The organism is Cupriavidus sp. F041, from assembly GCF_057814235.1.
Genome location: NZ_JBVASY010000003.1, coordinates 461,372 through 519,042 on the forward strand (window position 1 = coordinate 461,372; position 57,671 = coordinate 519,042).

Annotated in this window: 47 protein-coding genes and 3 pseudogenes (2 of these 50 running past the window's edge); 31 read left to right on the forward strand and 19 right to left on the reverse strand. The window is 61.3% G+C overall.

Going from position 1 to position 57,671, the window contains the following annotated elements; translation table 11 throughout:
* Nucleotides 1-57: the end of an NAD(P)-dependent oxidoreductase gene (locus tag ACZY0R_RS40690; protein ID WP_488867140.1), read on the forward strand. It extends 837 nt beyond the left edge of the window; only the last 57 of its 894 coding nucleotides appear in the window; its start codon lies beyond the left edge, outside the window; it ends in the stop codon at nt 55-57.
* 233 nt (nt 58-290) lie between these two features.
* On the opposite strand, the gene ACZY0R_RS40695 is transcribed toward ACZY0R_RS40690, so the two are convergent.
* On the reverse strand, nt 291-1,280 hold the full coding sequence (locus ACZY0R_RS40695) for a COG4280 domain-containing protein (RefSeq protein WP_488867142.1): 990 nt from the start codon (nt 1,278-1,280) through the stop codon (nt 291-293).
* 288 nt (nt 1,281-1,568) lie between these two features.
* Between ACZY0R_RS40695 and ACZY0R_RS40700 the strand changes: the two genes are divergently transcribed.
* The 8 genes from ACZY0R_RS40700 to ACZY0R_RS40735 all read left to right on the forward strand — a co-directional run bounded on the left by ACZY0R_RS40700 (nt 1,569) and on the right by ACZY0R_RS40735 (nt 12,328).
* Nucleotides 1,569-2,243, forward strand: a complete 675-nt coding sequence (locus ACZY0R_RS40700; protein WP_488867144.1) for a heavy metal response regulator transcription factor — start codon at nt 1,569-1,571, stop codon at nt 2,241-2,243.
* Nucleotide 2,244: 1 nt separating this feature from the next.
* Nucleotides 2,245-2,598 (forward strand): hypothetical protein, encoded by a 354-nt coding sequence (locus tag ACZY0R_RS40705; RefSeq protein ID WP_488867146.1) that lies wholly within the window; start codon nt 2,245-2,247, stop codon nt 2,596-2,598.
* A 476-nt stretch (nt 2,599-3,074) separates the two neighbouring features.
* On the forward strand, nt 3,075-4,301 hold the full coding sequence (locus tag ACZY0R_RS40710; protein WP_488867148.1) for an efflux RND transporter periplasmic adaptor subunit: 1,227 nt from the start codon (nt 3,075-3,077) through the stop codon (nt 4,299-4,301).
* Nucleotides 4,302-4,315: 14 nt separating this feature from the next.
* Complete coding sequence (locus ACZY0R_RS40715) at nt 4,316-7,480, forward strand: efflux RND transporter permease subunit (protein WP_488867150.1); 3,165 nt, start codon at nt 4,316-4,318, stop codon at nt 7,478-7,480.
* A 1-nt stretch (nt 7,481) separates the two neighbouring features.
* A complete protein-coding gene (locus tag ACZY0R_RS40720; protein ID WP_488867152.1) occupies nt 7,482-8,978 on the forward strand; it encodes an efflux transporter outer membrane subunit in 1,497 nt (498 codons plus the stop codon).
* A 213-nt stretch (nt 8,979-9,191) separates the two neighbouring features.
* On the forward strand, nt 9,192-9,872 hold the full coding sequence (locus tag ACZY0R_RS40725; protein WP_488867154.1) for a winged helix-turn-helix domain-containing protein: 681 nt from the start codon (nt 9,192-9,194) through the stop codon (nt 9,870-9,872).
* Between the two features lie 87 nt (nt 9,873-9,959).
* Complete coding sequence (locus ACZY0R_RS40730) at nt 9,960-10,994, forward strand: IS630 family transposase (RefSeq protein ID WP_488856757.1); 1,035 nt, start codon at nt 9,960-9,962, stop codon at nt 10,992-10,994.
* 26 nt (nt 10,995-11,020) lie between these two features.
* On the forward strand, nt 11,021-12,328 hold the full coding sequence (locus tag ACZY0R_RS40735; RefSeq protein ID WP_488867156.1) for a sensor histidine kinase: 1,308 nt from the start codon (nt 11,021-11,023) through the stop codon (nt 12,326-12,328).
* Nucleotides 12,329-12,372: 44 nt separating this feature from the next.
* Here ACZY0R_RS40735 and ACZY0R_RS40740 read toward each other — a convergent pair whose 3' ends face one another.
* The 7 genes from ACZY0R_RS40740 to ACZY0R_RS40770 form a co-directional block, all read right to left on the reverse strand.
* Nucleotides 12,373-13,833, reverse strand: coding sequence for an N-acyl-D-amino-acid deacylase family protein (locus ACZY0R_RS40740; protein ID WP_488867158.1), 1,461 nt, complete (start codon nt 13,831-13,833; stop codon nt 12,373-12,375).
* A gap of 12 nt (nt 13,834-13,845) precedes the next feature.
* Nucleotides 13,846-14,832: a Bug family tripartite tricarboxylate transporter substrate binding protein gene (locus tag ACZY0R_RS40745; RefSeq protein ID WP_488867160.1), complete on the reverse strand. Its 987-nt coding sequence runs from the start codon at nt 14,830-14,832 to the stop codon at nt 13,846-13,848.
* Between the two features lie 81 nt (nt 14,833-14,913).
* On the reverse strand, nt 14,914-15,999 hold the full coding sequence (locus tag ACZY0R_RS40750) for a threonine ammonia-lyase (RefSeq protein WP_488867162.1): 1,086 nt from the start codon (nt 15,997-15,999) through the stop codon (nt 14,914-14,916).
* Between the two features lie 42 nt (nt 16,000-16,041).
* The gene (locus tag ACZY0R_RS40755) at nt 16,042-17,028 is read right to left on the reverse strand and encodes an N-carbamoyl-D-amino-acid hydrolase (RefSeq protein WP_488867164.1); all 987 of its coding nucleotides are present in this window, start codon (nt 17,026-17,028) and stop codon (nt 16,042-16,044) included.
* 262 nt (nt 17,029-17,290) lie between these two features.
* Nucleotides 17,291-18,250 carry a LysR family transcriptional regulator gene (locus ACZY0R_RS40760; protein WP_488867166.1) on the reverse strand — a complete coding sequence of 320 codons (960 nt, stop codon included), beginning with the start codon at nt 18,248-18,250 and terminating at the stop codon, nt 17,291-17,293.
* Between the two features lie 260 nt (nt 18,251-18,510).
* The gene (locus ACZY0R_RS40765) at nt 18,511-19,629 is read right to left on the reverse strand and encodes an alanine racemase (RefSeq protein ID WP_488867168.1); all 1,119 of its coding nucleotides are present in this window, start codon (nt 19,627-19,629) and stop codon (nt 18,511-18,513) included.
* A 389-nt stretch (nt 19,630-20,018) separates the two neighbouring features.
* The gene (locus tag ACZY0R_RS40770; protein ID WP_488867340.1) at nt 20,019-20,975 is read right to left on the reverse strand and encodes a tripartite tricarboxylate transporter substrate binding protein; all 957 of its coding nucleotides are present in this window, start codon (nt 20,973-20,975) and stop codon (nt 20,019-20,021) included.
* Between the two features lie 26 nt (nt 20,976-21,001).
* Here ACZY0R_RS40770 and ACZY0R_RS40775 point away from each other — a divergent pair, with 26 nt between their 5' ends.
* Nucleotides 21,002-21,358, forward strand: coding sequence for a hypothetical protein (locus ACZY0R_RS40775; RefSeq protein WP_488867170.1), 357 nt, complete (start codon nt 21,002-21,004; stop codon nt 21,356-21,358).
* 15 nt (nt 21,359-21,373) lie between these two features.
* Here ACZY0R_RS40775 and ggt read toward each other — a convergent pair whose 3' ends face one another.
* Nucleotides 21,374-22,981, reverse strand: a complete 1,608-nt coding sequence (gene ggt / locus ACZY0R_RS40780) for a gamma-glutamyltransferase (RefSeq protein WP_488867172.1) — start codon at nt 22,979-22,981, stop codon at nt 21,374-21,376.
* Between the two features lie 524 nt (nt 22,982-23,505).
* Between ggt and ACZY0R_RS40785 the strand changes: the two genes are divergently transcribed.
* The 4 genes and pseudogenes from ACZY0R_RS40785 to ACZY0R_RS40800 all read left to right on the forward strand — a co-directional run.
* A complete protein-coding gene (locus ACZY0R_RS40785) occupies nt 23,506-24,081 on the forward strand; it encodes a low affinity iron permease family protein (RefSeq protein ID WP_488867174.1) in 576 nt (191 codons plus the stop codon).
* A 226-nt stretch (nt 24,082-24,307) separates the two neighbouring features.
* Entirely contained in the window at nt 24,308-24,496 is a 189-nt protein-coding gene (locus ACZY0R_RS40790; RefSeq protein ID WP_488867176.1) for a hypothetical protein, read from the forward strand.
* A gap of 938 nt (nt 24,497-25,434) precedes the next feature.
* A complete protein-coding gene (locus ACZY0R_RS40795; RefSeq protein WP_488867178.1) occupies nt 25,435-25,755 on the forward strand; it encodes a hypothetical protein in 321 nt (106 codons plus the stop codon).
* A 12-nt stretch (nt 25,756-25,767) separates the two neighbouring features.
* Nucleotides 25,768-25,884 (forward strand): annotated as a pseudogene (locus ACZY0R_RS40800) (BON domain-containing protein); the annotation flags it as partial.
* Between the two features lie 475 nt (nt 25,885-26,359).
* Here ACZY0R_RS40800 and ACZY0R_RS40805 read toward each other — a convergent pair.
* The 3 genes and pseudogenes from ACZY0R_RS40805 to ACZY0R_RS40815 form a co-directional block, all read right to left on the reverse strand.
* Nucleotides 26,360-27,637 (reverse strand): MFS transporter, encoded by a 1,278-nt coding sequence (locus ACZY0R_RS40805; protein ID WP_488867180.1) that lies wholly within the window; start codon nt 27,635-27,637, stop codon nt 26,360-26,362.
* A gap of 51 nt (nt 27,638-27,688) precedes the next feature.
* Nucleotides 27,689-29,410, reverse strand: coding sequence for a ubiquinone-dependent pyruvate dehydrogenase (gene poxB / locus ACZY0R_RS40810; RefSeq protein ID WP_488867182.1), 1,722 nt, complete (start codon nt 29,408-29,410; stop codon nt 27,689-27,691).
* A 476-nt stretch (nt 29,411-29,886) separates the two neighbouring features.
* A pseudogene (locus ACZY0R_RS40815) lies at nt 29,887-30,036 on the reverse strand (porin); the annotation flags it as partial.
* Between the two features lie 558 nt (nt 30,037-30,594).
* On the opposite strand from ACZY0R_RS40815, the gene ACZY0R_RS40820 reads away from it, so the two are divergent.
* Nucleotides 30,595-31,230: a response regulator transcription factor gene (locus tag ACZY0R_RS40820; protein WP_488867184.1), complete on the forward strand. Its 636-nt coding sequence runs from the start codon at nt 30,595-30,597 to the stop codon at nt 31,228-31,230.
* 62 nt (nt 31,231-31,292) lie between these two features.
* On the opposite strand, the gene ACZY0R_RS40825 is transcribed toward ACZY0R_RS40820, so the two are convergent.
* Nucleotides 31,293-32,036: a response regulator gene (locus ACZY0R_RS40825; RefSeq protein WP_488867342.1), complete on the reverse strand. Its 744-nt coding sequence runs from the start codon at nt 32,034-32,036 to the stop codon at nt 31,293-31,295.
* Nucleotides 32,037-32,906: 870 nt separating this feature from the next.
* Here ACZY0R_RS40825 and ACZY0R_RS40830 point away from each other — a divergent pair.
* The 7 genes from ACZY0R_RS40830 (at nt 32,907) to ACZY0R_RS40860 (ending at nt 39,581) form a co-directional block, all read left to right on the forward strand.
* Entirely contained in the window at nt 32,907-33,272 is a 366-nt protein-coding gene (locus ACZY0R_RS40830; RefSeq protein ID WP_488867186.1) for a response regulator, read from the forward strand.
* A 218-nt stretch (nt 33,273-33,490) separates the two neighbouring features.
* Complete coding sequence (locus tag ACZY0R_RS40835; protein ID WP_488867188.1) at nt 33,491-33,664, forward strand: hypothetical protein; 174 nt, start codon at nt 33,491-33,493, stop codon at nt 33,662-33,664.
* Nucleotides 33,665-33,673: 9 nt separating this feature from the next.
* Nucleotides 33,674-34,249, forward strand: a complete 576-nt coding sequence (locus ACZY0R_RS40840) for an acyloxyacyl hydrolase (RefSeq protein ID WP_488867190.1) — start codon at nt 33,674-33,676, stop codon at nt 34,247-34,249.
* A gap of 350 nt (nt 34,250-34,599) precedes the next feature.
* Nucleotides 34,600-34,896 (forward strand): YtcA family lipoprotein, encoded by a 297-nt coding sequence (locus ACZY0R_RS40845; protein WP_488867192.1) that lies wholly within the window; start codon nt 34,600-34,602, stop codon nt 34,894-34,896.
* 22 nt (nt 34,897-34,918) lie between these two features.
* Nucleotides 34,919-35,947 carry a multidrug transporter subunit MdtN gene (mdtN, locus tag ACZY0R_RS40850; protein WP_488867194.1) on the forward strand — a complete coding sequence of 343 codons (1,029 nt, stop codon included), beginning with the start codon at nt 34,919-34,921 and terminating at the stop codon, nt 35,945-35,947.
* A gap of 50 nt (nt 35,948-35,997) precedes the next feature.
* On the forward strand, nt 35,998-38,103 hold the full coding sequence (locus ACZY0R_RS40855) for an FUSC family protein (protein WP_488867196.1): 2,106 nt from the start codon (nt 35,998-36,000) through the stop codon (nt 38,101-38,103).
* Nucleotides 38,103-39,581, forward strand: a complete 1,479-nt coding sequence (locus tag ACZY0R_RS40860) for an MdtP family multidrug efflux transporter outer membrane subunit (RefSeq protein ID WP_488867344.1) — start codon at nt 38,103-38,105, stop codon at nt 39,579-39,581. Before ACZY0R_RS40855 ends, ACZY0R_RS40860 begins: the two co-directional genes overlap by 1 nt.
* A gap of 33 nt (nt 39,582-39,614) precedes the next feature.
* Here ACZY0R_RS40860 and ACZY0R_RS40865 read toward each other — a convergent pair whose 3' ends face one another.
* Nucleotides 39,615-46,667 (reverse strand): PAS domain S-box protein, encoded by a 7,053-nt coding sequence (locus ACZY0R_RS40865; RefSeq protein ID WP_488867198.1) that lies wholly within the window; start codon nt 46,665-46,667, stop codon nt 39,615-39,617.
* 27 nt (nt 46,668-46,694) lie between these two features.
* Here ACZY0R_RS40865 and ACZY0R_RS40870 point away from each other — a divergent pair, with 27 nt between their 5' ends.
* On the forward strand, nt 46,695-46,916 hold the full coding sequence (locus ACZY0R_RS40870) for a hypothetical protein (RefSeq protein ID WP_488867199.1): 222 nt from the start codon (nt 46,695-46,697) through the stop codon (nt 46,914-46,916).
* A 318-nt stretch (nt 46,917-47,234) separates the two neighbouring features.
* Here the strand turns inward: ACZY0R_RS40870 and ACZY0R_RS40875 are convergent, their stop codons facing one another.
* Entirely contained in the window at nt 47,235-47,702 is a 468-nt protein-coding gene (locus ACZY0R_RS40875) for an MEKHLA domain-containing protein (protein ID WP_488867201.1), read from the reverse strand.
* A 727-nt stretch (nt 47,703-48,429) separates the two neighbouring features.
* On the opposite strand from ACZY0R_RS40875, the gene ACZY0R_RS40880 reads away from it, so the two are divergent.
* Nucleotides 48,430-48,699 carry a lecithin retinol acyltransferase family protein gene (locus ACZY0R_RS40880; protein WP_488867203.1) on the forward strand — a complete coding sequence of 90 codons (270 nt, stop codon included), beginning with the start codon at nt 48,430-48,432 and terminating at the stop codon, nt 48,697-48,699.
* Here the strand turns inward: ACZY0R_RS40880 and ACZY0R_RS40885 are convergent.
* Nucleotides 48,696-49,721, reverse strand: coding sequence for an IS1595 family transposase (locus ACZY0R_RS40885; RefSeq protein WP_488867205.1), 1,026 nt, complete (start codon nt 49,719-49,721; stop codon nt 48,696-48,698). The genes ACZY0R_RS40880 and ACZY0R_RS40885 overlap by 4 nt on opposite strands.
* 73 nt (nt 49,722-49,794) lie before the next feature.
* On the opposite strand from ACZY0R_RS40885, the pseudogene ACZY0R_RS40890 reads away from it, so the two are divergent.
* Both ACZY0R_RS40890 and ACZY0R_RS40895 read left to right on the forward strand, forming a co-directional pair.
* Nucleotides 49,795-50,058: pseudogene (locus tag ACZY0R_RS40890) on the forward strand (lecithin retinol acyltransferase family protein); the annotation flags it as partial.
* Nucleotides 50,059-50,633: 575 nt separating this feature from the next.
* Entirely contained in the window at nt 50,634-50,900 is a 267-nt protein-coding gene (locus tag ACZY0R_RS40895) for a hypothetical protein (RefSeq protein ID WP_488867207.1), read from the forward strand.
* 302 nt (nt 50,901-51,202) lie between these two features.
* On the opposite strand, the gene ACZY0R_RS40900 is transcribed toward ACZY0R_RS40895, so the two are convergent.
* From ACZY0R_RS40900 to ACZY0R_RS40910, 3 genes are all read right to left on the reverse strand, one after another.
* Nucleotides 51,203-51,841 carry a response regulator transcription factor gene (locus ACZY0R_RS40900; protein ID WP_488867209.1) on the reverse strand — a complete coding sequence of 213 codons (639 nt, stop codon included), beginning with the start codon at nt 51,839-51,841 and terminating at the stop codon, nt 51,203-51,205.
* Nucleotides 51,838-53,727 carry a PAS domain-containing sensor histidine kinase gene (locus ACZY0R_RS40905; protein WP_488867211.1) on the reverse strand — a complete coding sequence of 630 codons (1,890 nt, stop codon included), beginning with the start codon at nt 53,725-53,727 and terminating at the stop codon, nt 51,838-51,840. Before ACZY0R_RS40905 ends, ACZY0R_RS40900 begins: the two co-directional genes overlap by 4 nt.
* A 184-nt stretch (nt 53,728-53,911) precedes the next feature.
* Nucleotides 53,912-54,295 (reverse strand): response regulator transcription factor, encoded by a 384-nt coding sequence (locus ACZY0R_RS40910; RefSeq protein WP_488867213.1) that lies wholly within the window; start codon nt 54,293-54,295, stop codon nt 53,912-53,914.
* 356 nt (nt 54,296-54,651) lie between these two features.
* Between ACZY0R_RS40910 and ACZY0R_RS40915 the strand changes: the two genes are divergently transcribed.
* The 5 genes from ACZY0R_RS40915 to ACZY0R_RS40935 form a co-directional block, all read left to right on the forward strand.
* A complete protein-coding gene (locus ACZY0R_RS40915; protein WP_488867346.1) occupies nt 54,652-54,921 on the forward strand; it encodes a hypothetical protein in 270 nt (89 codons plus the stop codon).
* 396 nt (nt 54,922-55,317) lie between these two features.
* Nucleotides 55,318-55,515, forward strand: coding sequence for a hypothetical protein (locus tag ACZY0R_RS40920; RefSeq protein ID WP_488867215.1), 198 nt, complete (start codon nt 55,318-55,320; stop codon nt 55,513-55,515).
* A gap of 12 nt (nt 55,516-55,527) precedes the next feature.
* The gene (locus ACZY0R_RS40925; RefSeq protein WP_488867217.1) at nt 55,528-56,754 is read left to right on the forward strand and encodes a CaiB/BaiF CoA transferase family protein; all 1,227 of its coding nucleotides are present in this window, start codon (nt 55,528-55,530) and stop codon (nt 56,752-56,754) included.
* Nucleotides 56,751-57,641, forward strand: a complete 891-nt coding sequence (locus ACZY0R_RS40930; RefSeq protein ID WP_488867219.1) for an NHL repeat-containing protein — start codon at nt 56,751-56,753, stop codon at nt 57,639-57,641. The genes ACZY0R_RS40925 and ACZY0R_RS40930 overlap by 4 nt, the downstream gene beginning before the upstream one ends.
* Nucleotides 57,638-57,671 carry the start of a 3-hydroxyacyl-CoA dehydrogenase NAD-binding domain-containing protein gene (locus ACZY0R_RS40935; protein ID WP_488867221.1) on the forward strand. 914 nt of this gene lie beyond the right edge of the window, so 34 of the gene's 948 nt are visible here — the first part of the coding sequence; it begins with the start codon at nt 57,638-57,640; the stop codon falls past the right edge of the window. Before ACZY0R_RS40930 ends, ACZY0R_RS40935 begins: the two co-directional genes overlap by 4 nt.

Genomic DNA, 57,671 nt, shown 5'->3' on the forward strand with positions numbered 1-57,671 from the left:
TGGTCTGCATTTGCGCTTTGCGCATTGACTGAAGCAGGGCTGCGCAAGCAGGTTTAGCGTTCGCCCCGCCGCTTGAACCGTCATGTCTTCCAGGCTTTGCGGCTCAGCGGCATAGTCTTAGGGTCTTTGCCCCTAAAAGATCATAGCCGTCCGCGATCACTTCTGGTTGCCTGGCCACGATGACGAATCTCGAACTCGTCGACGCTCGCGGTGCTGTGGGGACCAGACATGGCTCGAGTAGAGCGCGCGGCGCCTCATTGAGGAGGAGCAACGATTTATTCGGTCGCTGCTCAGGCGCGCGCACGGCGGACAGCGCTAGCAGCGAGCAGCGCCGTCAGTCCCACCGCGAACAGCGGTCCCTCCGCCACAGCAAGGACCGCATGCATTGCTCCGAGTCTCCACGCTGCCAGCACCCAGAGGACCACGCCGATCGCAAGCCAGCCGTCGTCCACGAAGAGTCCCACCAGTTCCTCGGTCACCTTCGCGAGACGGCCTTGAGCGGGTGGACGAACGGCGGCTGTTGCATTTGGCAATGCGGGGGACGTGTTACGCAGATGCCCGCAGAGGCGAACCATGCCCAGCGCAACAACGAGGAAGGCGCCAATAAGCGCCAGGATTGCCCAGTCTTCGCCCGGCCACGAAACGTGGATGCCCTCGCCCACCCAGAAGGTTCCGAAAGCGGCGAGCATGACACCAACACCGAACTTGAGGGCATTTTCCGGAACCTTGGCCAGCGGCCGATGCAGCCAAAACCCGAGCGCCACAACGAACAGCAAGGCAAGGGCAGCGCCAATCGACGCAGGCAGGATCATTCGCCCGCTCGCACCAATCGCAATGACGATGAAGACCACCTCGATCCCTTCCAGCATCACGATCTTGAATGCGGTCGCGAAGGCCACCGCATCGATCGCCCCGCCGGATGGCCTGCCTTGCCGCCGCAAGACATCGGTTTCCCGAGCGAACGCCTGCGCTTCGTCGTGCAGCGGCAAGATGCCCGCCGCCCGCAGCACTGCCTTGCGTAACCAGCGCAGACCGAAGAGCAGCAGCATGGTACCGACGACCAGTTGGGCCACCGGCAGCGGAATCCTGGCGAGCGCGGAGCCTAGTGCTATGACTAATAGCGTCAGAGCGGCTAGCGAGGCCGCTGTTCCCAGCAGCGCCGAACGCCAGCCGCGGACGGCGCCAACCGCCAGTACGATGGTGAGCGCCTCCACGAACTCGACCATGGAGGCCATGAATGCTGCGAGTATCGATGGTCCTGCCGAAGTCCATTGCATCATGTTCCTCTCCTATCTTCCAGGCTGACGATTTTCTTCAGGGCGCAGGGACGGTGAGGCCGGCTCTTCAGGCAATGCGCAGGCCTCCAGCACCAGCGCCAAAGCTTGAATTCGTCGTCCGCCCGTAGCGCAAGGGAGCTACGGCAGTGGATTCTAGGGAGCGAAGGGCCCGGAAACGCTGTCAATTCAATTACGGATTTGTCATCCAAGGCCACCGTGGCTGGGGCTATCATCCAAGCATGCAAGGTAAGCGCGGCGCGCCTTGCCGGCATTGGCTAGACGGGGAAGAGCATGAGAATTCTGGTAGTGGAAGATGAGCCAAAGACTGGCGCATACCTGCGCAAGGGGCTCACTGAATCCTCCTTCGTCGTCGACCTGGCCGTGACCGGTACCGATGGCCTGCACCAGGCGGTGGAGGTGAGCTACGACTTGATTATCCTGGACGTGATGCTGCCCGGCTTGAACGGCTGGGAAGTGCTCGAGCGACTGCGTCAGCACAAGGACACGCCGGTGCTGTTCCTGAGCGCATGTGACGAGGTAGAGGATCGCGTACGTGGCCTGAAGCTCGGGGGCGACGACTATCTCGTCAAGCCCTTCGCTTTCGTCGAGCTGCTGGCGCGGGTGCGTACGCTGCTGCGACGCGGCCCGGTGCGTGCGGCTGACCGCATCGAGATCGAAAACCTTGAGATCGACCTGATCCGCCACCGCGTGACGCGTGCAGGGCGCAACATCAAACTCACGCCGCGCGAGTTTTCGCTGCTACATTTCCTGGCGCGCCGGCAAAACGAGGTCCTGAGCCGCACACAGATCGCTTCCCACGTTTGGGAGATGAATTTCGACAGCGACAGCAATGCCGTGGACGTGGCGGTGTGCCGCCTGCGAGCCAAGATGGATGACGATTTCCAGCCCAAGCTGATCCATGGCGTGCGCGGCATTGGCTATGTGCTGGAGCGCCGGCAGTCCTGAGGTGCGGGCTCTTCCGCTCATCGCCCGCCTGGCGTTCGCCTTTTGCCTGGTCGCTGCGATTGTGTCTGGAGGCGCGGGCACTTACCGGTATCGCGCGCTGGCTACGCAGGTGATCTGCCGCAACGATGCGCAGTTGCTGCGCAAGGCGGGACGCGTGCGCGAGGATCTGATGGGGCAGGGCGTGCCCGCTTCTCCGATCGGCCTCGAGGCAATTCGCTCATGGCCCACGCGCGAGACCTTCGAGCGGCTATCCCGGTTGTCGGTCGAACTGGCGCATGATTTCCGCACGCCCATCTGCAACCTGCCGGCTGTGCGCACGCAAGTGTTGCTCCCGCACGCGCAGGAACACCCTTAAGGCGGCCCTCGAGATCGGTCGCGCGGTTGCAGGAAGCAGGAGCGGCTTTTGGGCGCCGCCGGCATCACTGCGCCATCGGCACGCGGTTCAGTCCCCGTCCCCGGGGCGCACATCGGCGTGGTTGCGTTCACGCACTGCTTTGGCTCGACACTCAATATGCACCTGCGCCAGTGCGCTCACCCGCGATTCGCCCAGGAATGGCCACGCGAGCCCGATTGCGAGCACCGCCACGACAGCCCGAAACTGGCCCCGTCGGCAGTGTTCCGACGTTGGGGGGCGGAGAATATGACGTTGATCACCTCCGGGAAGCCTCGCCCGCCATCGACCCACCGCAATCGGGATCTCTTGCACGCCCCGCGCAGGTCCGCTCACTCCTTCCGTCAGACATTAACAACTGTTAACCAACCCCCAATCCGGCCTTAACTCGCGCTCGTGCAAAGTGCAACGGCCGCTCTTCACAAACTGGGGTTGGAGTTATGTATCTTCGCAAAACACATTGGCGCTGTGCCTGTCTTGCTGCAACGTTGGCAGTGCTCTCGCTCGCGGGTTGCGGTCCCGCAAAGCGCGCGAGTTCGCTGCCACCGACTCCGGAAGTCACGGTGGTCACCGTCAAGCGGACCAGCGTTCCGGTCGCCGTGGAACTCCCGGGCCGCACCTCCGCCTACCTCATTGCGCAGGTCCGTGCTCGCGTTGATGGCATCATACAAAAGCGTAGCTTCCAGGAAGGCGCTGATGTCAAGGCGAACCAACCGCTGTACCAGATCGATCCGGCACCGTATCGCGCGGCGTTGAATAGCGCGGAAGCGACGCTGCAAAAAGCGGAAGCGAATCTCGCTATGACGACGGCGCAGGCGGACCGTTACAAGGTCCTTATTGCCGGCAACGCCATCAGCAAACAGGCTTACGACAATGCGGTCGCTGCCCAGAGCCAGGCCGCCGCCGATGTCGCGGCCTGCAAGGCGGCGGTTACGATCGCAAAGCTCAACCTGGGATACACCGACGTCGTATCGCCGATTGCGGGCCGCAGTGGCATTTCGCAGGTCACCGAGGGCGCCTATGTGCAAGGAAGCGCCGCCACATTGCTGACCACCGTGCAGCAGATCGATCCGATCTATGTCGACCTGAACCAGGCAAGCGTCGCCGGGTTGCAGCTTCGTCGCGACTTCGCCAGTGGCCAGGTAAGGCTGAACGGCCTGGACCAGGCCAAGGTAACGCTCACGCTGGAGGACGGTACGCAGTACCCGATCAGCGGTACGCTCCAGTTCAGCGGCATTACTGTCGACCCGGCCACCGGCTCGGTGACAGTACGCGCGCTCTTCCCGAATCCAAGAAATGTCCTTCTGCCGGGCATGTTCGTGCGCGCCCGCTTCGAGCAGGGCGTGAATGATAACGCGCTTCTCGTCCCCATCCCCGGCGTTGGCCACAACCCGCAGGGCCAAGCCACCACCCTTGTCGTCGGTCCTGACAGCAAAGTCGTGCAACGCACGATTCAGACGCAGACCATGCTGGGCGACAAGTGGGTAGTCACCGGCGGTTTGAAGGAGGGCGATCGGATCATCGTGGCCGGCGGCCAGAACGTGCAGTCCGGGAAGCTGGTGCACGCGGTCGAGGCCCCGAGCCGCACCGCGCGGGCCGCTGCAAGTGCGGACACGGGCGGCGCTCCCGCAACGCCGCGAACACCCCAGCTTGCGCAAGCAAAATAAGGGCGGGCTTCGCAATGGCAAAATTCTTCATTGACCGGCCGATCTTCGCGATCGTCCTCTCTATCCTCATCATGCTGGCAGGTGCATTGGCGCTTCAGTCGCTGCCGATCGAGCAGTTTCCGCCGGTTGCGCCGCCTTCGGTCCAGATCAGCACCACGTATCCGGGCGCCTCGGCGACGACAGTGCAGAACACCGTGGTCCAGGTGATCGAACAGCAGATGAGCGGGATCGACAACATGCTTTACATGTCATCGACCAGCGACGATACCGGCCAGTCGACCACCACGCTCACGTTCGCCAGCGGAACAGACCCGAACATCGCACAGGTCCAGGTGCAGAACAAGCTGCAGCTGGCGGTGCCATTGCTGCCGGCTCAGGTTCAGCAGTCGGGTGTCCGCGTCACCAAGTCTACTAACGCGTTCCTGATGGTGATCGGCTTTGTGTCGGCCGACAACAGCATGAACAAGTTCGACATCGCGAACTATGTCGTCTCCAATGTTCAGGATCCGATCAGCCGAATCAATGGCGTCGGTAACATGAACGTCTTCGGCACGCAGTACGCGATGCGGATCTGGCTCGATCCGACCAAGCTCAATAGCTACTCGCTTACCCCGATCGACGTCACTACGGCGCTGCAAAGCCAGAACGTGCAGATCTCCGCAGGCCAGCTCGGCGGTACGCCGGCTGTGCAGAATCAGCAATTGAGCGCGACGATTACAGAATCAACGCTGCTGCGAACGAGCGAGGATTTTGGCAACGTCCTGCTCAAGGTGCTGCCGGACGGTTCCCAGGTACGGTTGCGAGATGTCGCGCGCATCAATCTCGGCGCGGAGAGCTTTAACGTCGACAACAAGTACAGTGGCCAGCCGGCATCCGGCATTGGTATCCAGCTGGCACCAGGGGGAAACGCGCTGGTCACGGCCGCCGCGATACGGGCACGCATCAAGGAACTGGAGCCGTATTTCCCGCACGGGCTGAAGGTGGTCTACCCGAACGACGTCACGCCTTTTGTCAAGGTCTCCATCGATGATGTTGTCAAGACCCTGCTGGAAGGCATCGTCCTGGTCTTCCTGGTGATGTACTTGTTCCTGCAGAATATCCGCGCCACGTTGATTCCCTCGATCACCGTGCCGGTGGTCTTGCTGGGCACGTTTGGCGTGATGTCGGCACTTGGCTTCACGATCAATACGCTGTCGATGTTCGGCCTGGTGCTTGCAATCGGCCTGTTGGTGGACGATGCCATCGTGGTGGTCGAAAACGTCGAGCGCGTGATGCACGAGGAAGGGCTGTCCCCCCTGGAGGCAACCCGCAAGGCGATGGGACAGATCAGCAGTGCGCTGATCGGCGTGGCCATGGTGCTATGCGCGGTGTTCGTGCCGGTAGCGTTCTCCAGCGGCACGGTCGGCGGGATTTACCGCCAGTTCTCGCTTACCATCGTTTCATCGATGCTCCTGTCGGTGTTCGTCGCGCTTTCGCTCACGCCCGCATTGTGCGCGATGCTCCTGAAGCCGCCGCGCGAGGACCATGCTGAGAAGGGAGGATTCTTCGGGTGGTTCAACCGCACCTTCGACAAGGGGCGGGACCAGTATGTGCATGGTGTGCGTCATGTCGCCGCCCGGTCGGGACGTTGGCTGCTCATCTACGCGGCCGTGGTGGGGGCCGTGGGCGTGATGTTCGTCCGCCTGCCTACGTCGTTCCTGCCAAACGAGGATCAGGGCTTTATGTTCGTCCAGGTCCAGACGCCGCCAGGCGGCACGCAGGCGCGCACCGGTGCGGTACTCGACGAGGTGAGCAACTATCTGCTGAAGGACGAAGCGGCCATGGTCGACGCTACCTTCATGGTGAACGGCTTCAACAACGCCGGACGCGGTCAGAGCCAAGGTCAGTTGTTCGTACGCTTCAAGGACTGGAGCCAGCGGACCACTCCCGAACTGACCGCCAAGGCGCTCTCCGAGCGCATCATCAAGCGTTACGCCTCGAACAAGGATGCCACCATTTTTCCCGTCAGCCCACCGCCGATCCGAGGCTTGGGCGTCGCTGCCGGCTTTGACTTTGAGCTCGAAGACCGCGGCGGGATCGGCCATGCCGCGCTAGTCAAAGCCCGAGACCAGCTCCTTGCCCTGGCAAATCAGGATCCGGACCTCGCACAGGTACGCTTTAGCGGGCAAGAAGACAATCCCACGTTCAAGGTCAAGATCGATCGCGAGAAAGCCGCCGCCCTCGGCGTCAGCATAAGCGACGTCGACCAGACCTTCTCGACTGCCTGGGGCTCGCGCTATGTCAACAACTTCCTCGATACCGACGGCCGCATCAAGAAGGTGTACGTGCAAGCCGACGCCCCTTATCGGATGAACCCGGACGACATGAACCTACTCTATGTGCGCAACAGCGGCGGTACCATGGTTCCGTTTTCCACTTTCGCCACGTCGGCGTGGACATATGGCCCGCCTATCCTGCAGCGCTACAACGGCGTCGAGGCCATGGAGATCCAGGGCCAGGCAGCATCGGGCAAAAGCTCCGGGCAGGCAATGCTAGCCATGGAACGACTGGCGAAGCAACTGCCCCCGGGCGTCGGCTTCGAGTGGACGGGTACCTCATTGCAGCAACAGCAGTCGAGCTCGCAGGCGCCGTTTCTGTACGGGCTATCGATCCTCGTGGTGTTCCTGAGCCTCGCCGCCTTGTATGAAAGCTGGACGGTTCCGGTCTCCGTCATCATGGTGGTGCCGTTCGGGATCCTGGGCGCGCTCGGTGCCACCTCATTGATGGGCTTGTCCAACGACGTGTACTTCCAGGTTGGCCTGCTCACCACAATCGGTTTGTCGGCAAAGAATGCGATCCTGGTCGTCGAGTTTGCACGTGAGCGTCACGCGCAAGGCCTCACAGCGCTCCAGGCGGCAATCGAAGCGGCACACATGCGGATGAGGCCGATCGTGATGACCTCAATGGCCTTCGTGCTGGGCGTGCTGCCACTTGCGCTGGCGCACGGTGCAGGCTCGGCCAGCCAGAACGCGATCGGCACCGGCGTGATAGGCGGGATGTTGACCGCCACGTTTGTGGCGACGTTCATGATCCCGATGTTCTATGTCGTGATCAGCAACAAGCTGGCCAGGAAGAAGCAACCGTCCCCGCCGGCGATGCCCTCGACGGCGGCCCCCGACCTTACCGCGGGAGGACATTGAAATGAAGCTGTACAGATGCGCCGCCGGTGCGGTACTCATGACCCTTGCAGCCGGCTGCTCGCTGCAGCCGGTGTATCAGCGGCCGGCAGCGCCGGTGGCTACGGTGTTTCCCGCGGGCGAGGCCCACAAGGCCCCCTCAGTCGGGGCGGGCAGCACAATGCTGCCGGCCGCGGATATCGGCTGGCGCAATTTCCTCCCTGATTCTCGCCTGCAGAGGCTGGTCGAGCTCGCACTGGTGAACAACCGTGACTTGCGCGTCGCAGTGCTGAACGTAGAGAAAGTCCAGGCGCAATACCGCATCGAGCGCGCGGCATTGTATCCGCAGGTAAGCGCCGGTGCGAGCGCTTCGACCAAGAGCGCGTCGAGAGGGGGCTCCACCGGCAATGCGAATGCCTCTTCCAACTATTCGGCAGGTCTCTCTGCCTCCTGGGAGATTGACTTCTTCGGCCGCCTTCGAAGCCTGACGGATGCGGCGCTCGAGCAGTATCTGGCGAGCGCGCACGCGCGTCAGGCTGCGGAGATCCTGCTGGTGTCCCAAATCGCCGACCAGTACCTCACCACTCTGGCGTATGACGAGCAACTCGCGGTGACGCAGAGTACCTTGACGACTGCGCAGGCGGCATACAAAATCGTCAAGCTGCAATTCGACACAGGCACCGCGTCGGAGCTGGATTTACGCCTGTCACAGACTACCGTGGAACAGGCGCAAGCCAACTACGCCGCCCAGATCCGGTTGCGCGCGCAGGCCGAGAATGCGCTGGTATTGCTGGTCGGCGAGCCGTTGCCGCTCGACCTGCCTCCTCCTGTAAGGCTGGGCGCCCAGCCGATCCTCGCCGACATACCAGCCGGACTGCCTTCGGACCTGCTGGAGCGCCGCCCGGACATCCTGGAGGCCGAAGCAGTCCTGCGTTCGGAAAATGCGGACATCGGCGCCGCGCGTGCGGCATTCTTTCCGCGCATCTCATTAACAGGCGCGCTCGGCACCGCCAGCGCGACACTTGGCGGCTTGTTCGCAGCGGGATCCAGTGCATGGTCCTTCATACCGTCGCTGGTGATGCCGATCTTCACCGCCGGCGCGAATCAAGCCAACCTGGATGTCGCTACGGTTCAGAAGGACATCGGCATCGCGCAATACGAGAAGGCCGTCCAGACCGCTTTCCGCGAGGTTTCCGACGGGCTTGCGGCGCGCGGGACCTACGACGATCAGTTGGCAGCGCAACAGCGCTACACCGATGCCCAGCAGCGTCGGCTGGAGCTGGCAAATATGCTCTATGCGAGCGGGACCGACAGCTATCTGAGCGTACTGACCGCGCAGACCGACTTGTACAACGCACAGCTGGCATTGGTCACGACACGCCTGAACCGCCTCACCAGTCTTGTCGACCTGTACCGCTCGCTCGGGGGCGGCTGGATCGAGCGCACCGGGGACGAGCCGCGGCCGGCTGACACCGCGACGGCAAGCGCAACGGCGGGTTCACCGTCCCCGACGGTTCTATGACATGGGCCACCATAGAAACGATGCGCAGCGCTTCACGGTCCGCGGCGTGGCGAAAGTGCTGCTTTGTCCCCTATGGTGCGACGATTTGCGTCTGGATGCCCGGGTGCTGGCAACGGAATAGCGCCGTGGCTAATATTTCCCCAGACGATGCGTGGATATGGGATTCCGCGCGAGAACGGCTTCTCGCAATCAAACTGTTAAGGCGGATTTATCATGAAACTATTGATTGTCGAGGACAACGAGCGTGTCGCCCAATATCTGAGGAAGGGACTGGGTGAAGCGGGGCATACTGTGGATCACGCCGACAACGGGCGCGACGGCATGTTCCTCGCCGCGAGCGAACCTTACGATGCGATCATCATGGATCGCATGCTGCCCGGCGGCATTGACGGCCTCGGGATCATCGAGGCGTTGCGCAGGACCGGCAACAAGGTACCGATCCTGATCCTCAGCGCCCTTTCCGATGTCGATGATCGCATTCGTGGCCTCAAGAGCGGCGGTGACGACTATCTTGTCAAGCCATTTGCCTTCGGCGAACTTCTGGCACGGCTCGACGCGCTCCTGCGGCGTTCGCAGGACGGTCGCGCAGAGACAACGCTGACGCTGGATGACCTGTCCATGGATCTGCTGTCCCATAAGGTAACGCGCGCGGGCAAGACCGTCGCGCTGCAACCGCGCGAATTCAAGCTGCTGGAATACCTGCTGCGCCATGCCAACCAGGTGGTGACGCGGACCATGCTGCTAGAGAACGTGTGGGACTATCATTTCGACCCACAGACGAATGTCGTGGACGTTCACGTCAGCAAACTACGCCAGAAGATCGATGCCGGCAGCGGTCGGCAATTGCTGCGGACCATTCGCAATGCCGGCTACATGCTGACGGCCGATGAGTAAGCTGCTGCGTTTTTCGGCGCTTACTCAGCAGTCAGAAATATATGCGACAAAAATTGAACTTCCATGATCTGTTGAAATCCGACGTTAATGAAACGAGATGGACGAACCTTGGCGCATAACACCCTTGAGGAAATGCGCGTACTGGCGGTGCAGCGGATGAGGGAGGGTGAGCATCCCGAGGACGTGGCCAAGTCCTTTGGCATGCATCGTTCCTGGGCCTTCCGATGTCGCGCTATGACCATGGGCCGCGGCAAGGGCTTGCAGGCTTTGCGCTCAACCAAAGGTAGTGGCAGGCCACGCAAACTCACGAACAGCCAAGAAGCCCAGGTGTTTCGCTGGATCAATGGCAAGAATCCGACGCAATACGGTTTTGACTTTGGTTTGTGGACGCGCCAGATTGTTCAGTTGTTGGTGGAAGAAAAATTCGGAGTGGATCTGTCCTTGGCTAGCATCGGTGCGCTTCTGGCGCGCAGGGGACTGACGCCGCAAAAGCCACTGCAACGCGCCTATCAACGCGATCCAATGGCCGTTGAGACATGGCGCAAGGAGACCTTTCCTGCCATCGCGAAGGCGGCAAAGGCACAGAAGGCTGACATTTTCTTCTGGGACGAGTCTGGCTTTCGTGCCGACACCGTGCATGGCAAGACATGGGGTGCGCGTGGCAAGACCCCGGTGATCGATCGGCCGGGGCAGCGCCAGAGCATCAGTGCCGCGTCGGCGGTCAACTCCAAGGGGGCCTTCTGGTTCGCCACCTACAAAGGCGGTCTGACGGGAGAGCTGTTCGTCGAACTCCTCAAAAAGTTGATGCGCGGGCGAAAAAACAGCGTGCACATGGTGGTCGATGGACTGCCCGCGCACAAGAAGGCATGCGTGAAGCGCTACGTTCAATCGACAAAGGGCAAGCTCGCATTGCACTTCTTGCCTGGCTACTCGCCCGACCTTAATCCAGACGAGTTGGTGTGGAGTCATACCAAGCGCACAGGTGTGGCACGCAGGCCTCTTCGTAAAGGTGAGGACCTGCAACAAAAGGTTAACGAACAGCTTCAAACCGTGGCGGAAAACCCGACGCTTGTACGCTCATTCTTCCGCCATCCTTCTGTCGCATATATTTCTGACTGCTGAGTAATCTAGCGCTCGGCTATGTCGCCGTGAGCCTGGTTGCGCTCGCCCTGTTCGCCACACCGCTCTGGTATGCCTGGCGCAACACGATCGAGCAAAGCAGAACCGAGGTGCTTCAGGCGGAAGCGCAGAATATGATGGATCTATTCGCCAAACATGGCGCCGCTGCCCTTGTAGCAGCAATCGAAACACGGGTGGGCGGGCAACTCGAAGACGTGGAGAACACTATCATTCTGTTCGCCGATCCGACATGGGCGAAGCGTGCCGGCAATCTACCCGCATGGCCTCGCGAGGCTTCCGCATCGACAGGGACGCAAGTAGCGTCAATTGATGTAGGCGGACGTGTGGTTAGAGCCGTGCTGTTGCATCAGACACTCCCCGGTGGGTATCACCTTTTGTTGGGGCGTGACGTCAGTCGGTTTGAAAAGCTCGAAACGTTGTTCTTGTATGGACTGGTTGGTGCTGCCAGCATCGTTTTGCTGCTTGGCGTAGCAGGGGGAGCGCTGATACGTCGCACGATACTTTCCAAGGTCCACGACATCAACCAGACGGCTTCCGCCATCATGCAAGGAAATCTCACACATCGGTTGCCGGCTTATGGCGGTGAGAACGAGCTCAACACGCTCGTGGAGACCGAAAACCGCATGCTGGATCAAATCGAGCACCTGTTTGAGGGCATCCGAAACGTGTCCAATGCTATCGCGCATGACCTGCGCACACCGTTGGCGGAGTTGCGTTACCGCCTGGAGGAACTGTCGGTGACCCGGCCTCGCCCGGAACAAACCTTCGCCGAGATCGAAGGTGCAATCGCGGACGTGGACCGCGTTATTGCTATCTTCAACGCCCTGCTGCGCCTGGCGGAGATTGACTCTGGCACGCGCCGCTCCGGCTTCATTGAAGTGGATGCAACGACGGTAGCAGGCGAAGCCGCCGAGTTCTACCAACCCGTGGCAGAACTGAAGGGGGTCGCGCTTTCTTTCGCGTCCTCCGGGCCACTGACGCTGGCCGGCGATCCCCTGCTGCTTGCACAGGCGGTCGGGAACCTGATCGACAACGCGCTAAAGTATGCTCAGGAAAATGGGAGGGTCACGGTCGAGGCCGCGAGCCGCCCGGACGGGGCAATCGTGATTGCCGTTTCGGACGACGGGCCCGGCATCCCCGAAGAAGAGAAGCCAAAAGTTCTCGAACGCTTCTACCGCGGCGACGCAAGTCGCAGTACTCCGGGTGTGGGATTGGGGCTGAGTCTCGTGGCCGCCGTCGCCAAGCAGCACGGTGGCGTGCTCGAATTGACCGACAATCATCCTGGGTTGAGAGCGACGCTGATCCTGTTTTCATAGGGCGGCCAGCCGACCGCCCGCGTTGGTGAACTGGTTTCGAATGATCAACCGGGAGACGTATCGTTCCGGCGGATCACCGCCCCGGGACGGGCGCCCGTGCTCTCGCCGCCGCTCCATGCGAGGGTGCCATTGACGATGACGGTCTCGATGCCTTTGGCGCGCGCGACGGGCTGCGCGAAGGTCGCCATATCGGCCACGCGGGCGGCATCGAAGATGGTGATATCCGCGAAGTTGCCGTGCGACAGGATTCCGCGCCCCGGCAGCCTGAAGTAGCGGGCTGTCAGGCCGGTCATCTTATGCACAGCTTGCTCGAGTGAGAATAGCCCGAGGTCGCGGCAGTAATGCCCCAGCACCCGTGGAAATGTGCCCCACAGACGCGGATGCGGCGTGCAATCGTGGGGCAGTCCGTCGGAGCCGATCATGGTTGCGGGGAAGGCGAGGATGCGCTGCACGTCCTGCTCGTCCATCAGGAAGTAGATCGCGCCAGCCGGCTGCAACGCATCGACGGCGTCCTCGGGCGAGAGGCACATTGTCGCCGCGATGGCATCGAGGTCCTGTCCGGCGAACTCGGGATGCGGTACCGAACGCGTCACGATGACGCGGCTCGACATCGCGAGCCGATCCTTGCGCAAAATGGTGGAGCCGGCGATGTATGGATAGCAGTCGAGACCTATCGGCTGACGCCGCATGGCTTGCGCGATATGCCCAAGCGTCTCGACCGAGCGGCCATGATTCTTTGGACCAATCAGCTTGTGATGCGAGACCACGACCGGCGCGTCGCCCGCGGCGCCGACCTCGAAGGCTTCGTCGAGCGCCTCGCGGATCCGATCGCCTTCATCGCGTAGATGGCTGGCGTAGACGCCGCCGGAGCCGCGCATGACCTCCGCCACGGCGGCCATTTCCCCGGTCGTGGCCGGCATTGCAGTGGGATAGGCGGCACCCGTCGAAAGCCCGATGGCCCCGCTCTCCATGGCGTCGCGCAGCAAGGCCTGCATCGCCGCGATCTCGCCCTCGGTCGCCGCCCTGTCCAGCCGCGCCATCGCGGCGATCCGCAGCGTCGTATGGCCCAGCAGGCAAGCTGCGTTGACGGCCGCGGGACTTCGCTCCAACTCAGCGAGATAGTCGCCGAACGCAGCGAAACGAAACACGGCGGGGTCATCCCCCAGCAAGTCAAGTGGCGGCGGAACAGTCTGTCCCGCGGCCGCGCGCCAGGGCGCAAGGCTGATTCCGCAATTGCCTGTCACGACCGTGGTAACGCCCTGGCTGAGCTTGGCCGGCATCAGCGGATCGAGCGTCAGATATCGGTCATCGTGCGTATGCGAGTCGATGAAGCCGGGCGCGACGATACGATCACGCGCGTCGATTACCAGCGCAGCGGTGTCGGATGAGAGTGCGCCAAGCGCAGCGATACGCGATCCATCGATCCCGATGTCGGCGAGCCTGCGCGGTGCGCCGGTGCCGTCGACCACTGTGCCGCCACGAATCAGTATGTCAAAATGCGCCATGTCCGGCTCTCCTCAGTCGACGGCCGCGCCGGAACTCTTGATCACTGCGGCCCAGACGGGTCGCTCCTTGCGGGCGCGGTCGAAGAAGGCTCCGCGCTCCCCTGTAGAGACTTCATACGCCATGTCGGCCAGCCGCATTTTCATGGCGTCCGAGTTGGCCGCCTTGTTGAAGGCCTTGTTGAGCAGGTCGAGTATCTGCGGGTCAGTCCCGGCGGGCGCGACATAGCCAGTCCATGCCACTGCCTGGTAATCCTTCAGTCCCGTCTCCGCCATGGTCGGCAGCTTCGGCAGGCGGCTGTCGCGGTGTGCGCCGGTGACGGCGAGTGGCACGACGCTGCCGCTCTTCAGATACGGCGCGATCGACGTGATGTTCTCGAAGACCAGATCCACTTCGCCTCGCATCAGTGCGAGGTCCGCTTCGGGACCGCCCTTGTAGGGAACGTGCGTGATGGAGACGCCCGCCATCGCCTTGAACATCTCGGCGCTGAGATGGCCCGTGGTACCGTTCCCGCCCGAGCCGACGGAGAGCTTGCCCGGCGCGCTTCTGGCCAGCGAGATCAGATCGGAGACCGACTTCACGCCGAGGTCCTTGCGCACCGCCAGCACATTCTGCACGTAGCCGGTCAGGGCCACGGGTGCCAGTTGCTTGTCGGCGTCGTAGGGCAGCTTCTTGTAAAGGGACTGGTTGATTGCAAGTGTGGCGACGTTCGCGAAGCCAATGGTATAGCCGTCGGCCGGCGCGTTGATCACGGCCTGCGTGCCGATGATGCCGGAAGCGCCCACGCGGTTGATGACCACAATCTGCTGCCCGATGTCATGGCCGACGACATCGGCCAGCAAGCGTGAGACGATGTCGGGCGTCGTGCCTGCATTGAACGGGACGATCAGCGTGATGGGGCGCTCGGGATAGGCTGCGAAGGCGTTCGCCGTGAGCAGCATGGCGGCGACGATCAGCGAAATTCGTCTGAGTAGCCAGGCACAATTCCGGAAGAGAGACATGGTGGCGTTCCTTTCGTGGTAGGCAAGTTAGCGTCAGGGCCGGCCCGCGCCGAGATGCGCGGGGCCGGTGATACGGCTGTCTCAAGTACCGTGTGCGGCGGCTGCAGTGGGCTGCAGCATCGTTTGAAGTAAGGGCAAGTCGACGTTGCCGCCAGACAGCACGATGACGCTGTCGCGGCCTTCGAGATCGATCACGCCGGCTAGCAACGCCGCCAGCGCGACGGCCCCGCCCGGTTCGACCAGCAGCCGGAGTTCCGCAAGCGCGAAGCGAATGGCGGTGCAGACCTGCGCGTCGGTGACGGCCACCGCGCCGTCGAGAAAGCAATTGTTGATCTCGAAGGGCAGTTCAGCCGGCGTGCTGGCCTGCAACGCGTCGCAGAACGTCGTCGTGGTGCCCGCGGCATTGGTTTCCCTGCGGCCGCTGCGCAGCGAGCGCACCGTGTCGTCGAACCCGGCCGGCTCGGCCGAGATCAGCCACGTGCCCGGACTCAGGGTGTCGACGACAAGACCGCAACCGGCCATCAGGCCGCCGCCACCGCATGGCGCCGCGAACAGGCCGAGGTTGTCGAGCGCAGCCTCGGGCAGATCCTGCAACGCCTCCAGTGCCACGGTGCCCTGGGCGGCAAGGACCGCGGGATGATCGCCCGGCGGAATCAGCGTGCCGCCCGATTCCTCGATCAGCCGCATCGCGATCGCTTCGCGGCTTTCATGGCGGCGGTCGTAGTGAACGACGCGCGCGCCTTGGGCCAGCGCGCGCTCGACCTTGTTGCGTGGCGTATCGACCGGCATCACTATGGTCGCCGCAACGCCGAGCTGCCGTGCGGCCCAGGCGATCGCCTGCCCGTGATTGCCGGTGGAATAGGCGATCACGCCTTTTGCTCGCTGGTCGCTGCGCAGCGATAGCAGCGCATTGAATGCGCCGCGTGCCTTGAATGAACCCGTGACCTGCAGGCTCTCGGCCTTGAGCCAGACGGGCGCGCCGGCAATGGCATCGAGCGTCGGCGAACGCAGCAGCGGGGTGCGGACGACATAGGGAGCGATGTCTTCAGCCGCCTGTTCGACGTCGGCGAAATCGGGAACGCGCATGTCACCCAGCATCTCGTGCCGGATCGCGTGCGCGGGTCGTGGTCGTGCCAGATGAATATCCTGCGGTTCGGTCGGCTGCATGGAGGAGTCGAGTGGGTGGTCGAAAAAAGGCGGGGAGCGAGATCAGCGCGCCGGCCAGGTCGGCGGGGCCACGCTACCGACCTGATCGGTAATGCGTGTGTACGCCTCGACGCGCCGGTGCAAACCGAAGTTGAAGACGGTGGAGCGGCCCAGTTTGCACATGTCCAAATTGCAGTCGGCTACGATGAGTTCGTCGTCCCAACTGGTGGCCTGCGCCATGATTTCGCCTTGGGGATTGACAATGATCGAATGACCGAACATTTCATGACCGTCCTCGGTCCCGGCCTTCGCAACGGCGACCGCGAAACACGCGTTCTGATAGCAGCCCGCCTGAATGGACAACTGCGAGTGGAACACGCGCAGATGATGGGCCTCGAAGCCGCGGTTTTCCATGTTCATGCTCGGCGTGTTGTAGCCCAGCATGACGAGTTCGACCTGCTGCAGTCCGAGCACGCGCCAAGCCTCGGGCCAACGGCGGTCGTTGCATATCATCATGCCCATGTTCACGCTCCCGGCCTCGCCGACGGACGCCCGTACCACCGGAAAGCCGAGATTGCCGACTTCGAAATAGCGCTTCTCCAGGTGCTGCACCTTGCGCGATGGTGCGTACTCTGCGTGGCCGGGCAGATGGACCTTCCGGTATTTGAGGATTACCTCACCCGTCGCTGCGATGATCGCCGAGGTGTTGAACCGACGCTTGCGCATGACGCCGGCTTCGTCGTGCTCGTAAGCGATCTCGGCGTAGCCAAGGTACACCGTCAGGCCAAAGCGGCGGATTGCCTTGAACAGCGGCGCGGTCACCGGTGAGGGCAGCGCCGTTTCGAACCAGCAGTCCGCCTCGTCGATGTCCTCGTGGTACCAGCGCGGAAAAAACGTGGTCAGCGCGAGTTCGGGAAACACCACGACCTGCGCGCCGCGCCGATAGGCGCGTTCGAGCAGTTGGACCATGCGTGCGACCGCGATCTCGCGCCCTTCGGACTTCTGGATGGGACCAAGCTGGGCGGCGGCGACGGTGATGATGTTGGGCATGTCTTGGGGTCTCTGGTGCGATGCGGTAGCAGCAAGTATAGGAACGCGATGCCGCCCATGAAATGCGCCGCCCCGCGCGCCGGTAGCCCCCGCACGGGATCCATCACGCGCTCACAACACATTGATTTGAAACGGACAAATACCTCGGGAGCAGCCCTGGAGCGCAGCTGGCCCATAGCCTCTCGTTATGAGTCCTGGACAATATGTGATGAGGCGCGGCGGTAGCGTGTGGCAATCGCGCCACTGCGCTGCGAACGCCATCTCAGGCGAGCAACGGCGGGGGCTGCACATCCCCACCGCGCGCTTCGGCGTCCAGCAGGTGCGCGAGCGTGGCAAGAAAGCCTTTGGCCAAAGTCGACATCGGGATCTGCCGCGAATGGATCAGGTAGATCTTGTGGCCGAGCGCCGGGCTGATCGGCTTGAGCACGACGTCGTCCGATCCCGATGGCGTGTATCCGAACGACTCCACTAGCGCCACCCCGACGCCCTGCCGCACCAGCGCCATGGCTTCGGGCGTTGAGCGAATCTCGATGTCCGGCGTGAGTACCCCCTGCTCCAGAGAGAGGAAATGCGAGGAGAGCTGGCCGAAAGGGGTGTCGATGCCGTAGCCGATGAGAGTTTGGCCGCGCAAATCACTGGCGGTCACGATCTCCCGCTCCGCCAGTGCGTGTCCCTTGGGTAGCGCGCACAGGATCTGCCCCTCGCCGATTTCCCGGAACCGAAGATTCGCGCTGTCGGGCGGCGCCATCGATGCAATGCAGAGGTCGGCGTGCCCCTGCACCATGAACGGTAGTAAAGCGTCGAACGGCATCGGGCGGTAATGGAGCCGGACGTCGGGATGCCGCAGCCGGAAGCGCTGGATCGCGCGCGGCATCAGCCATTCGCTGTAGCTCGGGCTGGAGACAATCGACAGTTTGCCCTCGCTCTGTTGGCCGAGGCTGCTCGCCACCGCATTGAACTGGTTCACGCCCCGGAGGATGACTCCGACTTCCTGGAACAGCCGGCGCGCCTCCGGCGTCGGCTGCAGCCGTCCCTTGACACGTTCGAACAGCAGGAACCGCAGGCGGCTTTCAGCTGTTGCCAGCACCCGGCTGACTGCCGGCTGTGACACGCACAGCATGCGGCCGGCCTCGCTTAGCGAGCCGGTGACCATGATCGCGTGGAAGACTTCGATCTGGCGAAGGTTCAGGGGTATGGCGGGGGGCCTGCTATGGGCTGGCATACAAGGTGGCGCGCCAAGGCGGAAGAGCGGCATCTGTGACCGGGGCCTTTGGCGACGCAAGAAACGCGCCATCGGGCTGTGGATCCGCGCCGCCCGTCGGGCATGGTTGTCAAGCCTGTGCGTCGGCCGCGATGTACCTTCTCGATAAGCTCAGGCCGCAGGCTCAATTGCCAGAGATGTCTGTGGTCATGTCAGCGCAGCCATGCCGGAGGAGTCTTTCAGCGAAGCCCTGTAATGCAGGAGCCGCAACCCGGTTCCGACTAACGTTCCGCGCCGAGTTGACCGCGGAACTCCCAGCTTCCGTCAACGCACTGAACCAGCGCGCGATTATAGAGATAGGCTGCGGTGCAGGTATGCCGGGGTACGAGAGCCGCTTGCTGGCCGATGTCCAGTTCGTCGGTCTCGATAACGACGTGCTCTTCTTTCATCATTCTGATCGGCCCCGGGCCCTGAAACCGTTCCTTCAGCGGCATGTCCGGCGAAATGGCTTTTGTTCCCGCGTCCAGCGTGGCGGTGCCTTGGCGCGTGGACAGTACGGTAGCCAGCACGTATGCGCCGACTCTCCAACCCAGATTCGACAGGTCTGCCTGATGCTGCGCACTCGAGTACGTCCAGCTTCCCGGCGCAACCCACTGTGCAACATCAGCGGGCCAGACATCAAAGGAATAGCTGCCTCCCGCGATCAGGCCTGCAGGCAAGCCTTTCCGCCGCGCTTGCGATAGCAGACTCCTAACCTCTTCAATCAGCCTCTCGATATCCTTTACACGCTCCGGCCTATTGGCCCCTTTGATATGGCCGTCGTAGCAATGCCAGCCACTGAAAAGACCCTCAACCATCATGGCGTGGGCCAATTCCAGAGCCTCATGGTTGAGCGGAACGCCGGTACGTCCCAGACCAGGATCCAGATCGACCCGCAGCTTGATATTGGATGCCGGCTGCCGCTCCAACTCGTCCCGCCAGGCGCCAAATCCACGTTTGGAATCGACTAGCGCTTCGAATTGCACATTGGGATGCCTTCGCGCGATGTCGGCAACGCGAGAGATTGCCGCGGTGTTCACTGTCGGATATGCCCACACAAGATGTTGAGCGCCCCCGGCTGCCGCCATCTGCATTTCGGCCGGGGTCGCTGCCTTAAACGCCGTCACCCCCTCTCGAACCAGCAACTCGACCAGCCATTGGGCCCGGTGCGTCTTGATATGCGGCATGAGCCGCCGGATTCCCCCCGCTGCCTTCGCCGTCTTTTCCAGATTGTGGAGAACAGCCGTTTCGAGGATCACGAAACATGGCGTTTCAATGGGAAAGGAGGGGAGTGCCAAATCATCATGGTATTGCGCGCGGGAGCAGGGCGGGGGTGTTTGTAGTGAATCGCGGACTTCCATAATTTTTCTCCAGATCGATGGCGCACAAGAGCAAGAGCTCATGAAACCGGTTGTTCCAGCTCAATAATTGGGGGGTGAAGGGACTCGGCATCAACTATCCGTCATCCAGAGCGAGGGTGGCGCTTCATCGGCCGAAGCGCGCAGGTGTGCCTAGTCGCCGGAGCATTGGTGAGCGATTCTCTTCTGTGTTTTCCAGCCCCCACTGACGTCGGCTAGGCTGGGGTTGCTTTGCGCGTGGCCGACACAGCCCTGACAAGAGGAAGCGGGCCCGGCTTGCCGGTGCGCTCGCTCAGCGGCGGCGCGGTCATCGTCAGGGGGAGCGCATGGAAATCTCCGGGCAATTGGCAGTGCGGGAAACGCGAAAACACATCGCGCCATATCAGTCCATATCAGTCCACGACGATGTTCTGTTGCTTGGCGAGCCTCCTCCACCGCTCCACGTCCTGCCCGATGGTGGCGGCGAACTGGGCCGGCGTGACGGGCCTGGCTTCGGCGCCTTCCTTCAGGATCGCCGCCTTGATCTCGGGCTTGGACAAGATTGCGTTGACGGCGGCGTTGAGTTGGTTGACTATCGCCGGCGGCGTGCCGGCCGGCGCCAGCAGGCCCCACCAGAGCTCGAACTCGTAGCCCGGCACCGCGCTGGACATGGGCGTTAGTTCCGGCGCGATCGGGCTCGGCTTGAGGCTGGTGATGCCAACGGCGCGCACCTTGCCGGCGCGAACCATCGGCAGCAGCGATGGGCCGGTAGAGATCAGCAACTGCGTCTGGTTGCCGATCAGGTCGGTCAAGGCGGGAGGCATGCCGCGATACGGGATATGCGTGATGAACAGGTTGCCGGCCATGGCCTTGAGCAGCTCGGTGCCGAACTGGTTGACGCCGCCCGGCCCGGACGAGGCGTAGTTGTACTTGCCTGGCTTGGCGCGGATCGCGGCGATGAGTTCCTGCGGTGTCCTGGCGGGGAATGCATTGTTGACCGCGACGATGAACGGCCCTTGCGCAAACATCGCCACCGGCGCGAAGCTCTTGACCGCATCGAACGGCAGTTTGGCCTGCACTGCGGCATTGGTCGTCATGCTGGACGACACGGCGACCAGCGTGTACCCGTCCGGGGCGGACTTGGCGACGATGCCGGTGCCGGTATTGCCGCTGGCGCCGGGGCGGTTGTCGATGACGACGGGTTGCTTGAGCTCCTCGCCGATCCCCTTGGCGACGATGCGCGCGAAGATGTCGTTGGAGCCGCCCGGCGGATAGGGCACGACGATGGTGATGGGCTTGCTCGGATACCCGCCCTGCGCGAAGACCGCGCCGGAGACCAGGCTAGCAATTAGCGTGGCTGCGGACGCCACGCTACGGGAAACGGACACGGATACGGATGATGTTCTCAAAAATGGCTCCTTCTGTGTCTTTGTTGTCCGGCTACGTACGCGTCGGGATAGAAGAAGGCCGTGATGGTGTCGCCGGCATCCTCCGGATAGAGGCTCAGGTCATAGCTGGCCAGACACGTGGCCGCTTCCACCGCGTCTGTGGTCCCATGGAGGCGCAATTGCTCGATCATGAAGCGCGCCACGATCCGCTCGTCGCCTGGGAGTTGGCATCACGCTTTGTGTTCCATCAACTGCGGTTGCTGAGCGAGCAACTGCAGGTGTGGCCGAGCCATATCGTGGTACGCCTGTACGACGAAGCGCAGCGATTGTCCAAGCATTGGCGCACCAAGATAAACGCACATTGAATGCAAATTGGAGGATCAAATTCCGACCGGGTAGCCATCCTTGCGGTGATCGGATGCCGCTACATAACCGCCGTTATCCAAGCGCAGAGCTGCCTGGGCACTGCCGAACTCGGTATCAAAGCGTTTGGCAACCGCGATCGGATGCCCGCGTGATGTCAGTCCCTCAATCACCGCTTGCGGCATATTCCATTCGACGGCGACGCCATAGTTGTCGTCAAGTACGCGCCAGCGCGGCGCATCGCTCGCGGCCTGCGGGTTCAGTCCCTGATCGACCAGGCGGGAGACCATCTGCATATGACCCTGCGCCTGCATGGATCCGCCCATGAGGCCGAAACTCATCAGCGGTCGGCCATTTTGCATCAGGAAACCGGGGATGATGGTGTGGAATGGACGTTTCCCAGGCGCTACTTCGTTGGTATGGCCGTGACGCAAATTGAAGCCCCAGCCGCGATTTTGCAAGGCGATGCCGGTATTGGGGACGACCACGCCCGAACCGAATCCCTTGAAGTTGGACTGAATGAACGAAACCATCATGCCGTTGCGATCCGCCGTGGTCAGGTAGACGGTGCCGCCACCAAGCGGTTTGCCGATGCGGGCCGGCGCTGCGCGTTCGGGGTCAATGAGCTTGGCGCGTTTTGCCAGATATGCCGGGTTGAGCAGGTCGGCCGCTGTTACTTCCGTCATGTGATCCACGTCGCCGACGTATTCATGCAAGTCGGCAAAGGCCAGTTTCATTGCCTCGATCTTCAGATGCATCGCCAGCGCGCTATCTTGGTCCATGACCTTCAAATCGAAATGTTCAAGCATGCCCAACGCCATCTGTGCCGCAATGCCTTGACCGTTAGGCCCGATCTCGTACAGTTCAACATCCCGGTAGCGGATGCTGATCGGCTCGACCCAGTCCGCCTTATGTGCGGCGAGGTCCGCTTCGGTGATCGCACCGCCGGTATTGCGCGCGTGGTCGGCGATCGCACGGGCCAGGTCGCCATGGTAAAAATCGTCGCCCTTGGTGCGCGCGATGCGCTCGAGTGTATTTTCCTGTCCCGGGCAAATGAAGCGCTCGCCCTGAAGTGGTGCCCGGCCGTTGGGGGCAAACGCTTCGCCGTAGCCCGGCTGATCGATCAGTTCGTCGATCTGCTTTTGCCACTGATTGTGGACATTGTGCGAAACCAAATAGCCGTCACGCGCATAGCGCAGCGCTGGTTCGAACAGGTCTTCGAACGGCAGGCTGCCAAAGCGTTCCCACATGGCGCGCCACGCTGAAACGGTGCCTGGCACAGTCACCGAGTCCCAACCCCGCTTCGGCATCTCCTTGTATTTTGAAAAATACTCGCGCGTCCATGCGGCCGGTGCGCGGCCCGATCCGTTCAAACCGTGCAATTTGCTGCCATCCCAGATCAGCGCAAACGCGTCGCCGCCGATACCGTTGTTGCACGGCTCGACCACAGCCAGGGCGATTGCCGTGGCCAGCGCTGCGTCGACCGCATTGCCGCCGCGCAGCAGCATCGCCAAGCCGGCCGAGGAGCCAAGCGGCTGCGAGGTCGTCACGACGTTGTCGGCGACCAGCGGCAAACGCTGCGACGTGTAGGGGAAGGTCCAGAATGCGCATTGATTCGATGGCATGTTGTCTTGATGTAAATGGCGGCCCACGTGAGGTCTGGCGGCGACCGGTAAGGAAAATCGGTTGCAGGCTGGGCGGTCACGAAAGGCGCGCCTGGGAATGAGCAGAGTCCTCCGTCGCTGCATCGGCGCGCTGAAGCCGGTGCCGGTGCGTATGCAGCCACTGTAGTCAGCCAAGTCGTCTACGTGGTTAAATTTCTGGAAATCTATTGTTAAGCTGAATTGAATGATCCGCATCGAGAACTGGCAGCTTGTTTCGGCATTGGCGCCCTTAAACAGGGGTTTGGCAGCACAGGCTACCTGCCTGGGAAGGGACTGCGTGCCGCGAGTGCCGGCACCGAGTGACCAACGGGCCGATGTTGCAGCCCGTTACAGGCGATGCAGAGATGCCCGCTCGTTGCCCTGGCATTCCGCATGCAAGTGCAGACTGCGTTGTAGGACAGCGCCCGCTGAACCATTGGCGGCGCGTTCCATACAATGAACGCAGCGCGTTGCCGGCGGCGGCAGCCGACAGCAAGGAGCCGAAGATGGGCAAGCCAGTATTCTCACTGCATCGGATCGACAGCGCCCTCGCACTACACGGGCACCGGTCTCGCGTGCTTCATGTCTTTGATCGCCTGGCCGGCGCAGCCACGCGGCAGGCGGGCTCGCCTACGGCATTCGTGCTGGCGGTCGGCGTCGTGGCGGCGTGGGCTTTGACGGGTCCTGTCTTCCACTACTCCGAAACGTGGCAGCTCGTGATCAACACTGGCACCACCATCGTCACCTTCCTGATGGTTTTCCTGATCCAGCAGAGCCAGAACAAGGACGCCGTGGCCGTCCACCTGAAGCTGAACGAGTTGCTTGCCTCGCACAGGGAAGCGAGCAACATGCTAGTCTCGATCGAGGAACTCGATGAGGACGAGTTGCGCCAGTTGGTCACCTTCTATCGCCAACTGGCGGAGCTCGCCGACAAGGAAGGCGGGCTCAAGCGCAGCCATTCGCTGGACGAGGCCCGTGAGAACCACGTGGCCAAGTACAGGGGACGTGCGGCGCGGCCCGGTGGACAGCCCACGCGCAGCGGCGACGCTTCGCCCGGCGGCACCAGGATCCCTGCGCATTGAACCGGCGTCCATACCTGCAAGGAGACTGTCGTGCCAGACATCAGCAAGCAACGCAATGATGCATCGTGCCGGCGCGTGGTGCTGTACGGCTGCCCGGATTCTGACGATGCCTGCAGCACGATCCGCAGACCCGGAGCGTGGGCCAGCCGGGCGCCGGCTACGGGCGAAACGAGCATTCGCTGGCCTACGTGCGCGGCGTGTATGTGGCGGCGGGAGGTGTGCTGGCATGAAGACGATCACCTGGGGCGCTTCCGGTCTGTCGGCGCTACTCGGCACCGTTGCGGCCGCTGAAGGCTTTGGCGCTCGAGCGTCGAGGGGAAAATATGACAAAAAAGAAGGCGCGATGGTGTCGCGCCTCTGGGTGCCGAGACTCATACACGGGGAGCGTACAGTCGGGAGAGGCAACGGCCTCTAAGATCAATCTACGCTAAGGTGGCGTATATGACAACTACTCCGAAATAACATCAGAATTAACAAATTCCTCACATTATCCGGCCGGCCAGAATGGGTGACAGTGGCGCGCGCGGTACCGGCGGCCATAGGGCGCAGTCCGACTTGCGCGTGCGGAGCCCATAAAAAAAGCACCCGCTGCCGGGAAGGAGTGTGTGCTGAAGGAAAGACGGGGCAATCGCGTTTGCCCTGTGTCACTCTAGTGGAGTTAGGTCAGAGAGAACATAACTCTCTCGATGGGATGCGCTGGCGGAACTGTATAACGCGGGACTTGCTAGGTGCGCTGGGGAGTGTGCGGCCAGGCATCGCAAGGTAGTCAAGGCTGGCCCACGTAGGTTGCCGTTCAGCGCCTCTTGGCGACGCTGTCCAGAAAGTTGCGTCCGTGGTTTGTGAGGCGAACTTGGCTACGGTCGTGTGCTAGTCGGTCCAGTTGCACTAGCTGCTGACGCACGAGGCTTTTGAGGTCGGCAGGGTCCAATTCGAAATTCCCGTTTGCACTATCGAGAAGCATCAAGGCGGCGATTTCATGAGGACTGAGCATCTTCGTCTCCTGCGAAGGGGAAAGGATTGCTGAAGGTCATGCAGCCGGCGGCTGCGCCGTTGAAAAGCCAACTTTCTATCGCCATGTCCAACCTCGCAACGCAGGATACATTTCCTTACTGCATATGACAAAGGGAAGTGACGTCCCTGCTTCCTGAGCGCCTTGGAAGTGGCGTCAGGGCGATTCACCCTCTGATGGTATGCGCTGGTGTACTAATCGTAAGGCCTGTGTCTGGGTGTAACGTAGCCAGACCGCCGCGGAACTCCTTCCTCTTCTCGCTTGTCCTTTTTGTATAGCGCGCGGGGCCGCGATGTGGCATCGCTATGCGCGACGACCCGCAGAAGTACCAGTAGGAGACAGTGATGAAATCAATCCAAAAGATGTGGCTTGCTAGCGCTGTTGGATTGCTTGCTGCTTCGGGCAATGCGGCTGCCTGGCGGGATGTCGGCAGTATACTGGCTGCAACGGATGGTGCTCCCCCCATGAGCAGTGCACCGGGCATGCCTGGGCTTCCCGAGGCACCAAGCAATCGCACCGTGCCAAAGTATGACTCCGCCGGCATGGCGAAATCTGCCCCGTCTGCGGAATCCTCGACAAAATCCAGCGACAGTGCCATCACGATGAAAGTGAAAGCCGAGCTTCTTGCCACGGAAGGGATCAGGCCAACCGGAATTCGAGTGTGAACTGAAAACGGTGTCGTGCACCTCGAGGGGAAAGTGCAAAATGACTCGGAGAAGCTGTCCGCTCTGAATGCAGTCCGTGCAGTGGATGGCGTGCAATCAGTGGTAGATGGTATGCAGGTCCGGAAATAGGCTGGAGCAGCGGTGCTAGCCGAGGTGCAGCAACCTGAAATGTCCGAGCATGCAGTGGCTGACGCGCGGCATTGAAAGCGCGCGGGATAGGTCCGCGATACTGCGCGCGAAAAGCGCCTACGGCGCTGCGAAAGGGCTCAGGCTGGCCGCGCGCGGCCTACGCGCAAGTCCCGACCTGCTGTCATGGCATCTCGCAATGACGACCGGCCTATAGGACAAAATCCGGGATGAAATCGGTGCGCACCCGATAGCATTTGCGCATGGCGCGAAGGATACAGGAGCCGTCAGAGAGAGATTGCCGAAAGTTGAGATATCTGTATGGATATACAGCATCGCCTTGTGAACATCTCTCCGTCTCTTTGATACTGAGCGATACTCCTATGCGGGCCGGTATCCCAGGGCCTTTAACGGCTTCCCTCAACACCCGTGTCGGGCCACGCACTCAGCGGTTCATTGATCGGCGTTCTGCTCAGGCTCACGCCGTCGCGCGCCCTCGCGGTCCGGTCTCACGCAGGAACAGCGCAAGGATGATTGCAAGCACGATGCCGCCGATCAGCCATATGCTTGCTGCACGGAACACCGCCAGATTCATTGCGCCGCCATTTGCGATATGGGCGAGCACCTTACCATATGCGGGCGTGAGCAAAGCGCTGAATGTGAACACGAGGAAGTTGATCGCTCCGGTCGCGCTGCCTTTCACGTCGTCCGAATTGACTTCCTTGATTATCGTATAGGGCAACATGGCCGCCCCCGAGCCGATGCCAAGCAGCAGGCCGAGCACGTAAGGCGGAACCACGCCGGGCGGCAGATAGAAAATGCCGGCACCGGACACAAGCATGAGCAACGCGCCTGCGATCAGCACCGGCTTGCGCCGGCCCAGATGGTCGGAGACGTACCCGAGCAGCGGGCAGCCGATCACCCAGCCGAGCGGCACCATGCTGGCGCGATTGACGGCTTCGGAATAGCTGATGTGGAGACCGTTGTGCAGGAACGGTATACCCCAGATCATGTCACCGATCGTGGTCGGCAAGAACAGCAGGCCAGCGCAGAAGCCGCAAAGATAAGACTGCGGGTTGGACAGCACCTCTTTGTACGGCGCGAACATCTTCAGCAACGAGCCTTGGCTTGCTGGGCTGTCGTCATGGCCTGCCGGCGTCGCGATGAACACCAGTACGGCAATCACAAAGATTGCGAGGCCAGACAGCCACCAAAACTGCTGCCACGTGATGAGGCCGTGAATCAGCTGGCCGACGGCGAACTGGCCCGCGAACCCGCCCAGCATTCCGAAGCATTGAGTGAAGCCGACCGCTGTCGCGAGATAGCGCGGGGGAAAGCCATGTGTGGCGAGATACACGGCCCCGATAAATGCGCACGCCGAGCCCGCGCCTTGCAGCAGGCGGCCGATTTCCGCGATCACCACGGTGCCCAGGCCGAACAGTGCTGCCCCGACGGCAACGAGAACGATGCCAGCTGGAATGACAGCCTTGCCGCCGAGCCGGTCGAGCGCCGCGCCGACAACGATCGAAAACACCGAATAGCTGTAGTAGTACAGGCCGACGAGCGCGCTCACGCCCACTACATCGCGGGCGAACGCCGCGCTCAGCTCGGGCATCATCACGCCCGGCGCGGAACGCAGCGCGTACTGCATGAAGTAGAACACGACGCAAAAGATCCATGCGATCACAAAACCCATGTGTATGGTCTCGCGGTCTGATGCAAGGTTTGCAGTAGTGCTCGCGACATTGCTGGACATGATTCGATCTCCCTTGGACGACATTGGCCCGTACGCACTTGCGCAAAAGCACTACCGGAACAGATTGACCTTTGCGAGGTCGATAAGCTGCTGTCCCCGACCGTCCATCACGGCACGGAGCATGAACAAGCCAAATCTGTACGCCTGGTCTGCGGTGGCCGCAGGAGGCATCACGAGTTCCTGGCGCGCGCTCACTACGTCAACCAGGGCGGGGCCCGGGTGTGCAAAGGCTTCGCGCAGGGCGCCTTCCAGGTCTGCGGGACGCTCGACGCGCACGCCCTTGATGCCCATTGCATTGGCCATCGCGGCAAAGTTCGGATTCTTCAGGTCACATCCGGTATCCAGGAACCCATTGGCCTTCATCTCCATTTCCACGAAGCCTAGTGTTCCGTTGTTGAGCACGACGACTTTGACCGGCAATCCTGCTTGAACGAGCGTCAAAAACTCACCCATCATCATGGTGAATCCGCCGTCACCGGACATCGAAATCACTTGTCGGTCCCTGAAGGCGGCCTGAGCGCCAATGGAATGCAACAGCGAGTTGGCCATCGATCCGTGATTGAACGATCCAATCAGACGCCGCTTGCCGTTCATCTTCAGGTATCTGGCAGCCCATGCGACGGGCGTGCCGACATCGCAGGAGAAGATGGCGTCGTCATCCGCAAGCTCGCTGACGAGCCGCGTCACGTATTGCGGATGGACGGTGTTTCCGCCTGCTTCGGGCTCCGCCAGCGCGTCCAGATGACTCCGAGCCTTGCGATAGTCTTCCAGTGCCCGGTCGAGGAAGCTGCGGTCGGTCTTCTCGGCAATCAGCGGAAGCAGTTCGCCGAGCGTATCCTTGACGGTTCCCAGCACCCCGAGGTCCAGCGGACACCTGTTGCCGAGCGCTTCCGCCCTGATATCGACTTGCGCGATAGTGACCCCTTCGGGGTAGAACTGGCGATAGGGGAAATCGGTACCCAGCATCAGCAGCATGTCGCAGCTTTTCATCGCGGAGTAACCGGATGCGAATCCAATGAGTCCCGTCATTCCGACGTCGAACGGGTTGTCGTACTCGATGTACTCCTTGCCTCGCAGCGCGTGCACGATGGGGGCCTGCAGCTTGCGGGCGAGTTCGACGACTTCCGCGTGCGAATCCTTGCAACCAGCCCCACAGAGCAATGTCACACGCGACGACCGGTTCAACAGATTTGCGAGTCTGGCAACTTCGGCGTTCGATGGGCGAATCAACGGAGCCGAAGGCGCGCTCCAGTTCGGCACAGATTTTGTGAGCGGACCAAGTGCTACATTTCCCGGGACGACAACCACCGCGACGCCTCTACGTCCGATTGCCGTCCGAATGGCACGGTCGAGAATCTGTGGCAATTGCTCCGGACTCGATACGAGTTCGACATAGTGACTACACTCCTTGAACAGCACCTCGGGATGGGTAGCCTGAAAATAGTCGGTCCCGATTTCCGTACTTGGAATATGCGCAGCGATAGCGAGAACAGGAACACCGTTTCGATGGCAGTCAAACAAGCCATTGATGAGGTGAAGATTCCCAGGACCGCAGCTTCCACAGCATACAGCGAGTTGCCCCGTGAGATGAGCCTCGGAGCCAGCGGCGAAGGCCGCGCTCTCCTCGTGCCGCATGTGGACCCATTCAATCGAACCATTGCGACGCAGGGAATCCGTGAATCCGTTCAGTGAATCCCCCACCACGCCATACACGCGCTTGACTCCGGCGCTTGCAAGTGCACCAACCATGTAGTCGGCAGCTATCGTTGCCATTTCGCATCTCCATTCAAGGTGGGTAATTGCTGCAGATCCGTCGCTTCCTCAAAGAGGCACAGCGGACACAACCTGCGTGAGCGCATCGCCCTTTGACATGGGACGGTGCAAACCTGTCTCGGCGATCACCAATCGCGGAGCGCCGGTGTTCGTTGGCTTCGAGGGAAAAGTTAAGAAACGCGGTGCTTGCTGAGCTGATGGGGCCCTTGCTCAAACAGGGCTTCGGCATCATCTGCCGGTTTGATGATAGGCAGCAAGCTCAATTGCGCCTATTACATGAATCTGGGATCTCGGGATTCCCGGAGCAGAACGGAGAACGAGAACGGCCGCCATCGAGTCACGCCCGGGAGCCGGACATTGGAACGAAGCGGAGATCGACGCTTTGGCAGGTGGTTGCGCATCTGCCACTGAGTCCTGGCAGCGCGATGCCGGAACTAGAAGTTGTGGCGGATGGCCAATGCTCTGCTGTAGCAGGTGTAGATCGCCTTGAGCCCGTAAGCGAGCGACCCTTCTCCATGAATGCCAACAACGGACCGGTTGTTGGTAAGGCGGGCAGTACCACCGGGATGCGTGCCATCCGTTGCGGTCGTGGCGTTGGAATACTCGAGTGCGGTATTCGCTTTTCCCGCTTTTGAAAGGAAGCAAACGCTTTAAGCGCTCATACCACCTGAGCATTACTTTCGTGGATTTGTCCTGTCGGGTCGGCAATCCACAAAAAGAATGGTGGCCGGCCGAGAGCGGGCCGGGCGCACCAAAGGGCGGGACGTCGAGTCTGGGAGAACGCCGACATACCCGAAGGCGGTGGCCGAGCACGGGAACGACTGCGGTGCACCGAGGACCCCGTGTTTGCCGCTGTCGCAAACTCAAGGTGATCCGATCGTAGCTTCGATGAAGCAGGATCGCTATTACATGAAGCTAGAGTGTCGGCGACATCTTTCACCTGGAACCGTCCCGCCGACTGAGCGTTATGAAGTGATCGAAGGGGCTCATTGCTCGGTCGCTACATCGTCTTGCGGTTTCGCGAAACGACATATTCATGTAGTGCAAATTGGCAGCTACCGGACGTTGGTCGGATACTCGCTTTGCTATAATTCAAATGGTATTTCTATTCACAGTGATAGCGGGTCTTATCCCCTCGGCCACAATGAGGGCCGCGCACGCTGACGCAAGATGGAGGCGGTTCCGTGGAGTCGGTCAACGAATTTGTGTGCATAGTAGACGACGATTCACGCGTCCGGGAAGCGCTCACAAGCCTGCTGCGCGCCCATGGCAAAAGTGTGCGGTCGTTCAACTCAGGGCACGAGTTTCTGGAAGAAGCTGAGTGGGACACAGTGGCGTGCCTGATTCTCGATATGCGCATGCCCGCCATGAGCGGCCTGGAAGTCCAGGAGCAGGTTATTAATCATTCTCATGCTTCCATCGTGTTCATCACGGGCAGGAATGATGTGCCTTCCACGGTATTGGCAATGAAGGGCGGCGCCGTCGATTTTCTGACGAAGCCCGTCAGTGAGGATGCCCTGCTCCGAGCCGTTGACACCGCAATTGCCAAGACGCGAGCACAGCGCAGGGAAGCCGCGGAAGCTGCAGCGCTACGGGCGCTTTACGAAACCCTGACACCAAGAGAGCAAGAGCTTCTCCCCTTGCTCGTCGGGGGTATGCTGAACAAGCAGGCAGCTGACGTACTGGGGATCACTGAGTACACCGTGCAGGTACATCGCGGTCACATTATGAAGAAGATGCAAGCGGGCTCATTTGCCGCACTCGTCAGGCAAGCAAGCCGGCTGGGGCTGGAGACACACCAGCCTGCCAGGGGAGGTTAGCGCCGCCCGCGCTGCTCACGAGGCTCGTTCGAGGTGTCACCTCGTGTATTGAGGCAAGCAGATCAGCTCACAAGTACCGTCGCGGCAGCGAAGACGTAGCCAAAACCACGCTCCGTGCGAATGATGTCTCCCGCGACCTGCCCCATGCCTAGCTTTTTGCGGAGACGCGCAACTTGTGCATCGATCGCACGCTCATAGACTTCGTTGTTGTGCAGCCGGGAAAGCTCAAGTAGTTGGTCGCGACTCAGCACGCACTGCGGTGCGTTCAGAAATGCGGCCAGCAAGTTGAACTCGGCATTGGTCAGCGCGACGACAGCTCCATCCGGTCGGATCAGGCGACGCAATCGAACGTTCAGCTCCCATCCCTGGAAGCGATAGGCGCGAATACGCGTCAGCCGGTCCGCTACCGAGTAGCGTGACCGGCATCGACGCAGCAGGGCACGTATCCTGGCGAGGAGTTCGCGGTTAGAGAAAGGCTTGACGAGATAGTCATCAGCCCCCAGTTCCAGCCCCATGACACGATCCGCCTCGTCGGACCGACCGGCTAACAGGATTATCGGCAAGTCGGAGTCATCCCGCAGTCGTTGGGTTAGTCGCAATCCGTCATCGCTGGGAGGCTTTACGGCAACGATCAACAGGTCGATGGTCTCGCGAGCCAGTGCATCCTCAACTCCGCGGGCATCCGGAAGCGAGGTTACGCGTATGTCGTTGGTGCCAAGATAGTCGACGATCAGCTGGCGCATCTCAGGATCATCGACGGCGACTAGGATATGCACGGTATCGGTAGGCGAGGTTGCTGGTCTCATGTCTGTCGCAAGGTATTGGCGATCGCCATACAGTTTATCGATGCCCGACTCGACGCTGGGTGTTGCCGCCATGCTTGGGGCGGCGTCGCGACCGTCGGATTAGAAGGAGTCTCAGTTAGATTCCATGCTTGCCGGAACTGCTTCCATTGCGGGAGAGTCGAGCAAATTCGAAGTGCGGCAGAATTGTTTGCATGGATGTATGAAGCCGCGCCCGGTGATGCAAGGCGCCATCCGCCGTCGCGGGACCCTAGCGAGCGTCGGGATCCCACTATTCGCGTAAGTTGCCCGGATGATAGGTAGCCCAGTGATGCTTCGCAATTACATAAAGCTGGAATCCGATTCGCGGGACGTAGTGTGGGGCGGCCCGAGACCTGTTCGTCGATATTACATCGTTCAGTTGGCCAGGGGCGCAAGGTAAATGTAAATGCTCTACAACATTCATGTTATTGGAATCGGGAGGCTTGCCTTCTAGAATCCCTAGTTGCGGATTTCCCTCGCTGCGGAGCCCGGCTACACGTAAAGGGCCGCTTGCTCGAGCGGCAGGGTGGAACGGTCGCGGTAGGGAGTTCAGCGATATGGCACCGTGACTTATGGTGCGGCTTCATCTTGTACCGTGGATCGGTCCTGCGATACTACATATTCATGTACGTCTAGCCTTCAGCAGTGGGGCATTGTTGCCTGTCCTTTCGCTTCGAGTGAGGAACCATCGCTGTGCCGCCCAGAGATCGTAGCTGCCGCAGAGTCGGTCATATGCGTCGAGGCGAGCTCTTGCTCTGCGCTGATCGTGCAATGTGGTCGAAGTGGCCGCTAAGTGCTCGGAAGCGGCTATATTTCTACTATACCGTGCGGCCGAAGGGAGGCTTTGCCTAGATGCTGTCCCGAAATGCGAAAGCCATCGCAGTTGTCGACGACGACCGCAGGGTACTGAATTCGCTCGCGAACCTTCTCGCATCCTGTGGCTATGAAACTCAGCTTTTCATTTCAGCGGAGCTGTTTCTGGCTGCGGAGATGTCCGACTTCCTATGTGTCATTACAGATCTCAGCATGAGGCCGATCGATGGTCTGGAGGTGCTCCATCGTGTCCGAAGTCGGCCAGATGCACTACCGGTAATCATCATCACCGGGAAGCCCGGCGATCGCCCTGAGTCGTTCTTTCTGGAACACGGTGCAGCAGGCTTCTTTCGCAAGCCAGTCGATGGAGATGCGCTGATCGCGCTCATTGACCAATGTCAGTGACCCCATCGGTGGATGGAATGTCGGTGGCAGCGTCCGCTGGTCCTTGCGCTCATCCACCGCGGGTCCTCGCCCCGCTGTTCGGCAGGTCACGGCATGCAGGTCATATTTCAATTGTCATCGAGTCTCGTTGATTGGTCACAAGACTGAAATCGGTGTTGGACAGACTCAAGCTTGCCTATCAATGGCATCGTCCATACACCGACTACAGGAGTTCCGTCATGAACGTGAAGTTAGAGCTGCTCACTCCGGGCAACTGCCAGTTGATAGATCATCAGCCGCAGATGCCCACACGCATATCTCTTTCTGGTGTGTCCTGCTACCCATTGGAGCGCTCGCATTCGTCAGCGCCAGCATCGCGCGGCAAAGCAGGGCAACTTGAGTCAAAAAATTGAATATTGCCCATGATTTTGCGCCGTCAAAACACGTACCTGGCTTGTGCCCGTCTTCGTGCATGGTATGCAGCCATCTCGCTTTCCGCCGCGTTCTCTGCACCGGCCTGCGCCGATCCGGCGGTCCACCTGGCATTTGGTCGAGATCCATCGCATGGTATTGACAAGTACGAAGTCGGCATCAACTGGAACTCAGGCTTTGCCTGGGGCAACCCGGAGGGTTGGCAAGCCAGGCTGCAATGGGAGGTGGAGCTTGCGCAATGGGATTCGAGAAGCGGTGCCAACCGTCAAAGTGTGACCGAATTCGGGTTCTCGCCAATCTTCCGGCTTGAAAAGCGTGGCGGGTCGCCCGTACCGTTCCTGGAGGCCTCTGTCGGACCCCGGCTATTGAGCCATACGAGCACGTCGGATCAGCACAACTTCAGTTCCGCATTCCAGTTTTCGGACATGATCGGCATGGGCCTCGCGTTCGGTGCGAGGCAAGCAGCTGAAGCTGGCTTCCGCTTCCAGCATATATCGAACGCAGGCATCAAGGAACCCAATCCCGGCAGCAATTTCTACACCGCCTACTTGCGCTACCGTTTCTAAGGGAAGCTATAAGGCGCTCTCACGGGCGGTCTTCAATCGCCCTTGGTGTTCCCCAGCGATGGCTGATTTGAGCGCTCTATCGGCTGAGCGTGAGTCAGGAATGCGAGAAGGTACGCCTGGCGGGTTGATACCGGGCGACAGGCTGCGCGCGCGGCCGGGCAACATGAATATGTAATAGCCGGTACAGGTAGCGTCCTATTACGATGATGCGTATGGTGCGAACGTCCGGTCGCATGATAGTCGTGGGATTCTCGCTTCCATATCGCAATTCTTTGCCTCCGTCGCGTTGACCTCTTATCAGCCGCTGGGGGACCCTTGTCATTCAATCTGTAAATAATGGTGACGTCGTCATGGCTTTCAGGGAGCAAGAAGGGCGCCGATGCCGCATCGCTCACCGGCCGAAGTTCGCGAGGGTGGCGTGGACCCTTGGCCTGCTGCATGGATGCAGCCGGTCCCCGTCAACCAGCGTGCTTGGGGCGTATTACCCCGACTGGCTCTTCTGCATCGTCGGTGCCGTGGTGGCCGCTGTTCTGATTCGGCTGCTGTTGCTGCGCACCGGGCTCAACGACTGGCTCTCCCCCCCAGCCATTGCTTACCCAGCTCTGTTGGCGCTGCTGGCGTTCGCGGGTTGGCTGTTTTTTTTCTGACGTCTATCGAGAGCAGAAGCACATGGAAGACAGCACGCACAGCCGAAGGAAGAAGTTGTTGACCATCCTTCTTCTGGCGACGGCTATCGGATTAGGGGTCATCGTTGTCTGGCGCGTGGATACAGAGCCTCGGACCGATGATGCGTTCGTGTATGCCGACACGATCAATGTGGTTCCCGAGGTGTCGGGTCGGATCGTGAACCTGGCCGTTCGGGACAACCAGCGTGTGAAGAAAGGGGACCTCCTGTTCGAACTGGACCGGCGTCCCTTTCAGGATAGTCTGGACAAGGCCCGCGCTTCCCTGGTTCAGTTGGACCAGCAGATCATGCTGGCGCAGCGTTCGGTCAACGCACAGGTACTGAATGCGTCTGCGGCTCGGGCCAGCGTCGATCGGGCCCGTTCTGCAGCGAAGCAAGCGGCAGACACACTGCACCGGATGGAACCGCTTGTCGAGAAGGGATATGTTTCGGCCGATGAGCTGGACAAGGCGCGAACCTCGGCGCGAAGCACCGCAGCGGAACTCGAGTCGGCAGAACTAAAGGCGCGCGAGGCGACGGCTGCGGTCAGCGGCGTGGACGCATTGCAGGCGCAGCGCTCGGTCGTGCAGGCGGAGATTGCGTCCGCGGAGCTGAACCTTGAATTCTCCACGGTGAGGGCACCATTCGACGGTGTCGTGGTCTCGCTTCGAACCACACGCGGTCAGTTTGCGTCGGCGTCTTCGCCCGTGTTCACGCTTATCGACACGACACGATGGTATGTCATAGCGAATCTGCGCGAGACAGAGCTGGTAAATATCGGGCCCGGCACTCGGACCACGGTCTACCTCATGAGCAAGACTTCAGTGCATTTCGAGGGAGAAGTCGACTCCGTTGGATATGGCGTGGCACCCGACGATGGCGGGAGCCTGGCGCAAGGGTTGCCGAAAGTCCAGCGTAGCCTGAACTGGGTGCATGTGTCACAACGGTTCCCGGTGAAAATCCGGATCAAAGACCCGAATCCGGATCTCTTTCGAGTTGGAACTTCCGCGGTGGCTACATTCCACCGCAACTGAGCGGAGTGACCGGTGAATAGCGGAGTGAGAATACACAGGCGTGCTGAGACATGAATCGCTTTCTGCAATTTCTGCGTGACGAGCTTACCCCGTTCCCCGGCCGGATGAACGTCACGCTACGCTGCGTAGCCAGCGCTGCAATTGTGATCGTCATTTCCATGACGCTGCAGGTGCCGTTTCTCGCGCTGTCGATTCTCGTGACGTTCTTTGCAACGCAGTCGAATGTCGTCCTCACCAGGATAACGGGAATCCTGTTTCTTGCCGGAGCCACGATTGCATTGAGCAGCTCAATTCTTCTGCTCAAGTTCACCTTCGACTATCCGCTGCTACGAATCGTATTTGCCAGCCTGATATTCTTCTGCTGTGTCTATGGAATGCGGGTCTTCCAGCTTGGCATTGTCTTCTTCATTGGCGCCATCGTAATCATCTACGTCCAGTCGTTTGTCGACGTAACGCCGAATGCGGAAGCGCTTATCCGGGCAATTCTTTGGGTATGGGTATCGGTGTGCTACCCGATAGCCCTCACGCTCATCATCAACACATTACTTTTGCCGGCTGAACCTCGACAGCAATTGCGTCAGATGTTGGTTTCGAAGCTCATGGTAGTGCAGGCCAGATTGGGTGCATTGCTTGGCGGTGCATCTGCGCCCAGATCCATTACTGCGCAGGACGTAGAGGGCACCACGACGGCTCTCCAGAAGCTGCTGAGATTTACAGCAATGCGCGGAAGGCGCGATGGCATTGCCGAGGCCCGCGATCTTGCGACTGTCACGACGGTTTCGAACCTCTATGTCGCCGCGTCAAACTTGCGGCAGACTTCGTTCGTCTCAGAGATGCTCGAGGATAGGGTCAGGTCCTTGCACAAGGCGTGCGGATCATTGGCCGGCGCGATCGGTAGGGACGAACCCTTTTCCATTGCAGAAGAGCGAAGGAACCCCGCCGTTGGCTCGACATCTGCCGCTGGATTTCCCTGGGCCTTGGTGGCGATGAGTCGCGCTTTTCTGGAACTCGACGCCTTCACGGTGGCACAGGACGACGCCATGCACAAGCCGCCGAGACAGCCTGTACTCGCACCGGACGCCTTTAATAATCCGGTATACGCAGAGTTTGCACTCAAGACCTTGCTGGCGGTGCTGGTGTGCTATCTCTTCTACAATTCCACCGACTGGCAAGGTGCCCATACCGTGATGCTGACGTGTCTGATTGTGGCACAGCCCAGCCTCGGAGCGTCAAGCCGACGGTCATTGCTGCGATTTTGGGGCGCCGCTATCGGCAGTCTGCTCGCGCTGTTCGAGATAGTATTCATTCTCCCAAGAATTGACGGCATTGCGGCGCTGATTGTGAACGTTCTGCCGGTATTGTTTATCGGAGCGTGGGTGGCAGCTGGCTCGGAGCGCATCAGCTACGCGGGCGCGCAGATCCTGTTCACATTCTCGCTGGCATTCCTTGAGCAATTCGCCCCCACGTTCGAGCTGACAGAGATTCGGGACCGCATGGTTGGCATTTTCCTGGGCATAGTAGTCGCCACCTTTATGCAGATGAGCCTCTGGCCGGAAGGTGAGGCGGCGTTGCTCAGGCGCCGGCTCTCGGCCAGTCTCCTTTCAACGGCCAGGCTGCTGCAGAGTCTCGGGCATCCGACAGTCGCCGAAGATAGCCCGGATATTGGGAAGCAGCGAATGGCGGCATGGGCTGCGCTCAACGACTGCGAGGGTATGCTATTGAGGGTCGCGCTTGAGCCAACCTGGCGTGAAGGCGAAGAAGAGCGCGTCGCGTTGCGCGCAAATTCTGTGCTTGTGGCCGCGCGAGAGCTGCTGCTTGCCGCGGACGCCCTGCGGAGCGCCTTTGATGTCGCCGGCGGCAGGATACCTACGCTTCTCAGCGATGCCGCACGCGACTTCGCGTCGAGTGCCGGCTCGGCAATCATGGCGTATGCAACGGGGCTGAAGGAACCGACGCCCTGCGCAAGGCCCACCAAGCTGACGGGCCCCAAGGCATACCTGGTCGGGAGCGGACTGGAAGAGGGCGCTGAGGGCAACGTCGCGGAGTTGAGTGCCGAGGTCAATCGCGTACTGCAAGCGGTGTCGGGCCTGCCGGAGTGGGTTGGGGAGGCTGGCTCTCGCTCGCCGGGTCTTCCAGCCAGCGTGCGTGCACAATGATGGATTCCACGTCGCCGGCCCCGCGGGGTAGTCTCTCTCGTCATTTGCGTTGTCTTGCCATGGCAAGCGTTACGGTATTGGCCGGCTGCGCGTTGATTCACCACGACAGCGCTCCGGTTCAGCAGGTGGATGCAGCGCAGGTCGAGGTCCCGCGACAACTGGACTTGACCGCAGGCGATTGGCCGTCTGAGAAATGGTGGTTGCAATATGATGACCAGCAACTGACTGCCTTCATCGACCGCGCACTATCGGCCTCACCGACGATGGCGTTAGCACATCAGCGTGTGGCACAGGCTCAAGCGCGGGCGGAACTGGTGGCAGCTGCATCCGGACCGCAGGTCAGCGCCATCGGGTCTATCGACCGTGAGCGCGTCTCATCCCACGGTTTCCTGAGCGCATATTCAGGATTTGAACCGGCTATCGGAGCGAACGGCCCCTGGTATACGACGGGGCTCATCGGATTAGGGGGCGCGTGGGACCTGGACATCTGGGGGCGGCATCGAGCGGAGATTGCCGCGGCCATTGGCGTTGAGAACGCACAGAAAGCCGAGACAGCACAGGTTGCGCTCGAACTGTCGACGGGTGTCGCGAGACTCTACTATTCCGTGCAGACCGCGCTGTCTGCCATCGATCTGCTGAAACGGGAGCGCGACGCCATCGCCATTGAGGTCGATGCCCACCGTTCGAAGATTGCGCGCGGGCTTGAACCCGAGACTACCGCCAAACAAGCGGAGGCTAAGCTACTCTCTGTCGAACAGAAGATCTCGCAGGCATCTGATGAGGTGACAAACGGACAGGAGGCAATGCGTGCCTTGATTGGCGCGGATTCACGCGAACCCGTGGACATTGCGCCCAAGGCGCTCCCGGTTGTGGCAACGGGGGTACCGTCAAGTCTCGGCTTTCAGCTCCTTGCACGCCGCCCCGATCTGCAGGCGCTGCATTGGTATGTCGTCTCATCCTTGAAACAGGTAGAGGCGGCGAAAGCGGCGTTTTATCCGAGCTTTGACATCAAAGCCTTCTTCGGATTCAACGCCCTGGACCTTTCCCAACTCTTTCTGCATGCAAGCCAGCAAATCAACATCGCACCCGGGCTGTACCTCCCGGTGTTCGATAGCGGTCGCCTCAACGCCAATCTGAGGGGAGAGAGGGCGGCGAGTAATGCCGTCATTCTGCAATATAACCAGGCCGTATTGAATGCGGTTCGCGATGTGGCGCAAACAGGAAGCGCACTTAAGGACCTGGGTGAGCGCACCGCCATGCAGCAGAGGAAACTTCAGGCGGTGCAGTTCACGCTGGACAGTTCATCAGCGCAATACGCACGGGGGCTCGCCAACAGGCTGCAAGTGGAGCAGGCACGCGAGACAGAGATACAGGAGCAGGTGGCGATGCTTCAATTGACATCCCAAAGTCTCCAGCAATCCATCGTGCTGACAAGAACACTGGGCGGCGGCTACCAGGCGGAAGGCGATATGCGTTGAGGTGGGACGGGTCGAAGGCCGGTCCACATGATTTCATGTTGCATCCGAAGGATCGGTCGGAAGGCTGAAGCTGAAGGTCACACCCCGGCCCTCATTGCGCACGACCCAAATACGGCCGGCGTGTGCTTCGACGATCGACCGACAGACTGCCAGCCCCATGCCCATGCCCGCTTCCTTGGTGGTGACAAATGGCTCAAATATCGTCTCCAGATTATCCGACCCTATGCCTTCATCCTGAACGTCGACCACCACGCTGTCCCCGTCGCGCCGAGAGCGTATCAATAGCGACTTCGGTAGGTCCACCGTTGCTGACACTGCCTCGATGGCGTTGCGCACAAGGTTGACGATCACCTGCTGAATCTGCACCGCATCGGCTCTGATCATCGGCACGTCTTGGGCTAGCTGGGTCTCGAGCGAGATCACGTTCCCGTAGATTTCGTCAGCCATCAGAGTGCAGACCTGAAGTATCAGTGTATTGACCTCAAGTACGACCTTTGCAGGAGCCGTGCGCCTGAATAGCGCGCGAATGCGGCTTATCACGTCCGCCGTGGCAATTCCATCACGGACGACGGCTTCGACGCTGAGTCGGGCTTTGTCGATGTCGGGCGGCGTGGCAGCGAGCCAGCGCCGGCACGCTTGCCCGTTGGCCACAACGGCCTGCAGCGGCTGATTGATTTCGTGGGCGATGGATGCCGATAACTCGGCCACTGTCGCCATCCGTGACGCCTGCGCAAGCTCTTCCCGCGCATGTCGCAGCGCGTCTTCCGCTCGCGTGCGCTCGATGAATTGCCCGACCTGGCAGCCGACGGCCGTCATCATCTGCAAGAGCTCGGGATCGGCGTCGCGGACCTCGCGGCTGAAAAATTCGATCACGCCCACTACGCCGCTCTTGAGCGTGATCGGGAAGGCGAAGGCCGCGTGGAGCCCCTCCTTCGCGGCAGATTCTGTCCGCGGGAACTCCCTGTTGAGAGCGATTTCGGGGATGCATACGGGTGCGCCGCTCGACCATACTCGCTCGGAGAGCCCCATGCCGAAGCCACTCGTTCCCGACACTAACCCGGAGCCGGAACGCGCGAAGGTGGACGAGGGCCATGATTGCACGTGCGCCAGCACGCCCGCTTCCGAATCGACGCGCCAGATTGTGCCACAGTCCCACTCGAGCGCTTCGCACATTTCTCGGAGGATGCGCGGTGCCGCCTCCTCGATCGAGCCCGCTTCCGACAACGTCTGCGTGACGCTGAATTCCGCGAGCAGGCGCTGCTCGCGGCGTCTGCGCTCGGTGATATCGCTGGCGAGCGCGATGGCGAAGAGCCGCCCACCGCGGTTGAACGCCCGTGCCCGCACCTCGACGGGAAAGAGACTTCCGTCTTTTCGCCGGCGGCGGCCATTGAACGTCACACTTCCGACTTCCTGCAGCCGCTGCTTAATCCACTGGACTTTTTCCGGCGTGATGTCGCGGTCGAACTGACAGGTGTGCATGCCGATGAGTTCTTCGCGCGTATAACCCAGCGACTCGCACGCCTGTCCGTTCACGTCGAGCACGATGCCTTCCTGGTCGTACATGAAAATGGCATCCGTCGCGTGGTCGACCAGGGTTCGGAAGCGTTCTTCGCTTGTGCGCAGCGCGTCCTCGCTTGCGAGCAGGTTGCGGTGCGCCAGGCAGCTCGTCATCGCATCTTCCAGGCGTCTGGCAATCTCCTCGAACAGCCGCCGCTCCAGGGTTGTCCAGGAGCGCAAGTGCGAGCACTGGTGCAACCCGAACAAGTACGGCCGGTCGCCCTTGGGGCGAACCGCGATCGCGATCATCGACAGGATGTTGAATCGGTCACGAATCTCCGGCGGGATGCCTGGATCTACCACCGCTCCTGGGGCGTGCAGCATGTCACGCAGGAATTCGGCTCCCCGGGCATCCACCGGAAGCTCCTGGTCGAGCGCGAAGGCGCCCGGATAGTCAGGATGGGTGTGCTCCATCACCGCGCGACACGCCGGCGCATCGGGATCACAGGGATATACCAGCCAGGCCCGATCGCAATCGAAGATCGCCAACGCCTCCTCGAGCACGCCGCGCGTCATGCCCTCGACGTCATTCGTTCGCTGCATGGCGCGGTTGATGCGGTCCATGCACTCGAGGAACCATAGGTGTTCCTCGCGCTCCTCCTCCGCGCGCTTCTGCTCCGTGACGTCTATGATGGCGCCAATGTATTCGGCGAAGTCGCCAGAGGCTGCCAGCACGGGATGGCTCAGGCTGCGGACATAGCGTACATTGCCGTCCGGCAAGAGCAGGCGGAACTCCTGTTCGCACTCCACGCCGTCGCGCACGTATCGCTCCAGCTCTTCCAGGACTCTGGGCCGGTCCTCTGGATGGAAGCGTTCCACGGCGGAGTCGAATGAAGGAATCCCCTGCGCCGGGTCGTAGCCGAGAATGCGATAGCACTCCTCCGACCAGTACAGGATGGCGTTAGAGGCAGGGCTCCATGCCCAGCTTCCGGTGTGGCTGACTTTTTGCGCCTCCGCCAGGTAATGGCGGCTGCGCCGCAGCTCTTGCTCCGCTTGCTTACGCTCGGTCATGTCGACGACAAAGGCCACGCCACGCCTGCGTTCGTCGTCGAAAGCAGCCGCCCCGACCAGCACGGGAACGCGGTGACCATCCTTATGGAGATACTCCTTTTCGAAGGGTTGCACGCTGCCGGTCAACTCGAACTGCGGCAAGACTTGTTCAAGTTCGTGGGCGAGTGATTCGGGAGGGGTCAGGTCGGTCCACCGCAACCGACTCGTCACGATATCCTCGCGCTTGTACCCGACAATGCGCAGAAATGCGTCATTGGCCTCGAGAATCCGCCCCTCCCGGTCCCAGATCAGGATCCCGACAATGTTAGCGTCGACCAGGCGGCGGATCTCCGCCTCCCGCTTCTGGAGCTCGCGGTACAGGCCACTGTTTTCGAGCGAAATCGCCGCCTGGGAAGCAAGCACCTTCAGGACAGAAATCCTGCCGGGCGTAAAAACGCCTGGAGCAAGCCTGTTTTCCAGGTACAGCAGCGCAACCAGCGCACCCTGCTTCATCAACGGCAGGCAGAGTACCGACCGGACGCCCTGCGCACCAATGTACTGATCTGTGGAATGCGGACTCGGGACTGAAGTATCGTCGAGAATTACGCACTCCCGGGTACGCGCGGCATATCGGACCACCGACTCGGGAAGCGTGTCCGCAGAAGCTGGCGTCTCTCGCAGGCTGACCGTCACAGCGCTGCCGCAAGTCTTCGCTTCCGCCTGGATCAGAAATTCGCCGTCATGCGGGAGAATCAGCAGCCCACGTTCCGCGCCGGCGTGCTCGATGGCTGTACGCAACAGCGTTTCGATGAGCTTTTCCGGGACGATCTCGCCCGACACTGCCTGCGACACTTTGATCACAGTGGCGAGATCCAGATCGTCAACCGGCGAGTCGATCGTGCCCGCGGGGCCCGGGGCACGATCGTCCTGCCCGTCTTGCCTTAGCCCCGGATAGAGCTGATCGAGTTGCCGCACCTTCCCATGGGCTCCCCACCGCAGATAGGCACGTCGTGCGTTTCCCAGGTAGAGATGCGCAATCTCCTCAAGGCCGCGCGCCGCGTAGAAGCGGGCAGCCAGTTCGTAGGACAGCGCCTCGTTTTGAACGAAGCCATTCGAACGCGCAGAGCGAATGGCTCGCTCGTACAGATCCATTGCCTCGGGCAGGCGCCCCTCGATGCGCGCAATCTCCGCGGCGACCAACGCCGCACGATCCTCGAAGTTCTGAGGGCAGTTTTCCGCCCATGCCCGGAGTTGTCGGGCATGGGCCGACAATGTGTCTCGATGCATTGCATACGGATCGGAACCCATGGGTTCGCAGCACGCGGCACCAGAGAGCGCGGCATAGAGGTGGTATTCCGCTCTCTCCAAGAGCATGACCGAAGGCGACGCTGACGTCGAAAAACATCTTTCAGCCTCTTCCGCTGCATCAACAGCCGATGCGTAGTCGCCAGCGAAGAAGCTCGCCTGCAGCTTTCGGATCCAGTAGAAACTCTCAGGCAAGGCCAGAGCCGGGTGACCGGTGAGGCGCGCCTCGAACGAGCGCTCCGTGGGGCCAACCTCGAGCGAGCCGAATTTCGCGGTTTCGCCACGGAGCGTGCGCACGAGCGCGAGCGGGGCGGAGATCATGTCGGCAGCGAATCCAAAACGCACCGTGCGGGCAAACTCCAATCCGTGCTCGGCTTCACGCTCAACCCGATCGAGTGGAACACCCGAAGCGAGAAGAATGGAAATGATTTTGCGGCAGCCGTATGCAGAAAACGTCGGGTCACCTTGCTCGTTCGCCATCTGAAGGGCATGTCGAGCCGGGGCGACACTCTCCCGGAGCGGTCGTGTCCAAGGTACGACGAGCGCGAAGATCGAATAGGTCTTTCCTCCCAATCGCTTCAATCCATGGCGTTCGGTCAGATCGCAGGCCATCTTTCCGAGTCGATAACCTGCGTCGTAATGGCCGAAGCGGTCACCGGCCATAAGCCCGACCGCGGCGTAATGCGCAGGTGCGGCGTCACTGTTGCCACGCTCCAGGCTGAGATTGACCGCCCTGCAGACGGCGAGCGCGTACAGATTCTCGTCGGTGTGCAACGTCGGCGGTCCAAGGGTGGTGAGCACGTCGAGCGTAGCAATGGACTCCGGATCCTTCATCAGCGGCAGGTCGATGAGATCCTCGATCGCCCGCCTTCCAACCAGCGTCCAGATCCGATCGTACTCGCGACACGCTTCCAGTTGGGTGGGATGCGCTGCCCAATCGATGCCCACATGCCGCAGGTATTCCAAACCGACAGCGACCGCGCGGTCGCTAGCCCCGAGCATCGTGTATAGGTCCACGCGCCGGCTGGCGACAGCCGCACATTGGATCGTGTCGGCAGCGCGCGTTGCAAGCGCCGCGAGACGTTCCTCAGCGGACGGCAGTGCGCCCGTCCAGAGCTCGCAGTCGGCCCCATGCAGTTCCAGGGCGAAGGCAAGCGCCTGTCGGCGCTCCCACGAATCCTCCGCTATCAGCGCCGCGCCAGCGCTGAGATACGTCAGCGCAGAGGCGTAGGCAGACGAGGCCTTCGCGCGCTTGCCGGCAATCAGGTTCAGCTCGGCGAGCTTCTCGCGCTCGTCCTGTGACGTGATGAGCGGTGCGCCGCGGTTAAGCTGGTTGACGATCTCGAAGATCATCTCCGGCAGCTTTTCCGGCGGCAAGCAGGCCGCGAGCAACCTGCCTATCCGGAGATGGATCTGTGCGCGCGCATCTTCCGGGATCAGGGAGTACGCCGCCTCCTGAACCCGGTCGTGGACAAAGCTGCAGGAATCTTCCGTGCAGGAAATGAGACCTGCTCGAATTGCTTCCCGGAGCCGTTTCTGGAATCCGCCTCTCGGCCGCTGGCATACCGTCTCCAGCAGGACGAGTTCCGCGTCGCTACCCATGCATGCAAGCGTTTGCAGAACTTGCTGTGTTCCGATGGGCAGGCGATTCAGCTTGCCGACCATGAGCTCCACCACATTGTCGGTATAACTCTTCATATGGATGCGAGCGAGGTCCCAGGACCAGCGCGCCGCATCGTGATCGAAGGTAAGCATTCCCTCTTCGGCGAGCGAAGTAATGAACTGAATGGCGAAAAATGGATTGCCGGCGGTCTTGTCCAGCACCAGTTGCGCGAGCGGAGTGGCACGCTCTGGCCCGCAGCGAAGCGCGTCCGCGATCAACTGTTCAAGATGCTCCTGGGCAAGCGGCGCCAACTTGATCTCCGCCAACGCTCCGCCGGCGGCCTTGATGGCATCGAGCTTGCGCGTCAGCGGATGCACGGCATTGACTTCGTTGTCGCGATAGGCGCCGATCAGCATGAGGTTCTGCGGACGGGACCGGGTCAACAGGTCCACCAGCAGGTCGAGCGTCGCCGCGTCGATCCATTGCAAGTCATCGAGGAAGAGCGCCAGTGGATGCTCTGGCCCGGCGAAAACGCCGATAAACCGAGTGAGCACCAGTTGAACCCGGCGTTGCGCGTCTTGCGGAGGCAACTCCGGGACTGGCGGCGGTGCTCCGATGATGAGCGCCACTTCGGGAACGAGATCCACGACAAGTCCCGCATTCGATCCCAGCGCCTCGCGAAGCGCGTCACGCCAGGGTTCCAGTTCCGCCTCGCTTTTGCCAAGCAGCGGCCGTAACAGACTCCGAAAGGCTTGCGCCAGCGTCGAATATGGAATGTCGCGTTTGTACTGGTCGAACTTGCCCGCCGCGAAAAGCCCGCGCGACGGTAGCAGCGCCTGGTGCAGCTCGTTGACGATGGCGGACTTGCCGATGCCGGAATATCCCGAGACCAGCACCAGCTCAGGCGTCCCGTTTTCGATGGTGCGTTCGAAGGCGGCGACCAAGGTATCGACCTCACGCGATCTCCCGTACAGCTTCTCCGGAATCATCAACTGGTCCGGCATGTCGCGCTCGCCGAGCGGGAATTCGCCGATGCGTCGCTCGCTTTCCCATTGCGCAAGGCAGCGCAGCAGGTCCGCTTCAACGCCTGCCGCGGTCTGATAGCGCTCCTCCGCCGTTTTGGCGAGCAGCTTCATCACGATCGCTGAGAGGACTGGCGCCAGGTGGTCCACGCGCTCTTGCGGTGGCACCGCCTCTCTCGCGATGTGGCAGTGTACCCATTCCATCGGATCGGCGGCGGCGAAGGGCAGACTTCCCGTGAGCATCCGGTAGAGCGTCACGCCGAACGCGTAGAGATCGCTGCGGGAGTCGACCGAACGATTCATGCGCCCGGTCTGCTCAGGCGCCATGTAGGCGAGCGTACCGGCGATGGACTCGGGCGGCTCGGATCGTTGACGCTCTCGCGCAAGCCGCGAGGCGAGGCCGAAACCCGTGAGCCGAACTTCACCACTGTCGGGATTCACCAGGATGTTGGCCGGCTTGACGTCCTTGTGCACGAGCCCACCCTGGTGGACTTCGCCCAAGGCCGACGCGATGCCAATAGCGAGGCGCAGGAAGGTCCCCGAGTCCATCGGTGCATCGAGGAGACTCTCGAGGGGCTTGCAGCCGTCATCTTCGGGAGCAAGGGCCATTCGGACGCGCTCGTGGAGCCACGGGGCGTGAACCGCATCGAGTTCAATCGAGTTCATGGAATGCTGGTCGATTCTGGTCCTTGCCCGGGTGGTGAGCGGCCGGCCTATGACACCTTCATGAGTGAGGTCGTCATTGTGGCCAACGAAAGCGCTCGAAGGTTGCGCGCGGCCAGGCTGGCTGGCGACGATCGAGCAACTGCGATCGACTCGTTACTGCTGGAGAAACGAGCATCAGAGAATTCAATGTGAGCCATCCAAGTACACTCATGTTGGTTGGCCCAACCGGGTTCTCTACAATGCACATCTTTTTCGCCCTGAGCTGCGTGTCGATTGCGATGCCAGTTCTCGTCAGGATTACGTGCCGCTATTCTGATAGCGGCATCCTACTCCAACAAGCATCATTATTAGTGCGGTGGTGATGCCAAGATTGGATAGCGCAACACTGGTGCGGTGCGTCCACAAATGGTGCTTTTCATGCCTTGTGCCAGCTATTGCGGAAGTTCGCCAGGGTAACCTCCTTTACCTGTTTGACCTTTAGGTCCGACGCAGAATCAGCCGGAATGCCGGTCAGATGTCCCGCGTGCGCGGGATGACGACCGCCTGGCCGTGCCCTCTCCCATCCGTGTCCAGGAGTTGCCACAGCGTGGCCTCTTCGATCATGAAGCGCTGGCCTGACTTGGTGATGCGCACGCCCCTGTAGCCAGCTTCGTAGCCGATCTGTTGTACACGCGCGAGGAACTGCCGCCGCTCCTCGCGATTCTGGGGCTCGGCTGAGAGCCGCGACGGCAAGCGGGTGATTTCATCCCAGCCATATCCGAAGCGGCGCTGAGCGGCCTTATTGCCGTAGATAAAGAGCGGGTCGGGATCGGTATTGTGGGCGAGCACCGCGAACGGGGCGCACTCATAGAGCCATTTGGTAGCCTCGGACACCGGCATACCCTGAGGAACCAGCGGTTGACGGCGCAGCCGGGCGTAGCTGTCGGCGAGGAGCTCGTAGAACGCCGGGTTGCTGTGGAGTGGGACTGTCTGAGACATTGCAACGGAAATCATGGGGGACTTTTGTAAGACCATAACGCTTACGATACTGCATCTGCTATGGTGACCCTCGCTTCAATTCACCTCGGGCAACCGGAGAATCGGCAGCTAGACCCTTGAGAAAGTTGATCTGGAGCCGAGTTGCCTGCTACCCGGTCTTGATGGTAGCCGGCAGGAGGTCGGACGGCTATTACATGAAACTGGAGGCACCCCCGTTTATGGCTTGCCGCCGAAATTATCGGCTCGCGGCTGGAGCAGTGCTTCGGGGCACCGTTTCGTCCCGCAGCGCCTGGGGGTGCCGCTGATCCGGAAGTTCTCCCAGGCGCTCTGGGTGTGGACGCCGTCGCAGGTGTCGGCCGGTCAGCGCATGAGCGCATGAGCGCATGAGCGTGTGGGTGATTGTCGGCGTTGAGCGTTGGCCTCGTGAAGGACACCGCGCTGTCCGGCCACGCGCGCCACAGGCCGGCGATCGCGAAGGGCTCGCCCAGGCAGACCAATGCGCCAACGCACTGCCTTGCCAGGCTCGCTGTTCCATCGCGGACCGCGCACCTCGATGTGGATACGCAGTGGAGTACCGGGCACCGCCGATGGTCCATCCCAGATCCAGTAGCAATAGGCATTGCATAAATAAAAACTTATGTTCATTACAAAAATGTTTAATTGTCATTAATGCATTGCCGGGCTTAGGCTTCAGTCAAACTCACCTGACTGCTTGGGACATTCAAATATGGGCCAGCCAACCTCCGACCAAGGTCGCACTGCCAAGGCGCTCCTGACACGATATTATCCAGATGCCGGCACGGAACCGCCGCTCGGTGCCAATCTCATCACTCCGCGCCACGGCTACAGCCACCATGGCATCTATGTAGGCGACGGCAAAGTTGTGCATTACGCTGGACTTGCCGGGTCGTTGCGTCGCGGCCCGGTCGAGGAAGTCAGCCTCACGCGTTTCGCCGCCGGATACGAAGTCTTGATCGAACCGTGCTTATCCGGTTAGCTCCCAAACCTACTAGATGTAGTGGGTAGCGATTTTTTTCCATAGAGCTCGGCATAGGTCGGCGCGGTGACGTCACCAGCGATGCCGAGCAGGGAGCGAAACGCGTTGAAGGGATAGAAACGGCGGTTGAAGCGGAAGGTGAATTCGTTGAGATAGGCTTGTAGGTGCTGCGGGCTGACACCGTGATGAATACCGCGCAGCCAGGTCTTGAGATTGGAGAACACAAGGTGAATGATCGGCAGGAAGGTTTCGGCCACTTGCATGTCACCGCGCTGCGCGATGGCGATATGGCCATAGCCGCGCTCGCCCAGCTTGGCATAACCGCCCCAGTCGTCGGTGATGATGGTTGCCCCGGGTGCAACGGTACGCTCGATGAATCCGCCCAGCGACCGGGCACTTCGGTCAGGAACCAGAGCGAGCCGAACTCGTCCGGCATACCGTCCGCTCTTGCGTTTGTTGCGGCTGCCGGAAAGCTTGCGTTGCCGAACCTCGACAGCGCCGGCCACAAGAACCATGTGGTGCACGCCCCTGCCTTTGCCGCGAGTACGCCCACCGACGTAGGCCTCATCGGCCTCGACGTGTTCCTCAGGCTTGCCACCAATCCGATCCTGGTCGGGGCGCACCATGCCGGCGCGCAACTTGTGGAGTATCTGGAAGGCGGTCTCGTAACGCGACAGGCCGAGTTGGCGCTGGAACTGAACTGCCGACATGCCAGGCGTCTGACTGGCGACCGGATACGCCGCCCAGAACCAAACCGACAGCGGTGTGTGCGTGCGCTCCATGACGGTGCCAGCAGTGAGGCTCGTGTCGCGTGTGCAATGGCGACAACGGAAAACGCCGGGGCGATTGGCAAAGCGGTACGGCTCACCAAGCAAGCCACAGTGGTCACAAATGAACCCATCGCTCCATCGAGCGCGCTCAAGGTAGGCCATGCATGCCGCTTCGTCTGGAAACATCCGCTGAAACTCCGGCAGCGAGCCCGGAAACGGCAGATCGCCTCGGTCAAGCACATCAATAACCATGGCTGCCCCGGGTTGGCACAGATGCCCAACATACTATCGGTAGAGGGCTTGGGAGACAACCGGATAAGCACGGATCGAACCAAGTGCTGATCCGGTGTATGTCAGGCACGAAGCCGTGCGGCGTGCACGCTCGCGGTTAGGCGAGAATCGCTACAGGGTGCTGACCAATAACTGTGAGCACTTCTGCGCCTGGTGCCTTTATGGGGAAGGCCGTAGCGAACAGGTGCTTGCATGCTTCATCGACCCGCGCGCGGCCATTCGGACCGCGTTATGGCTGTTCACTGCATTCCTTGCGGCGGCATGGCCGATGCGGCGCACCGGGCCTTGGGTGAGCTGACGATCGATTCTTGCCGGTAGTTGTGGGGCTGTCCCTGGCGCGTCGCGCTTTGAGCATCTGATGTGTCCGGGAGAGCGGGGGAAGCCCACTTCCATCGGTCAGCACCGCAGCTTCGCCGTAGGGCCAGCGGGCTAGTGGCCGGGGGAAAGTCGTGGTAGGAGCGACGCCTTCAAGGTAGATCGCCACCCCGGGCATCGCCAGACCTACAAACGGTAGCCAAACGCGCCAGTTGGTTTGACCGCTTCATACCCCGGTGTATCGCGGCATCGGCGGGCCTGTCCCCACGTATCCCGGCAGGGCATGGGCATGGCGCTTTCAGGCAGCGCCACCTAAACCAAGGTATGACTTGGAGCTAGCTGATGCGCTAGCAAAAGCCAACCCACGCATAGAGGCGCGCGCGCACCGTCGCACCTATGCTTCGAGCTAGGGAAATCGAGCCCGCTCGACGATCCCGATAGCAAGGCATGCATCGCACCCGGTCCGTGCAGTTCCACGGAGCAAGGCGCGATCCGCAACGCCATGTTCTGCTTGCCGGAGGTCAGTACCGGCCCATCGACCACAGACCCGAGTAAATCATGACCACACGCACCCAACTCCGCCTTGCCTTCGCCGGCCTCATCGGCGCGAGCATCCTGTCCACCAGCCTGGCCCAGGCTGCCGACCCGCGTACCAGCCCCGACAGCGCAGACCGGTACGGCTACGACGTCAACGTCAAGAGCAAGCACGACTCCTTCACGGATGGTGCGCGCAGCGGTCAGACTGACCGCAAGTTCGACCCCTATACCGAGGGCGCCCGCCTGGAAGGGACGTCCCGCCCGTTCGACGGCACGGCGCAAGGCTGATACCAAGGCTGCCCATCACCGCGCGGGCAGCCCCTGTTTCCTGGCGGCAATTCCACCCACGGAGGTCCGTGATGAACAACGTTGCTCTGATGCTTGAGCCCACGCGCGTCGGCGAAGCGGCGGAGACGAGGTTCGTCTCCGGTGTGCCCGGAGATTCAACACCGCCGTGCCCCGGCAGCCGCAGGCATGTCCTGTTGACGGCAGGGTGGCTTGGCATGTGTGCCGCCAGTTGCGCGATGGCTGCGGTCGTCGCGTTGTGGGCGCCGCTTTGACAGCGTGCCAGTGCCAGCGATAGGCGCGCTTCAGGAGAGCGCGCCGGAGACCACGCCAAGCGCTTCGGCCTTGAGCACGAGGTCCGCCAGCGACCTGGATCCCATTTTCTTCATGGCCTGGCCGCGGTGGAGTTTTACTGTGATCTCGCTCAGGTTCATCCCAGCGGCTATCTGCTTGTTCATCAGGCCCCGTACTACCAGCGCCATTACTTCGCGCTCGCGCGGCGTCAGGGATTGATAGCGGCGGCGCAGGTCTGCGCCAGACTGGTCGGAGGTACGGCGTGCTTCGTCGCGCGCCAGCGCGCTGCTGACCGCATCCAGCATGTCCTGGTCGCGGAATGGCTTGGCCAGGAAATCGGTGGCACCCGCTTTCATGGCCTTCGCGGTCATGGCGACATCGCCGTGCGCGCTCATGAAGACAATGGGGATGGGCATGCCGCCCGCGGTAATCTGTCCCTGAACCGCCAGGCCGCTCTGGCCCTTCAGGCGCACGTCCAGCACCAGGCAGTTCGGCGCGTCGGCCTGCTTGTGCGCGAGGAATTCCTGCGCCGAGGCGAAGGCCTCGACGTGCAGGCCGACGGAACGCAGCAGCATGCTGAGCGCCGCCCGCATGGAATCGTCGTCGTCCACCACGTAGACAACGGGAGTGCCACCTGGCTTATTGCTCATTGTCCTTCCTCGTGCTGAATCGGCAGCACCACTTGCAGCGACGCGCCACCGTCATCCGGGGATTCCGCCCAGATCCGGCCCCCGTGCGCTTCGACGATCGAACGGCAGATGGACAGGCCCATGCCCATGCCATCCGCCTTGGTGGTGAAGAATGGGTTGAACAGGTGCTCGGCATCCCCAGCGAGCAACCCGTTGCCTGAATCGCGGACCGTCAGCTTCACCTGCTCCGGTTCGACCTGGCAGGTGCTGATCCACAGGCGGCGCCGGCGGCCGCTCATACAATCCATCGCCTGCACGGCGTTCACCACCAGATTGACCAGCACCTGTTGCAGCTGCACGCGGTCACCGCGGATCAGCGAAGGCGGTTCATCCAGCTGCAGCATGGCTTCGATGCCATGGTCCTGCAGCTCGCGGCGCAGCAGTTCCACCGATTCTCGCGCCAGCGCGTTCAGATCGACTTCGGCATAGCTGGGATCGCGCTTTTGGGCCATCGCACGGATCTGGCGGATGATCTCGCTGGAGCGCTTCGCGTCGCAGATCATCTGCCGGATCGATCGCGTGGCTTCGTCGATGTCAGGCTGCGGGCGGTGCAGCCATCGCAGCGCGGCATCCGCGCAGGTGACGATGGCCGCGATCGGCTGGGCGACCTCGTGGGCAATCGAGGCAGCGAGTTCGCCCAGTGTAGTGATGCGCGTGACATGGGCCAGTTCGGTCAGCGAGCGCTGCAGCGCCTGTTGCGTCAGCGTGGCCTCCGTCACGTCCATCAGGGCTCCGACATACTCGAGTTGGCCTGCGGCAGCGGTGGTTAGCCTGGCCACCAGGTGCACATGCTTGACCGAGCCGTCCGGCATCAGCAAGCGGTGCATGACGTCGATGCGCGGCACACCCGCCCGGATCTGCGCGCGGACTTCCTGTACCAGCGCCAGGTCGTCCGGGTGTGTCCGCTTCAACAGGTGATCGGAGGTGGGCTGTACGCCCATATCGTAGCCCAGGATGCGGTAGGCCTCGTCCGACCAGGTCATTTCCTCTTCCGGCAGCCTCAGCGCCACGCTGCCGGTCTTGCTGAGCCGCTGCGCCTCGGCGAGGAAGGCCTCGCTGCGTGTCAGCGCGGCTTCGGCCTGGTGGCGTTCGGTAATGTCGTTGCTCGTAGCGAGGATGGCGGCCGGCTTGCCGGACTGGTCTCGCCACAGCGCCCACCGGCTGGAAATGGTGAGCGGCTTGCCGTCGCGGCGCGTGCGCTGCAACTCGCCGTCCCAGCGTCCGGTCCGCAGCAGTTCGGCTCGGATATGTTCCACAGGGACGGGAAAGCGGGTCTGCGTCAGCCGGTGGACCGACTGGCCCATGGCTTCATCCGCAACCCAGCCGTAGACCTCCTCGGCGCCGCGGTTCCAGAAAGTGACGCTGTCGTTCATGTCGTACACGACGATGGCGTCATGCGTCAAGTTGAGCATCTGGATCTGCTCGCGCAGGCGCGCCGTGCTGGCCAGATTGCGAATCGCCAGCAGCGACGTAATCGTGATCGCCAGCACGCTGAATACGCAGCGCGCCAGCGAGCCGGCACTGTCGTTAAAGTCCCGAGAAAGCGCGAACCCGACCAGCGTCAGGACAACACAGGCCACACCCACGGCAAGGGTTCTCCGCCGCGATCCGCCCAGCGCGACCAGCAGTACCACCACCACGTAAAGTACGGCAATGGCGATATCCAGCGGGGTCAGTGCATCGAACAGGAAGACGGCCAGCGCGAGCACCAGCGCGACCAGCGACTGCGCTCGCGTGCGGGGGCGTGCCGGGCCGATGGCGGGGAATGACTCGGTCATGCCGGACCTCTCGGGGCTGGCGGCCCAGCCGAAGACAGACGGGAAGGGAAAACGACGCGCTCGCTTCATGGGGGCTCGATGACATGGTTTCCTCGCGCTGGCGGCATGCCAATGCGCGAAACCCATGCCGGCCGGCATGGGTTGTAATCTGGCGCTTCGCCTTGCATGCCGATGCCAGGCATCGGCGCGCGCGGACCAATGCTCATTGCGTCCGTCCGATTGCCTTCACTGCCTCTCCTCCCTCGTGCAACTGCTACAGCTCGAGGGCCGACTCGCGCGTTATCTGCTCCAGGCATTCACATACTGCGGCGCCATCGACGGGTTTGCAAAGGAAAGACCTTGCCCCGCACTCCAGCGCTTGCTTGCGGATGGCCTCGGTACAGAAGGCCGTGACAAAGATCACCGGTACGAGGACGTTGGCCTGGGCGAGCGCCCTTTGCATTTCAAGGCCGGTCATGCCCGGCATCTGGATATCGGAGATCACGCACGCCACCTCGGCGGCACTGCCAGAATCCAGGAAATCACGCGCCGAGGAAAACGGGCGGGCTTCCCAGCCGAGCGAGCGGACCAAGCTTGATGTTGCCAAGCGGACCGATTCGTCGTCGTCGACGATCGCTACTGTCTGATTGTTGTACAAGCGACTACCTCTGCCAAGCTGAGCAACGGGTCCGCGCACCGACCGTGGGCGGGATCCACATCCTATGCCGGTATCTTATGTGCGCTGCTTGCCGGGTGGAATTACATGAAGGTATAGGTATTGGCTGCGCCCCGGCCGCTGCGTCTCCCGACGTATCTGGTCGGCGGCACTTTATCAGCGCCGTTCCGCCTGCCATGGAGGCACTGGCCCGGCAATAGTGTTTGTCCGCACACTTGGAGTCACCGCATGGCGTGCCCTTGGCAGTGCTGCGGTGTTCCAGGCGGGAGCATCGAGAAGGGTGCAGCGTCCATCAGGGACGGCTCGTGCACAAGGACGTCAAGCCGGCAAACATCCTGGTGAATCCCGACGGTGGTGAAGTTCGGCTCACGGGTTTCGGCCTCGCCTCGCGGCTTGAGCTTGGAAGATGCGCTATCGAAATCGATAGTGCTGTTTCATCACGACGGCCGGGACGGGCGCCAACACGCTTGGCTGCCTACGACATTTGTAAATGGACCCACCTGGTCCATGCCGACACTCCAGCTATATGTAATAGCGAAGCTTCGTCTTTGTATCTACCATCCAACCAGCTTGAAGCCGTGACCGAGTCAGACACGATCCAAGGATGAGCATTTTTTTTCCAGCTGTGCGAGGGGTCTTAGCACGAATTGCGAGGAACCCGTCGATACATTGCTGGATTGCATTAGCGTCCTTTGTCTCAATCGACTGGCATGGCATGCGTTCGGTTTTAGAAGTCGTTTTGGTGGGCCTCTGGATGTGCCGAGGTCGTGCCGCGCTCGGCATACCCGCCTCGGCGAGACACATTGGGCCCGCGCGTCATCCGATGCGGTTGATGGCAAAAAAACCCATTCCCAGTTGTTCCGGGGACTCAGACCCATCCATCCAAAGTGCCCGCAGTTGCGAACGGCGCCATACGACGCGTCGCGCTGTCGCCCGGCAGTCGTCCACACGAAGCGTTGATCCGTCCGCGACTCGTGATTCGCGTTTCAACACAGGAGACATCCATGGCTGTTTCTGCCCTCCCCTTGACACCTGCTGACCAGGTCGAGCGTGCAGGGACGCTGACCAATGTCTTGTACGAGAAGAAGGGTCCCATCGGCTACGTGACATTGAATCGGCCCAAGGTTCTCAATGCGCTGAGCCAGGGCACGCACCGCTCACTTTCAGGGGCGCTGAGCCCGTACACCATGGACGACTATTAACAGGAAAAAACTATGGCAAGTGACAATATCTTTTCTGGCCTGAAGGTGGTGGACCTCGCCAGCTTCATCGCAGGTCCCAGTGCCGCGGTCATCCTTTCCGACTTCGGTGCCGATGTCATCAAGGTGGAGCCTCCGGCGGGAGATCTTTGGCGACATGCCCATGAGCTACCGCCGCAGCCACAGGCGAAGGATCCCTATGCCTGGCACCTGGCCAACCGCAATAAGCGCGGCATCACACTCAATCTGAAATCTTCGAGTGCTCAGCCGGTCCTGCAGCGCCTTATCGAGTGGGCTGATGTGTTCATTGTCAACACGCCGCACCCCGCACGCAATCGATTGAAGCTCGAATATGACGACGTGGTGCAACACAACCGCCGCCTGATCTATGCGGATGTGACGGGCTTCGGCGAAAAAGGGCCGGACGCCGACCTGCCGGGCTTCGACATCACTTCCTACTGGGCGCGCAGCGGATTGCTGTCCATGACACGCGATGCCGGCGCCCCGCCAACCTGGCCGGTGGCCGGCAGCGGTGACAATGCGACCGCCGTGGGCCTGTATTCTGCCATCGTCACGGCGCTCTATCGCCGGGAGCGCACGGGTGAAGGTTCGTACGTCACGACATCACTGCTTGCGGAGGGCGTCTGGGCCGCGAGCGTTTCGATCCAGGCCGCACTGTGCGGGGCGACGTTCTATGGGCTGCACGATCGCAAGCATCCCGCCAATGCGGCCCTGAACGTGTACCGCGCTGCCGATGACACCTGGTTCGTTCTCATCGTCATGCCGGACAAGTTCCAGGAGGTGGCGCAAGCTCTGGGCCGCAAAGACATTTTGACGGATCCGAGGTTCTCGGATCCTGCGAAGTTGATGACAAACATGCACCAGCTGACGGCGATTCTCGATGACATGTTCGCAGCGCAACCCATGACGCATTGGCAGCAGATCTTCGAAAGCGTCAACGTTACGTTCGGCGTCGTGCGCGGTCCGCAAGAAGTCATCAACGACCCACAGCTTCGGCTCAATGACATTGTCGTTCCACTCGAAGGCGCCCCCGGCAACCTGACTTCCACCATCAGCAGTCCAATACAAGTGCATGGCGTAAGCAAGGTGTCGGCCAGGCGCGCCCCGTCTCTTGGCGAACACAACGAGGATGTTTTGAAGGACCTCGGCTTCGGCGCGAGGGATATCGATGCATTGCTGTCGAGCGGTGCCCTTGGGAAGATGAAGGAGGAGCAGCGATGAATCAATCAGCCGGTCGCTTGTTCGTACTTGACTTGAGCGGCGGCCGAATCTTCTCCATGAATCCGGACGGCTCTGATCTGAAGACCCTGGTCACGGGATGCCGCCACCCGGATGGCATCGTGTTGGATCTGGAGAAGGGGCATGTCTATTGGACGGATATGGGTGTTCCCGATCGCAACGATGGGATGATCGAACGCGCGGATCTTGACGGTCGTAACCGCACGACGATCATTCCCGAGGGCGCCACCTACACGCCGAAGCAGATCCATCTCGATAGCAAAAATCGCAAGCTCTATTGGTCGGATCGCGAAGGCATGCGGGTCATGCGCTCGAATCTCGATGGCTCGCACATCGAAACGCTCGTGGAAGCCGGCCGCGGCGATGGCGACCGCGCAGATCCGTCGAACTGGTGTGTGGGTATTACGGTTGACGCTGAGCGGCGGCACGTCTACTGGACGCAAAAAGGCCCGGACAATGGCGAACGCGGCCGCATCTTCCGCGCGAATCTCGAGATTCCCTCGGGACAAAACGCCGCCAATCGTCAAGATATTACCGCTTTGTTCGACGGACTGCCGGAGCCGATCGATCTGGAGCTCGACCTGGAGAATCGCCATCTGTATTGGACCGATCGCGGCGATCCCCCGCGCGGCAACACTGTGAGCCGCACATCCATTGACGGCAAGCCGACCCAGGAAATCGTGCTGAACGATCTGATGGAGGGAATCGGCCTTGCGTTGGACGTTCCGGGCAATCGCATGTTCGTGACCGACCTGGGCGGCTCGGTCTACTCCGCTGAACTCAATGGGTCGCCGAAACGAGTACTGGCCTACATGCAGGGAAATCTCACGGGCGTGGCCTACGCGAAAATCACTCCGACGGAGAAATGATGACGAACTTTGACAAACCTATTCGCCGCA

What these genes read in the sequence shown, in the direction of transcription:
- ACZY0R_RS40930 (WP_488867219.1), top strand. Translation starts at nt 56,751, where the DNA reads ATGAATCAATCAGCCGGTCGCTTGTTCGTACTTGACTTGAGCGGCGGC.
- poxB (WP_488867182.1), bottom strand. Translation starts at nt 29,410, where the DNA reads ATGGCAACGATAGCTGCCGACTACATGGTTGGTGCACTTGCAAGCGCC.
- ACZY0R_RS40830 (WP_488867186.1), top strand. Translation starts at nt 32,907, where the DNA reads ATGCTGTCCCGAAATGCGAAAGCCATCGCAGTTGTCGACGACGACCGC.
- ACZY0R_RS40740 (WP_488867158.1), bottom strand. Translation starts at nt 13,833, where the DNA reads ATGGCGCATTTTGACATACTGATTCGTGGCGGCACAGTGGTCGACGGC.
- ACZY0R_RS40855 (WP_488867196.1), top strand. Translation starts at nt 35,998, where the DNA reads ATGAATCGCTTTCTGCAATTTCTGCGTGACGAGCTTACCCCGTTCCCC.
- ACZY0R_RS40875 (WP_488867201.1), bottom strand. Translation starts at nt 47,702, where the DNA reads ATGTCTCAGACAGTCCCACTCCACAGCAACCCGGCGTTCTACGAGCTC.
- ACZY0R_RS40745 (WP_488867160.1), bottom strand. Translation starts at nt 14,832, where the DNA reads ATGTCTCTCTTCCGGAATTGTGCCTGGCTACTCAGACGAATTTCGCTG.
- ACZY0R_RS40755 (WP_488867164.1), bottom strand. Translation starts at nt 17,028, where the DNA reads ATGCCCAACATCATCACCGTCGCCGCCGCCCAGCTTGGTCCCATCCAG.
- ACZY0R_RS40725 (WP_488867154.1), top strand. Translation starts at nt 9,192, where the DNA reads ATGAAACTATTGATTGTCGAGGACAACGAGCGTGTCGCCCAATATCTG.
- ACZY0R_RS40695 (WP_488867142.1), bottom strand. Translation starts at nt 1,280, where the DNA reads ATGATGCAATGGACTTCGGCAGGACCATCGATACTCGCAGCATTCATG.
- ACZY0R_RS40775 (WP_488867170.1), top strand. Translation starts at nt 21,002, where the DNA reads ATGATGTTCTCAAAAATGGCTCCTTCTGTGTCTTTGTTGTCCGGCTAC.
- ACZY0R_RS40700 (WP_488867144.1), top strand. Translation starts at nt 1,569, where the DNA reads ATGAGAATTCTGGTAGTGGAAGATGAGCCAAAGACTGGCGCATACCTG.
- ggt (WP_488867172.1), bottom strand. Translation starts at nt 22,981, where the DNA reads ATGCCATCGAATCAATGCGCATTCTGGACCTTCCCCTACACGTCGCAG.
- ACZY0R_RS40840 (WP_488867190.1), top strand. Translation starts at nt 33,674, where the DNA reads ATGATTTTGCGCCGTCAAAACACGTACCTGGCTTGTGCCCGTCTTCGT.
- ACZY0R_RS40825 (WP_488867342.1), bottom strand. Translation starts at nt 32,036, where the DNA reads ATGAGACCAGCAACCTCGCCTACCGATACCGTGCATATCCTAGTCGCC.
- ACZY0R_RS40880 (WP_488867203.1), top strand. Translation starts at nt 48,430, where the DNA reads ATGGGCCAGCCAACCTCCGACCAAGGTCGCACTGCCAAGGCGCTCCTG.
- ACZY0R_RS40795 (WP_488867178.1), top strand. Translation starts at nt 25,435, where the DNA reads ATGAAATCAATCCAAAAGATGTGGCTTGCTAGCGCTGTTGGATTGCTT.
- ACZY0R_RS40790 (WP_488867176.1), top strand. Translation starts at nt 24,308, where the DNA reads ATGAAGACGATCACCTGGGGCGCTTCCGGTCTGTCGGCGCTACTCGGC.
- mdtN (WP_488867194.1), top strand. Translation starts at nt 34,919, where the DNA reads ATGGAAGACAGCACGCACAGCCGAAGGAAGAAGTTGTTGACCATCCTT.
- ACZY0R_RS40715 (WP_488867150.1), top strand. Translation starts at nt 4,316, where the DNA reads ATGGCAAAATTCTTCATTGACCGGCCGATCTTCGCGATCGTCCTCTCT.
- ACZY0R_RS40720 (WP_488867152.1), top strand. Translation starts at nt 7,482, where the DNA reads ATGAAGCTGTACAGATGCGCCGCCGGTGCGGTACTCATGACCCTTGCA.
- ACZY0R_RS40860 (WP_488867344.1), top strand. Translation starts at nt 38,103, where the DNA reads ATGGATTCCACGTCGCCGGCCCCGCGGGGTAGTCTCTCTCGTCATTTG.
- ACZY0R_RS40920 (WP_488867215.1), top strand. Translation starts at nt 55,318, where the DNA reads ATGGCTGTTTCTGCCCTCCCCTTGACACCTGCTGACCAGGTCGAGCGT.
- ACZY0R_RS40835 (WP_488867188.1), top strand. Translation starts at nt 33,491, where the DNA reads ATGAACGTGAAGTTAGAGCTGCTCACTCCGGGCAACTGCCAGTTGATA.
- ACZY0R_RS40845 (WP_488867192.1), top strand. Translation starts at nt 34,600, where the DNA reads ATGGCTTTCAGGGAGCAAGAAGGGCGCCGATGCCGCATCGCTCACCGG.
- ACZY0R_RS40805 (WP_488867180.1), bottom strand. Translation starts at nt 27,637, where the DNA reads ATGTCCAGCAATGTCGCGAGCACTACTGCAAACCTTGCATCAGACCGC.
- ACZY0R_RS40905 (WP_488867211.1), bottom strand. Translation starts at nt 53,727, where the DNA reads ATGAAGCGAGCGCGTCGTTTTCCCTTCCCGTCTGTCTTCGGCTGGGCC.
- ACZY0R_RS40885 (WP_488867205.1), bottom strand. Translation starts at nt 49,721, where the DNA reads ATGGTTATTGATGTGCTTGACCGAGGCGATCTGCCGTTTCCGGGCTCG.
- ACZY0R_RS40710 (WP_488867148.1), top strand. Translation starts at nt 3,075, where the DNA reads ATGTATCTTCGCAAAACACATTGGCGCTGTGCCTGTCTTGCTGCAACG.
- ACZY0R_RS40750 (WP_488867162.1), bottom strand. Translation starts at nt 15,999, where the DNA reads ATGCAGCCGACCGAACCGCAGGATATTCATCTGGCACGACCACGACCC.
- ACZY0R_RS40765 (WP_488867168.1), bottom strand. Translation starts at nt 19,629, where the DNA reads ATGGAAGTCCGCGATTCACTACAAACACCCCCGCCCTGCTCCCGCGCG.
- ACZY0R_RS40865 (WP_488867198.1), bottom strand. Translation starts at nt 46,667, where the DNA reads ATGGCCCTTGCTCCCGAAGATGACGGCTGCAAGCCCCTCGAGAGTCTC.
- ACZY0R_RS40925 (WP_488867217.1), top strand. Translation starts at nt 55,528, where the DNA reads ATGGCAAGTGACAATATCTTTTCTGGCCTGAAGGTGGTGGACCTCGCC.
- ACZY0R_RS40900 (WP_488867209.1), bottom strand. Translation starts at nt 51,841, where the DNA reads ATGAGCAATAAGCCAGGTGGCACTCCCGTTGTCTACGTGGTGGACGAC.
- ACZY0R_RS40760 (WP_488867166.1), bottom strand. Translation starts at nt 18,250, where the DNA reads ATGCCAGCCCATAGCAGGCCCCCCGCCATACCCCTGAACCTTCGCCAG.
- ACZY0R_RS40730 (WP_488856757.1), top strand. Translation starts at nt 9,960, where the DNA reads ATGAAACGAGATGGACGAACCTTGGCGCATAACACCCTTGAGGAAATG.
- ACZY0R_RS40785 (WP_488867174.1), top strand. Translation starts at nt 23,506, where the DNA reads ATGGGCAAGCCAGTATTCTCACTGCATCGGATCGACAGCGCCCTCGCA.
- ACZY0R_RS40895 (WP_488867207.1), top strand. Translation starts at nt 50,634, where the DNA reads ATGACCACACGCACCCAACTCCGCCTTGCCTTCGCCGGCCTCATCGGC.